Raw genomic sequence first — 56,498 nt, 5'->3', positions numbered from 1 at the left:
TCCGTCCCGGGAGGGGCCCGGGGCGGCCTGTAGGCGGGAACGGGTCAGGCGAAAGTGTCCTGCCAGATGTCCGAACCGAGCTTGAGGATCAGCGCCCCGACCACCACGAGGAACACGATCCGGATGAACCGGCTCCCCTTTTTGACGGCTGTCCGGGCGCCGAGGTAGCCGCCGCCCATGTTCGCCAGGCCCAGCACCAGCCCGAGGCCCCAGAGCAGTGAGCCGTGCGGCAGGAAGAACAGCAGGGCTCCGGCGTTGGTGGCCATGTTGACGATCTTCGCCTTGGCGCTGGCTTCGAGGAAGGCATAACCCATCGCGGACACCAGCGCGATGATCAGGAACGAGCCGGTTCCCGGACCGATCAGCCCGTCGTAAAAACCGATCACGCCGCCGATCAGGCAGGCCACCACATAGTGCCGGTGACCGCCGTGCCGCAGCTTGGTCAGGTCCCCCACGTTCGGACGGAAGGCCGTAAACAGTGCGACGACGACGAGGGCGGCAACGATGATCGGCTTGAACACGCTGGCCGGAAGGGTCGCTGCGAGCACCGCCCCGCCGAAGCTGCCCGCGAGGGCGATGACCGCCATCGGCAGCGCCGTTCGCAGATCCGGCCGGACCCGGCCGTAATATGTCACGGCACTCGTGGTGGTGCCGAAGATCGACCCCATCTTGTTGGTGGCCAGCGCCTGCACCGGGCTGATGCCGGGCACCAGGAGCATCGCCGGAAGCTGGATCAGGCCGCCGCCTCCGACGACGGCATCGACCCAGCCTGCGGCGAAACCGGCCACCACGATCAGGATGAGGGTGCTGAGTTCGATCGACTCCAGTCCTGAGACCACGCCTGTGAACTGCAGCGCGTCAGCTGTTGCGGACGGCGTTGACCACGTAGTCAACGGCCTTCTCGACCGCGATGTTCTCCGCGTCGCCGCTCCGGCGGTCCTTGATCTCCACGACGCCGTCCACGAGCCCGCGGCCGACGGCAAGGATGGTCGGAACACCGACCAGCTCGGCGTCGCCGAACTTCACGCCCGGGGACACCTTGGGGCGGTCGTCGTAGATGACGTCGAGGCCGGCGGCTTCGAGCTCCAGCGACAGCTTTTCCGCGGCTGCGAAGATCTCCTCGCCGCGGCCGACGGCCACGACGTGGACGTCTGCCGGGGCGACGGAGCGCGGCCAGACGAGGCCCTTGTCGTCATGGTTGGACTCGGCCAGGGCCGCGACGGCGCGGGTGACACCGACGCCGTAGGAGCCCATGGTCACCACGACCTGCTTGCCGTTCTGGTCCAGGACCTTGAGTTCGAGGGCTGCGGCGTACTTGCGGCCGAGCTGGAAGATGTGGCCCATTTCGATGCCGCGGGCGGTTTCCAACGGGCCGGAACCGTCCGGAGCCTCGTCGCCGGCGCGCACCTCGGTGCACTCGATGACGCCGTCCCAGCCGAAGTCGCGTCCGGCGACGAGGCCGAAGACGTGCTTGCCCGCTTCGTTGGCGCCGGTGACCCAGACGGAACCGCTGACGACGCGGGGGTCCACGAGGTACAGCAGCTTGGCGGCACCCTCGGCGCCCAGCAGCGGTGCGTCCAGGGACATTCCGGGGCCGATGTAGCCCTTGACGAGGAGCGCCTGCTTCTTGAGGTCTTCCTCGTTGGCGGCCTCGAGCACGATCTCGCCGGCCACCGGCAGGAAGGACCCGATGTTCGCTTCGACGCGCTTGAGGTCCACACCGCGGTCGCCCGGGACGCCGATGACGACGATCTGGCGTTCGCCGGTCGGCAGGGTCACGGCCAGCACGACATTCTTGAGAGTGTCAGCGGCGGTCCAGGGACCGCCGTCGGCCTCCGCCCGGGGAGCGAGGACGTTAGCGGCGTCGACGAGCGTTTCGATGGTCGGCGTGTCCGGGGTGTCCCGGACTTCGGCGGCCGGGGCGCTGCTGAAGTCGATGTCCGCGGGGACCACGGTGGTGACGGCTTCGACGTTGGCCGCGTAGCCGCCGGCCGAGCGCACGAAGGTATCCTCACCGATTTCGGTGGGATGCAGGAATTCCTCGCTCTTGGACCCGCCCATTGCACCGGCGGTGGCGGCGACCGGAATCACTTCGAGGCCCAGGCGCTCGAAGATCTTCAGGTACGCGCCGCGGTGCGCGGCGTAGCTGGCGTCCAGCCCGGCGTCGTCGACGTCGAAGGAGTAGGAATCCTTCATGATGAACTCGCGGCCGCGCAGCAGTCCTGCCCGGGGGCGTGCCTCGTCGCGGTATTTGTTCTGGATCTGGTAGATGCTCAGGGGCAGGTCCTTGTACGAGGAGTACAGGTCCTTGACCAGCAGGGTGAACATTTCCTCGTGGGTGGGGGCCAGGAGGTAGTCGTTGCCCTTGCGGTCCTTGAGCCGGAAAATGCCCTCGCCGTATTCGGTCCAGCGGTTCGTGGCCTCGTAGGGCTCCTTGGGCAGCAGCGCCGGGAAGTGGACTTCCTGGGCTCCGATGGCGGTCATTTCCTCGCGGATGACCCGTTCCACCTTGCGCAGCACACTCAGCCCGAGCGGAAGCCAGGTGTAGATGCCCGGCGCGGCCCGGCGGATATAGCCGGCGCGGACCAGGAGGCGGTGGCTGGCCACCTCGGCATCGGCGGGATCTTCACGCAGGGTGCGCAGGAACAGCTTGGAAAGTCGAAGGACCACTGGAGGGTTTCCGTTTCTGGGAGGTGCCGGGAAACTCAGTAATACTGAGCAAAGCTTCTACGTACTAATCTACCGTCAGCCCGGACACAGAAGAGCCACGCCATAACTGATGGAAGCCCCTGGCCGTTTCCGGCTGGTCATCCCGTCATGGCGTGGCTCTGCGGCCCCCATTACTGCCAGATCTCCGGCTGTGAGCTTTTTCGTGCTGCCTTTGCAGGGCATTAGCGGCCTCCGGCACTCCCGGAGCCACACGTGCCCATGCGACACGGCTAGGTAGAACCTATGTGATGCCCGGCATGAAAACAAGAGTCAGCACCCGGTTATTTCCGGACGGGCCGTCCGGATGGCTCTGCCTAGAAAAGGACCGTGGCGAACGTGCCCACCTGCCGGAAGCCCACCCGCTCGTACGTGGCGCGGGCCCGGGTGTTGAAATCGTTGACATAGAGGCTGGCGACCGGCGCAATCGTCTGGGCCAGGACCACGACGGCGGCCATGTAACTGGCGCTCTGGCCCCTCCCCCGGAAGTCGGGGTTCATCCAGACCCCCTGGATCTGGGTTACGCCGGGCGTCACCGCACCCAGCTCGGCCTTGAACACCACCTCGCCGTCCGGGGCCAGGTGGACCAGGGAATGCCCCTGGCGGATCAGGCCCCTCACCCGGCGGCTGTAATACTCCCGGCCGCCGAGATACGGCGAATAGCCCACTTCCTCCTCGAACATCGCCGCACAGGCGGGCAGGATCCGGTCGAAGTCCGCTAGCAGGCCGAAGCCCAGCGCGGGGTTCGGCGGGACGGCCGGCGGCCCGGAAATGGTCATAAGCGGCTGGTCGTCCCGGACCTCGTGCGCGGCCACGCCGAGCTGTTCCAGCGCGGAGTGGAGGGCCAGCACGGTCTCGGCCGGGCCGAAGATGGAGGCGTAGCGGCGCCCGGTGCCGTGCGCCGCCATCGCGACGAGGCCGGCGAATTCCGGGTCAAGCTGCACCGGCACCAGATTGGCGCCGGCCCAGCAGGCACCCACAAGGGCGGCGCCGTCGAATACGCCGAGGATACTGGCTCCCCCCGCCGTGGGAGCCGCCGAACCGGCGGTTTTTAGGTGGGAGAGCATAAAGACGTTGGCGACGGCGTCCTGCTGCGCCAGGTCCAGCAGTTGTGATGTGTCCTGGCCGGTCAGGGCGCGGACTGCGACGCCGGAACCGGCGCCGTCCCTACGAGACGCTAACCACGGGGCTACCCTTGACAGCATCTTCGCCATCGGCCTCCCCCATCTCTTCGGCAATACGCATGGCTTCTTCGATCAGTGTCTCAACAATCTGGTCTTCAGGGACAGTTTTGATGACCTCGCCCCGCACAAAGATCTGGCCCTTGCCGTTGCCCGAAGCCACGCCGAGGTCGGCTTCGCGGGCCTCGCCCGGGCCGTTCACGACACAGCCCATGACGGCCACGCGCAGCGGGATCTCCATGCCTTCGAGCCCTGCCGTGACCTGCTCGGCGAGTGTGTACACATCCACCTGGGCGCGGCCGCAGGAGGGGCAGGAGACGATCTCGAGCTTGCGCGGGCGCAGGTTGAGGGACTGCAGGATCTGGTTGCCCACCTTGATCTCCTCGACCGGCGGCGCGGACAAGGAGACCCTGATGGTGTCCCCGATGCCGCGCGAGAGCAGGGCTCCGAAGGCGGTGGCCGACTTGATGGTGCCCTGGAACGCCGGGCCTGCCTCGGTGACGCCGAGGTGCAGCGGCCAGTCGCCTTGTTCGGCGAGCATTTCGTAGGCGGCCACCATGATCACGGGGTCGTTGTGCTTGACCGAGATCTTGAAGTCGTGGAAGCCGTGTTCCTCGAAGAGCGAGGCTTCCCAGACGGCGGATTCCACGAGGGCTTCCGGCGTCGCCTTGCCGTACTTCTTCAGGATGCCCGGTTCGAGCGAGCCGGCGTTGACGCCGATCCGGATCGAGGTGCCGTGGTCCTTGGCGGCCCGGGCGATCTCCTTGATCTGGTCATCGAACTTGCGGATGTTGCCGGGGTTGACGCGCACGGCGGCGCAGCCGGCTTCGATCGCCGCGAAGACGTACTTCGGCTGGAAGTGGATGTCCGCGATCACCGGAATCTGGGACTTCCGGGCGATGATCGGCAGCGCTTCGGCGTCGTCGGCGGACGGGCAGGCGACGCGCACGATGTCGCAGCCGGAGGCGGTGAGCTCGGCGATCTGCTGCAGCGTGGCGTTGATGTCCGTCGTGGGTGTGGTGGTCATCGACTGCACGCTGATGGGCGAATCCGAGCCCACGCCGACCGAGCCCACCTTGATCTGGCGGGTCTTGCGGCGGGGGGCAAGTACGGGCGGCGGTGCTGACGGCATTCCCAGGCTGACCGAGGTCACGTGGACTCCTTATGTATCGAAAGACCGATGGTCTGTTGGGGGGACGGGCTAAGCTGCGTGGCTGGCCAGCAGGCCGGTCAGGGGTGCCCAGACGGTGGTGCGGGTGCCGGAAATCGCGCTGGCGGCGTTGAACGGATCCTGCTTGAGGACCTCGTTCAGGGCCGCCTCATCGGCCGCCTTGAAGATGAGGAGCGCACCGGAGCCGTCACCGTAGGGTCCGCTGGCCAGCAGCGTGCCTTCCTGCGCCAGTGCCGCGGTCCATTCGCGGTGCGCGGGACGGCTGGCGTTCCGGGTTTCGGAGGATTCGACGTCATACACGTACTCAACAGCAAAAACAGTCATACGGATACACTATCGCCCCGGGCGGCCCGGAACCCATCCGGCCGCCGGCCCGCGGCGGCCGGATGGGTACAGGCAACGGGCAGGGCCCGCCGCGGAAAGCCCGATCAGCCGAGAAAGAGCAGTTTCGCCAGCGCGGCGACGCCGGCCGCCCACAGCATGGACGTCAGCGTTCCGATGATGAATCTCTCAGCGGCAACCGGCGTCTCCTTGAGTTCGGCGAAGCGGCCCAGCCCCTTGATGGCGACGACGTAGGCGATGGCGACCGGCTGGCCGGCCAGGATCGCGACGCACACCGCCAGCCGTTCCAGGACGCCGATGATGGCTCCGCCGCGCAGGATGCGGACGCTGCTGACCGCGGCATCGTCCGCTGCGGCATGCGCGGCCGTTGCGTCCGCGGCGGTATCCGGTGCCGGCGTGGGGTTCGCGACGTCGGCGGTGGAGTCCGCGGCGGGATCCTCGGCCGCACCCGGGCCGGTGGCCGGGCCGGGATTCGAGCCTGCGGCCGCGCCGGCGTCGGCCCGGTCGTCGATGGTCCGGGCGAGCCGGAAGACCAGGGCCGTGACCGGCCAGCCGACGAAGCCGGCCGTGAGCAGGGCCAGGGTGATCCAGAGGGCGTTCACCGGTCTCCTTCTGTGCTGTCGTGGGCGAGGGACAGCAGCATGGCGGCGGCCGGCCTCGCGGCCCATTCTTCCTGCCAGCCGGACCGCAGGAGGGCGCGGCTCACCGACTGTTCGGTGATTCCGAGTTTTCGGGCCGCGATTTTCTGCGTGCCGTGGGTGCCGGACTGGCCGTTCTGGACGGAGCGCAGCTCGTCCAGAACCTTCCACTGGGCCCCGGTGCGGTCCTGCACCAGCAGCCCGATCAGACGCAGCACCGCCTCGGCGTTGGCGCAGGCCCGGGCCCCCGCCGCTGCGTCCGGCACCGGCGCGGACTGTCCCTTGCGGGCACGGCCGGCGGCGACTGCGAGCGGCACATGGGCCGCCGCGGCCTTGGCCCGGTCCACGGCAAGCCGGGCTGCCACGAAGGCCGGCCCGGATCCTTCGCGCGGGCTGGCCGGCAGCGGCAGGTCCACGGGCCCCACCCCGATGCCGACGTACCAGCGGCCGCTGCGCAGGGCGTGCAGGGCGATCTCGACGACCTCTTCGGGGCGTTCGAGGACGCCCTGGACTTCGTCGCCGACCGAGCGTTCGAAGCGCCCGGCGCTGGACAGGCCGCCGAGTTCCCCGAGGAGGGCCGGGACGCGGTCGACGTCGGAAGTGCTTCCGCGCTGGTCGATGGTCATGACGTACATGGCCCCAGCCTAAAGGGCTGATCTTTGATAATCAATCATTTCCAACTGATTATCTAAAATAAGCTGAAATAAGCTGATAATTGTGGATCAGCCGGATCAGGTTTGGAAGAGGCCCGCGGCCGGCGGAAGGGGTCCTGCTAGCCGAAGAGATTGACCGGTTTGACGATGTCCGCGTAGATCAACAGAGCGCCCATGCCCATCAGCAGCACCGCCACCACGTACGTCACCGGCAGCAGCTTGGCGATGTCGAAGGCGCCGGGATCCGGGCGCCCGAAGAGCTTGGCGATCCTGCGCCGGGCCCCCTCGTACAGCGCACCGGCCACGTGGCCGCCGTCGAGCGGCAGCAGCGGGATCAGGTTGAACACGGCCAGGGCGAAGTTGAGTCCGGCGAGCAGCCCCACCAGGGCGGCCAGCCGGGACTGCAGCGGGACCTGCTCCATCGCGGCGACCTCGCCGGCCACCCGGCCGACGCCCACCACGCTGATGGGTCCGTTGGGGTCGCGCGGCTCTTCGCTGAAGGCCGCCTTCGCGACGCCGGCGACGCGCGCCGGGAGGTTCACGACGACGCCGGCGATCTGCTTGATGTTCTCGCCCGCCATCGGAAGCACGGCCGTGGCCGGCTGCTGCACGAGCGCGGTCTGCGCGCCGATGCCCAGGAAACCGACGTCCTGGTAGAGCAGTGTCCCGTCGGCGTCCTTGGCCTGCCGGCCGTCGTCGCCGATGACCGGGCGCGAGGAGAGCACCGGGGTGACGGTGGTGGTGACCGGGCCGCCGTCGCGCTGCACGGTGATGCTGACCTGCTTGTCCGCCGAGGTGCGGATCCAGCCGGTGAGCTCATCCCAGCTGGATACCGTCTTGCCCTCGAAGGAGGTGATGACGTCATTGGGCAAAAGCCCCGCGGCCGCGGCGGGCGTGAGCTTGCAGTCGGCGGAGTCCGGGTCCACGGTCTCGCCGGCCTTGACCTGGCATTTGGAGACATCGGCGATGGTGGTGGTCTGCGTCGCGACGCCGAACCCCATCAGCAGCACGGCAGTGAGCACGACGCCGATCAGGAGGTTCATGGCCGGCCCGCCGAGCATGATGATGATCTTCTTCCAGACCGGGAGCCGGTAGAACACCCGGTCCTCATCCCCGGGGCCGACTTCCTCGTGGGCCATGGAGCGGGCGTCACTGGCGAGCGACTGGAACATGCCGGTGCTGGAGGGGCGCACCGTGCCGTCCGCCTTGTTCGGCGGGTACATCCCGATCATGGAGACGAAGCCGCCCAGCGGGATGGCTTTGAAGCCGTATTCGGTCTCGCCCTTCTTCCTGGACCAGAGCGTGGGGCCGAAGCCGATCATGTACTTGGTGACGCGGACCTTGAACAGCTTGGCCGGCAGCAGGTGTCCCACCTCGTGCAGGGCAATGGACACGGCGATGCCGATCGCCACAAAGACGACACCGAGGATAAAGAGGAGGACGGGGCTCATGGGCGTGATCTGCTGCTTCCTAGACGCTTCTGACGGCTAAACGTTCGTGGGTGCGGGCACGTGCCCACCTTTCAGCATCCAGCACGGACTCCACTGTCAGCCCGGAGGATCCTGTGTGTTCGCTGAGTACGGCTTCGATCGTATCGACAATGTCGGTGAAGCGGATCCGGCCCGCGTGGAACGCCATCACCGCTTCCTCGTTGGCGGCGTTGAACACGGCAGGGTAGGTGTTCCCCTGCCTGGCTGCGTCCTTGGCGAGTTCGACGGCGGGGAAGGCCTGCGTGTCGAGCGGCTCGAACGTCCAGCTGGTTGCCTGGCTCCAGTCGCAGGCCCGGGCGGATCCGGGCACGCGGTCCGGCCAGCCCAGGCCCAGGGCGATGGGCAGGCGCATGTCCGGCGGGGAGGCCTGGGCGATCGTGGAGCCGTCGATGAACTGGACCATGGAATGCACCACGGACTGCGGGTGCACCACGACGTCGATCTTCTCCAGCGGGATGTCGAAGAGCAGGTGCGCCTCGATCACTTCCAGGCCCTTGTTGACCAGGCTGGCGGAATTGGTGGTGACCATGAGGCCCATGTCCCAGGTGGGGTGCGCGAGGGCGTCCTGCGGGGAGACATCGTGCAGCTCGTCCCGGCTCTTGCCGCGGAACGGGCCGCCGGAGGCCGTGAGGATCAGCCGGTCCACTTCGGCGGCGGTGCCGGAGCGCAGGCACTGGGCGATCGCGGAGTGTTCGGAGTCCACGGGCACGATCTGGCCGTCGCGGGCCGCGGCCTTGACGAGGGCGCCGCCGACGATGAGGGATTCCTTGTTGGCCAGGGCAAGCGTTGCGCCGGATTTGAGTGCGGCCAGGGTGGGTGCCAGGCCGATGGACCCGGTGATGCCGTTGAGCACCACGTCGGCATCGATTTCCGCGATCCGGGTGGAGGCGTCGGGGCCCGTGATGATGTCCGGGCGGTAGCCGGGCACGCCGGCCGCACTGGCGGCGTCGCCGATCAGTGCCTGCAGGGCGGCCGCGTCCCCGCTGGCGACGCCGATTGCCGGGGCGCGGGTGTGCACGGCCTGTTGGGCCAGGAGTGCCAGGTTGCCGCCGCCGGCGCTGAGCGCGACCACCTCGAAAAGGTGCGGTGCGCCGTCGACGACGTCAATCGCCTGCGTGCCGATGGAACCGGTGGACCCGAGGAGGACGATTTTGCGCGGCTGCATGGCTTAAGTATCCCGCACGGCGGCGGGGACGTCGCCGCACGCGAGGCGTAACGTGTGATTCGTGGAGTGGACCGCATGGTTCGACGCGCCGGAGTACGAGTTCGCCCGGCAGGTGCTGCAGCGCGGCGTCGCCTCGCTCTACTTCGTGGCCTTCCTCTCCTCGCTCAACCAGTTCCCGGCCCTCCTCGGCGAGCGCGGCCTGTTGCCGGTGCCGGAGTATCTCGAGGGGTTCAACCGGCGGGGCCGCCCCAGCCTGTTCCGCTGGCGCTACTCGGACCGGCTGCTGCGGGCGGTCTGCCGGAGCGGCATGGCCATAGCCGCCACGCTCATCACCGGGCTGCCCCAGCTCGGCCCGCCGTGGGTTCCGTTGCTCGCATTCCTGTCCCTGTGGCTGTTGTACATGTCGATCGTGAACGTGGGGCAGACGTTTTACGGCTTCGGCTGGGAGATGCTGCTGCTGGAGGCCGGGTTCACGGTGGCCTTCCTCGGCTCCGACCAGGCTCCCCCGCCCAGGACCATCCTGATCCTGCTGGTGTGGCTGGTGTTCCGGCTGGAGTTCGGCGCCGGCCTGATCAAGATCCGGGGCGGTCCGGAGTGGCGGGACCTGACGGCCCTGTATTACCACCACGAGACCCAGCCGATGCCGGGGCCGCTGAGCCGGCAGGCCCACCTGCTCCCCAAGGCCTGGCACCGGCTGGAGGTCCTGGGCAACCACCTCGCCCAGCTGGTGGTGCCGTTCTTCCTGTTTGCCCCGCAGCCCCTGGCCAGCGCCGCCGCCGGGATCATCATCTTCACGCAGCTCTGGCTCGTGGCGAGCGGAAACTTTGCCTGGCTCAACTGGATGGCGATCATCCTGGCCTTCGCGGCGGTCAGCGATCCCGTGGCACACGCCGTGCTGCCGGCGATCCCGCTCGACTGGCACGCTTCGTCCGCAGACGCCGGGGCGGGGGCCGGGGCGGCCGGCAGCCAGGCACCGGTGCCGTGGCTCGTGGTGGTCCTGGTCGCCACCGTGCTGCTCGTGGTGCTCAGCTACCGGCCCATCGAGAATCTCCTGTCCCACCACCAGCTGATGAACGCTTCCTTCAACCGCTGGCAGCTGGTGAACACCTACGGCGCGTTCGGCACTGTCACGAAGCGCCGGATCGAGATCGTGGTGGAGGGGACCCTGGACGACGAACCGGGCAACGACGCTGACTGGCGGGAGTACGGTTTCAAAGGCAAACCCGGCGACGTCCGGCGCATCCCCCGCCAGTTCGCCCCGTACCACCTGCGGCTGGACTGGCTGATGTGGTTCCTGCCGCTGCGCACGGTGCACGAGGAGTGGTTCTACGTGTTCCTGGCCAAGCTGCTGGCGGCGGACCGGCCCATGCTGCGGCTGCTGCGCCACGACCCGTTCGACGGCGAACGGCCCCGCTGGGTGCGTGCCAGCAGCTATCTCTACCGCTTCTCCACCCGGGCCGAGTTCCGGGCCACAGGCCAGCGGTGGAACCGGACCCTGCTGTATGTCGCCATCCCGCCATCGCGCCTGCCGCCGGAGGACTGAACCCGCCTCAACGCCAACAACCCGGCATCACACCGGCTTGAGGGCGTAACGGCGCTCCGGCCGGCCCGCGCCATACTTCAGCCGCACTTCCACCCTCGACTCATCGTGCAGGTACTCGAGATAGCGGCGTGCACTGACCCGGGACGTGCCCAGCAATTCAGCGACTTCGGCGGCTGACAAATCCGCCGCGGCGGATTGCAGCACGTCCACGACACGGCCGAGGGTTTCCGGGCTGCATCCCTTGGGGAGGCGGTCCGTCCGTTCCGCGCCATCGGTGGGTCCCAGCCCGAACACCCGGTTCACATCCGATTGTTCGGCAACGTCCTTGGAATGATCCAAGCCCTGGTAGGCGCTGCGGTAGTGTTCCAGCCGTTCCTGCAGGTCGGTCTGCGAGAACGGCTTGATCAGGTAATGGACAATCCCACCGCGCAGGGCCCGGCGGACCGTCTCCACCTCCCGGGCGGCACTGATCACCAAAACGTCCAGTTCGGGCGCCTCTTCCCGCAGCCGTGCCATCAGGTCCAGGCCGTTGACGTCGGGCAGGTGGATATCCAGCAGGACGAGGTCAGGCTGCAGGCGGGCGGTTTCCGACATGGCCTGGGCCCCGGTATGGGCAACCCCGACGACGGCGAATCCCGGCGTGCGTTGGATAAAGCCGGCGTGGACTTTGGCCACCATGAAGTCGTCGTCGACGATCAGGACCCTGATCATTTCCTGGTCACCATTCCTGGGGCCTGCGTCAGCGGCGCCTTTTTCAGTCGCGCGGTAAAGACGGCCCCGCCGTCGTTGGTCACTGCGAGCTCGCCGCCGGTACGCCGGCACACGACGCGGGAAAGCGCCAAGCCAAAGCCCCGGCCGCCTGCCGCGCCTGGCTGTTTGGTACTGAATCCCTGCCGGAAGATCTCGTCGGCAGCCGCTCCGTCGATGCCCGGTCCGGTGTCCCGGACGGTGACCACCACTTCTTCGCGGCTGTCCTCAACAAGGACTCTGACAGCCGCTTCGGCGGCTCCGGTGACGGCGTCGAGCGCGTTGTCCACGAGGTTGCCCACGACCGTCGTGAGGTCCCGGGAGAGCTCGTCGCCTACCGGTGCCAACAACGAACCCGGGTCCAGCTGCAACGGCACACCCCGTTCCGCGGCAAGGCTGGATTTGGCGATCAGCAACGCGGCGAGCGCCGGGTCCTGGATGCGGCCGGTCACGTCGTCATTCAGCCGTGTCCGGTCCACGGCCACCCCATTGACGAACTGCACCACGGAATCGTATTCACCGATCTGGATCAGGCCCGAGATGACGTGCAGCTGGTTGGCGAACTCGTGGGCCTGCGCCCGGAGAGTGTCCGTCGCGGTGCGTGTTGCGCCCAGTTCGCGCTCCAGGGACGAAAGCTCGGTCCGGTCACGCAAGGTGGCCACGGAGCCCATCACCCGCCCCTTCGAGCGGATGGGCACCCGGTTCAGCACCACCAGCCGCTCCCCCACCAGCACCATCTGGTCCTGGCCCGGCTGGTCACCGGTCAGCACTTCCTTCAGCGCCGGCTCAACAGGCAGGCCGGCCAGGTCCTTGCCCACACAGTCCGCCGGCAGCCCAAGGAGCGCCCGGGCACTGCCGTTGGCCACTGTAATCCGCCCGCGGAGGTCCAGCGCCACCACACCTTCCTTGAGTCCGTGCAGCATCGCCTCGCGGTTCTCCACCAGTCCTGAAATTTCGGTTGGCTCCATGCCGAGGGTCTGCCGCTTCACCCTCCGCGCCAACAGCAGGGAACCGGCAACGCCGAGGACGCTGGCCACTCCCAGGTAGGTGAGCAGGTTGGGTACGGCGTCACCCAGCCGCTCCCACGTGGACGGGTAGTTCCGGCTGATGGAGGCGATGCCGATCATTTTGCCGGAGTCATCGAGGACCGGGACGTGGGCGGACAGTACCGGGGCAGCGTTGCCGTCCACCACGCCGGTCCAGGCCCGCCCCTCCATCACCCGGCTCGCGCCAAGTTCCAGCGGAAGGCCCCGCACTCCGGGGTCTGAGGAAGCCACAACCGTGCGGTCCATCCTGGCCAGGGCCACCTGCGCTGACCCGGACACGGTGCGGACTGATTCGGCGACGGAGCTTAAGACCGCACTCCCGCGCGGTTCAGCGGACGGCAGCAACGCGCGGACAGTAGGGTTGCCACCCAGCGCTTCGGCCGCCGATATAGCCCGGCGCCCCTCGATGCGCTCAAATGCGGCGGCGGACTGGGCCAGGGAGATGGCGACGACGGCGACGAGGACGGCCAGGACGATGAGTAGCTGCAAGACCAGATACTGCCCGGCGAGGGACATTCCTCTTCGTCGAGTCACGTGCCGTCTTTCTATTTCTTAGTGATGGTTCAACCAGGTTTTGGAGCAGGCGGCCGATGTCCGGTGTGCGTCCGCGGCGCCCCGGTACGCCGCGGTGGGGTGAACTATACCGCACCGCGGAATGCCGTTTCCCGTGCACCGTCCGGCACGGGAGCTGCGGGGTTGGCGGTCGGAAACGTGAACGAAATGAACTTAACTTTCTCTGCGTACTCAAGTGTGAGGCCTGTCACTTTCGGGCCTAGCATCAAAACACCAGTCAGTTGTAGCTGATCAGTTTTAGCGAGAAGAGGAACACCATGCGCCAGATCCGCGCATTCCGCATTGCCGCCGTCGCCGCCGGCATCGCCCTGATGGCCACCGGCTGCGGTGCCACCGGCAAGAGCTCCACCGGCGGCGCCAGTTCGGGCGCCGCTGCCGGTCCCGTCACCGGCCTGCAGATCCTGGTCCCCAACACGGCGGGCGGCGGCTATGACACCACCGCCCGTGCCGCAGCCAAGGTTCTCGACGACGAGAAGATCGCCACCAACACCGAAGTGTTTAACCTCGCCGGCGCCGGCGGAACAGTCGGCCTGGCCCGTGTGGTCAACGAAAAGGGCAACGGCGACCTCACCATGCTGATGGGCCTCGGTGTGGTGGGCGCCAGCTACACCAACAAGTCCCAGTCCAAGCTGACGGACACCACTCCCCTGGCCAAGCTCATCGAAGAGCCGGGCGCGATCATGGTCGGCAAGGACTCGCCCTTCAAGACCATCGATGACCTTGTGAAGGCCTGGAAGGCCGATCCGGGGTCGATCGCCGTCGGCGGCGGTTCCTCCCCCGGCGGCCCTGACCACCTGCTGCCGATGCAGCTGGCCGGAGCCGTTGGCATTGACGCCACAAAGGTTAACTTTGTCTCTTACGACGGCGGCGGCGCTCTTCTTCCGGCCATCCTCGGAAACAAGCTGGGTTTCGCCGCGTCCGGTGCCGGTGAGTTCCTCAAGCAGATCGAGTCCGGCGACGTCCGCGTCCTGGCCACCAGCGGGGACAAGCGTCTTGACGGCGTCGATGCCCCCACCCTGAAGGAATCGGGCATCGACCTGGTCTTCAGCAACTGGCGCGGCATGGTGGCGCCTCCCGGCATCAGCGATGCGGACAAGGCATCCCTGATCGCCGCCTTGGACAAGATGCACGGAAGCCAGTCCTGGAAGGAAGTCCTCAAGACGCGGGGCTGGACCGACGCGTTCATCACCGGGGATGAGTTCAAGACCTTCCTGACCGAGCAGGACAAGCGGGTGGCCGACGTACTGACCAAGCTTGGGCTGGCGTGAGTTCCTTAGCCACCAAACTCAAAGGCCGCTCCGAGCTGGGGGTCGCCCTCCTGCTCGGGGCGGCCGGCGGGCTCGTCCTGTGGGACGCCGCCGGCCTGGTCACCCCGTACTCCAAGTCTGACCCTGTCGGACCCAAGACCGTTCCCTACATCGTCGCGGGCCTCCTGATCGTCTGCGCGGTAATGCTGGCCATCAACGTTCTCCGTGGCGGCCACGGCGAAGCGGAAGGCGGCGAAGATGTGGACCTGACCCACCCGGCGGACTGGAAAACGGTCCTTCCCCTGGCTGCCGCCTTCATCGCCAATATCCTGCTGATCGATTGGGCCGGCTGGGTCATTTCCGGGACCGTCCTCTTTTGGGGCAGCGTCTTGGCCCTGGGCAGCCGGCGCTATGTCCGCGACGGCCTCATCTCCGTAGCTCTGTCCCTCCTCACCTTCTACGGCTTCTACCTCGGCCTCGGGATCGCGCTCCCCGCCGGCCTGCTGGAAGGGATTCTCTAAATGGACGTCTTCACCTCCCTCATGGACGGCTTTGCCACCGCCCTGACACCCATAAACCTCCTCTACGCCGTGATCGGCGTTATCCTGGGCACCGCCGTCGGCGTCCTGCCGGGACTGGGCCCGGCGATGACCGTGGCCCTGCTGCTTCCTGTGACGTCTGTACTGGAGCCCACGAGCGCCTTCATCATGTTCGCCGGCATCTACTACGGCGGCATGTACGGCGGATCCACCACCTCCATCCTGCTCAACACGCCCGGTGAGTCTTCCTCGGTGGTCACGGCCATCGAGGGCCACAAGATGGCGAAGGCCGGCAGGGCCGCCCAGGCGCTGGCGACGGCAGCCATCGGCTCGTTCGTGGCCGGCACCATCGGCACCACACTGCTGGCCGTCTGTGCACCTATCGTGGTCAAATTCGCGGTCAGTCTGGGATCCCCCAGCTACTTGGCCATCATGGTCCTTTCACTCCTTGCCGTTACTGCCGTGCTGGGGTCCTCCCGGCTCCGCGGCTTTGCCTCGCTGGGCCTGGGCCTGGCGATCGGCCTGATCGGGATGGACTCTGTCACGGGACAGCGGCGGCTCACCTTCGGCCAACCGCTGCTCACCGACGGCCTGGACATTGTGGTGGTGGCCGTCGCCATCTTCGCCGTGGGTGAAGCCCTGTGGGTGGCCGCCCACCTGCGCCGGACCCCCCTTAACGTCATCCCGGTGGGGAATCCCTGGATGGGCAAGCAGGACTGGAAGCGGTCCTGGAAGCCCTGGCTGCGGGGAACCGCCTTCGGCTTCCCGTTCGGCGCGCTTCCGGCCGGCGGCGCCGAGATCCCCACCTTCCTGTCCTACGTCACGGAAAAGCGCCTCAGCAAGCACCCCGAGGAGTTCGGACATGGCGCCATCGAGGGTGTCGCCGGGCCGGAAGCTGCGAACAACGCATCCGCGGCAGGCACACTGACCCCGCTGCTGGCGATGGGGCTACCTACCAACGCCACCGCGGCGGTGATGCTGGCAGCATTCACCGGGTACGGCATCCAGCCCGGACCTCAGCTGTTCGAAAGCCAGGGGCCCCTTGTGTGGGCACTGATTGCCAGCCTGTTCATCGGCAACTTCCTGCTCCTCATCATCAACCTGCCCCTGGCACCCCTGTGGGCCAAACTCCTGCAGCTGCCGCGTCCCTACCTGTACGCGGGAATTCTGTTCTTCGCCACGCTGGGGGCCTACTCGGTGAACCTGCAGGCGTTCGATCTGGTGCTCCTGCTGGTGCTCGGCGCGCTCGGGTTCATGATGCGGCGCTTCGGACTCCCCGTGCTGCCACTCATCCTCGGCGTGATCCTGGGGCCGCGTCTCGAGGGCCAGCTGCGCCAGAGCCTGCAGCTCAGCGCCGGCAACCCCGCTGGCCTCTGGAGCGAGCCCATCGCCGTCGGGATCTACATCATTGTGGCGATCATCCTCGGCTGGCCACTGCTGCTCAAGGCGTGGCGCAGGTCACGGCCCAAGTCGGCAGTCTCCGCCACAGGCGGAACGGACCTGACGCAGGACGACACAGCCACCACGATTACCGCAGGCGACGTTACGCATCCTTCGGAACATGCCGACAGCACAATCGATCCCGGCGAATCACTCCGGACGAGACAGGAGAAACGGTGAGCATCATCGTCGGATACGTACCCACCCCCGAGGGGGAAGCGGCACTTGAGCGTGCCATCGCCGAAGCGCGCAAGAACAACACCCTCCTTGTTGTCATCAACTCGTCCCGAGGCGACGCGCCCGTCGACAAGAGGTATGCGCAAGGGGACGCCATTGCAACCATCGAGGAACGGCTCCGGGACGAAGGAATTGAGCACCATATCCTGCAGCCGGTCCGCGGGAACGAAGCAGCCAGCGAGGTCCTGCGGGCAGCCGACGAGTACCGGGCGGATCTGATCGTCATCGGCCTGCGGAGGCGCACACCCGTCGGGAAGCTGATCATGGGAAGCACGTCGCAGCAGATCCTCCTGGAAGCGGACTGTCCCATCCTCGCTGTGAAGGCGGCGCCGGCGGCCTAGCCGGAGCGGCGAGCAAGCAACGCCGCGGCAAACAACACTGCGGCAGACACACTGCGGCAAGCCATAGGCCGGGAGTCCTAAGACTCCCGGCCTATGGCTTGTTGTGTGCAGCCTGCCCGACGGCGGCGCCCACCCCGCTGTCCAGTAGTGGTGTCTAGCGGCCGGCGCGGCGGAGCGTTGACTCGGCGTGCTTGAGGATGGGCCCGTCGATCATCCTGCCCTGGAACTGGAACACGCCGGTGCCTGCCCCGGCGGCGGCGTCGAGCAGTTCGGTGGCCGCGGCGACGTCTGCGTCGGACGGCGCGTAGGCGCCGCGGACCACCGCCACCTGGTTCGGGTGGATGCAGGCCTTCGAGCCGAAGCCTGAGGCGACGGCGTCCCGGGCTTCGAGGGCCAGGCCGTCGAGGTCCGGGATGTTGACGTAGACCGAGTCGATGGCGTCCTTGCCGAAGGCCCGGGCGGCGAGCAGCACGGCGGAGCGGGCGTGCAGCGCCACGGCGCGGTAGGCGCCGTCGTCGGTCCGGCTGGAGGTGCCGCCGAGGGAGGCTATCAGGTCCTCGGCACCCCACATCAGGCCCACCACATTCGGCTCCGCGGCGATCGCGGCAGCGTTCAGGACCCCGGCGGCGGTCTCGCAAAGCGCAATCACGCTGTAGCCCTCAAGTTTCTTGAGCTGGTCTGCGCTTTCGGCTTTGGCCAGCATGACGTGCCGGTAGGGGGTGTGCTTGAGGCAGTGCAGGTCCTTCTCGAACTCCTCCGTGCCGGCCGGATTGACCCGGACGATGGTCCGGCTCGGATCCAGCTCCGGGACGTCGCCGGCGGAGCCGAGCTGGGCAAGGATGGCGCCGCGGGCGCGCTGTTTGCCGGCCGGCGCGACGGCGTCCTCCAGATCCACGATGACGGCGTCGGAGCGCTCGGCGGCCTTCTGGTAACGCTCGGGGCGGTCGGCCGGGCAGAACAGCAGGGCGGGACCCATCAGGAAACTCATGTGTCTATTCTCCCCTTTTGCGCGCGTTCTTTCCGGGCAGCGTCCTGCGCGGCGGAATGGGCTTCGCGTGTCCACATTAGGGCGCTGCGCGTGGCGAGGGCCACCACGTCGCCGTGCTGGTTCCGGCCGGTGTGCTTCATGGTCACGATGCCCTGGCCGGGCCGGGAGGAGGACAGCCGCTTCCCGGTCACGACGGTCTCCGTGTACAACGTGTCGCCGTGGTACATCGGGTGCGGGAAGGTCACGTCCGTCATCCCCAGCTGGGCGATGATGGTGCCCTGCGTCAGTTGCGGGACGGACTGCCCCACCACGGTGGCGAGGGTGAACATCGAGTTCATCAGCCGCTGGCCGAACGGCTGCCCAGCGCTCCAGGCCGCATCGAGGTGGAGCGCCTGCGTGTTCATGGTCATGGTGGTGAACAGGACATTGTCCGTCTCGGTCACGGTCCGGCCGGGCCGGTGCGCGTAGACCACGTCCTCCTCGAGCTCGTCGAAGTAGAGCCCACGCTGTTCAATGACGCGGGGTTCCAGGACACGGGGTTCGGTGGTCATACGGTCAGTTCCTGGTCTTCCTCGAAGAGTTCGGCGCCGGTGGCCGCGGCCACGTCCTCGGCGGTCACGTTGGGGGCCAGCTCGCGGAGCACCAGGCGGGACGTGCCGTTGTCCGCCACGACGTCGATGACGGCGAGGTCGGTGATGATCCGGTCCACGCAGCCCTTGCCGGTCAGCGGCAGGGAGCACCGCTGGACGATCTTGGGTTTGCCGTTGCGGTCCACGTGCTCCATCATCACGATCACCTTTTTGGCGCCGAAGACGAGGTCCATCGCGCCGCCCATGCCCTTGACCATCTTGCCCGGGATCATCCAGTTGGCAAGGTCGCCGTTCTCGGCAACCTCCATCGCGCCGAGCACCGCCACATCCACATGCCCGCCCCGGATCATGCCGAACGAGGCGGCCGAATCGAAGAACGCGGCACCCTGGTTGACCGTGACGGTTTCCTTGCCGGCGTTGATCAGGTCCGGATCGACCTCGTCTTCGCGCGGGTACGGTCCGACGCCGAGGATGCCGTTCTCCGAATGCAGGACAACTTCGATGCCGGCGGGGATGTAGTTCGGGATCAAAGTGGGCATGCCGATGCCGAGGTTCACGTACTGGCCGTTGTGCAGTTCCTGCGCCACCCGGGCGGCCAGTTCGTTGCGGGTCCAGCCTTTGCCCTCAATACCGGCGGCGTGTTCGACGGCGGACCGCCGGTATTCGTGCCGGACGGCTTCCGGACGGGGCGGGGCGCCCTGCGAACTGTTCGTTTCCATGGCTAGGCTCCTGCCTGTTCGGTGGCGTAGACGGCGGCGCTGGCCGCCGCCGCAACGGTCCGCTTTTCGATGCGCTTCTCGATCTGCGGTGCGAGGACGACGCGCTGGACGAAGATCCCGGGGACGTGGATGTGTTCCGGGTCCAGTTCGCCGGGTTCCACGAGTTCCTCGACCTCGGCAATGGTGATCTTTCCTGCCATCGCGCAGAGCGGGTTGAAGTTCATCGCGGTGGCGTGGAAGACGAGGTTTCCGTGGCGGTCTCCCTTCCAGGCGTGCACAAGGCCGTAGTCCGGGTTCAGGGATTCCTCGAGGACGTAGTCGGCGCCGTGGAAGCTGCGGACCTCCTTCGCGGCCGAGGCGATCGCGATGTTGCCCTCGGCGTCGTACTTCTGCGGCAGGCCCCCGTCGGACACCTGGGTGCCGACGCCGGCCGGGGTGTAGAACGCCGGGATGCCCGCCCCGCCGGCGCGCAGCTTTTCCGCGAGCGTGCCCTGCGGGGTGAGGACCACCTCGAGTTCGCCGGAGAGATACTGCCGGGCGAACTCCTTGTTCTCCCCCACGTAGGAGCTGATGGTGCGGCGGATCCGGCCGTCCTTGAGCAGGATCCCCAGCCCCCAGTCGTCGACGCCGCAGTTGTTGCTGACGGTTTCCAGGTCCTTGGTGCCGTGCTCATGAAGGGCATCGATCAGGGCCACCGGAATACCGCAGAGCCCGAACCCGCCGACGGCGAGCGAGGCGCCGTCGGGGATGTCCGCCACCGCCTCGGCGGCGCTGGCAACAACTTTGTTGATCATGGTGGTCCTCTCAGGCCGGCTAAAGTCCCAGTTCGCGGGCGATCAGCATCAGCTGGACCTCCGTGGTGCCCTCGCCGACCTCAAGGATCTTGGAGTCGCGGTAGTGGCGCGCCACGGTGAATTCGTTGATGAAGCCATAGCCGCCGAACACCTGGGTGGCGTCCCGCGCGTTGTCCATGGCTGCCTCGCCTGCGACCATCTTAGCGATGGCCGCCTGCGTCTTGAACGGCTTGCCGGCGAGCATCCGCGCGGCCGCGTCGTAATAGGCCAGGCGGGCCGTATGGGCGCGCGCTTCCATCCGGGCGATCTTGAACGCGATGGCCTGGTACTTGCCGATGTTCTGCCCGAACGCGCTGCGCTCCTTGGCGTACTTCACCGACTGGTCCACGCAGCCCTGGGCCGCGCCGACGGCCAGCGCGGCGATCGCGATCCTGCCCTCGTCCAGGATGGAGAGGAAGTTGGCGTAGCCGCGGCCCTGGGTGCCCAGCAGGTTCGCTTCGGGGACGTGGACGTTGTCGAGCGTGAGCGGGTGGGTGTCCGAGGCGTTCCAGCCGACCTTGTTGTAGGCCTTTTCCGCCTTGAAGCCCGGGGTGTTGGTGGGCACCAGGATGGTGGAGATCTCCTTCTTGATGCTGCCGTCCGGGCGTTCCGTCTGGCCGGTCACCGCGGTGACGGTGACGAGCCGGGTGATGTCGGTGCCGGAGTTGGTGATGAACTCCTTGTTGCCGTTGATGACCCACTTTTTGGCGTCTCCGACGCCCTCCAGTTTGGCGGTGGTCTTGGTGCCGCCGGCGTCCGAGCCGGCTTCCGGCTCGGTCAGTCCGAAGCCTGCGAGAGCCTTGCCGGAGGCCAGCAGCGGCAGCCACTCCTGCTTCTGTGCGTCGTTGCCGAAGCGGTGGATCGGCATCGCGCCGAGGGAGACGCCGGCTTCGAGGGTGATGGCGACGGACTGGTCCACCCGGCCGAGCTGTTCGAGGGCCAGGGCGAGGGCGAAGTAGTCCCCGCCCATGCCGCCGAATTCTTCCGGGAACGGCAGGCCGAAGAGACCCATGTCAGCCATCTGGGACACGACCTCGTAGGGGAAGCTGTGTTCCTCGTCGTGCTTGGCGGAGACCGGGGCCACCACTTCGTCGGCGAATTCGCGGACGGTGTTGCTGAGGTCCTGGTAGTCCTCGCTGAGTTCAAAATCCGGCATTGGGGGTGACTCCTTTGTCTGTAGTGCTTGCGTGTTGCTTGTCAGTGGTGTGGTGCTGTGGTGCGGCGGCTTCGTCCCGGGTTGCTAGTCCGCCGCGCCCATCGCGATGACGGCTTCCTCGATCGTGTCCTCGGCTGCTTTGTCCGCCGAAGGCGGCGCAGCCACAGCGGCGGGGTGGATGGTGGCGAGCACCTGGTCCGCCTTGACGAGGTCGCCGGACGTGACGGTGAGGTGCACGGTGCCGTCCAGGGGTGCCACCAACTGGTGTTCCATCTTCATGGCCTCCACAGACACCAGCACCTGGCCGGCTTCCACGGTGTCGCCGTTGCGGACGGAAACGGAAACTACGGTGCCGGGCATCGGCGAGCGCACCGCCGGGTCCGCGGCGCCCTCCTCGCGTTCGACGGCGGCCAGCACCCGGGCAAGCCGGGTCTCGCGGGTGAGCACCTCGAGCCGGCAGGACCAGCCTTCGTTGCCGAAGAGCAGCTCCTGCGGGACGCCGGCGGCGGGGCCGCTCTGGTCCGGGTTCCCCGCCCCCCAGTACACCGGTGCCAACGCATACTCCCGGGCTTCGCCGTCGAGCGTCAGCTCCGCGTGGTGGCGTCGAGAGAAGCGCAAGGATGCCTTGCGCTGCGGTCCGCCGTCGACGGTCACGGTCACCGTGCCGAGCGCCACCTGTCCCGACACCGCTACCGTGGCCACACCGCCGTCCGGCAGCCCGAGGCTGATCCGCCGCGGCGGGCGGACACCGAGCCGCCAGCCGTCGCGGCGGTTCCACGGACCAGCCACCGGCAGCTGCGGACCCTGCTGTTCCATCGCCACCGTGTACAACGCGGCTGCCACGAGCTCGAAGTCGCCCGTGCGCCGGAAGCTGAAGTCCGGCATCTTCCGTTCGATCAGTCCGGTATCAAGCCGGCCGGCGCGGACGTCGGCGTCGTTGATCAGCAGCCGGAGATATTCGACGTTGGTGTCGATGCCCAGCGCGGTGTACCCGGCGAGCGCCCCGTCCAGCGTGTCGAGGGCCTCAGTGCGGTCCCGGCCCCACGCGATGACCTTGGAAATCATCGGGTCGTAGCTGGACGAGATCACGAGTCCCTCCACCAGGGCCGAATCCACCCGGACCTTGCCATCGGCGTCCCCAGGCACTTCGTCCAGGAGCACGACTGTTCCCGCCGACGGCATGAAGTTCCGTTCCGGGACCTCGGCGTAGACGCGCGCCTCCACCGAGTGGCCGGTGAGCACGACGTCGGCCTGCTGGACGGTGAGCATCTCGCCCGCGGCGATCCGGACCTGCCATTCGACGAGGTCGACGCCGGTGACCATTTCGGTGACGGGGTGCTCGACCTGAAGACGGGTGTTCATCTCCATAAAGAAGAACTCGTCCGGGGCGTTGTCCGACACCAGGAACTCCACCGTGCCGGCGCCGGAGTAGTTGACACTGCGCGCGGCCTGGCAGGCGGCCTCGCCGAGACGGGCCCGGATGCCCGCGCCGTCGGGCAGGGATTCCAGCAGCGGGGACGGTGCTTCCTCGATGACCTTCTGGTGGCGGCGCTGCAGGGAGCACTCGCGCTCCCCCAGATGGATGACGTTGCCGTGGTTGTCCGCGAGGACCTGGACCTCGATGTGCCGCGGGGTGAGCACCAGCCGCTCCAGGAACAGGGTGTCGTCGCCGAAGGCACTCGCGGCAACCCGCCGGGCAGTGGCCAGCGTCGCTTCGAGGTCCTCCGGGCGTTCCACAATGTGCATGCCCTTGCCGCCGCCGCCGGCGGAGGGCTTGATCAGCAGCGGGAAGCCGACGCCGGCCGCAGCCTCGATCAGCTGCGCGTCCGTCATGCCTGGTTCGGCGATGCCGGGGACCACCGGGACGCCGTAACCGGTGACGTGGTTTTTTGAGCGGATCTTGTCACCCATGACGTTCAGGGATTCGACGCCGGGTCCGATGAAGGTGATGCCGGCCGCGTCCAGGGCGCGGGCGAAGTCGACGTTCTCGCTCAGGAAGCCGTAGCCCGGGTGCACGGCGTCGGCGCCGGTGTCGCGGCAGGCCTGGATGATGGCCTCGATCTTCAGGTAGCTTTCGGCAGCGGCGGCCGGGCCGATCCGGACGGCGACGTCGGCTTCCCGCACGTGCCGGGCACCGGCGTCGGCGTCGGAATAGACGGCCACCGACCGGATGCCGAGGGCACGCAGGGTCCGGTGGACGCGGCACGCGATCTCACCGCGGTTGGCGACGAGCACGGTGCCGAACAGCGGCGTGGTGCCCTGCGGCTGCTGCAGGGGTGTGGAAGTTGTAGTCACTGCTGGCTCACATCCGGAAAAGGCCGAAGGAGGTCTCCGGCAGCGGGGTGCGGGAGACGACATCGAGCGCCAGTCCCAGGACGGTGCGGGTGTCCGCGGGGTCGATCACGCCGTCGTCCCAGAGGCGGGCGGTGGAGTAGTAGGGGCTGCCCTGGTCCTCGTACTGGGCCTTGATCGGGGCCTTGAAGGCTTCCTCGTCCGCCGCGGACCATTCCTCGCCGCGGGCCTCGTACTGGTCACGCTTGACGGTGGCGAGCACGCTGGAGGCCTGGTTGCCGCCCATCACGGAGATCCGGGACGCCGGCCACATCCACAGGAAGCGCGGCGAGTAGGCCCGCCCGCACATGGAATAGTTGCCGGCGCCGAAGGACCCGCCAATCACGACCGTCAGCTTGGGAACCCGGGCGGTGGCGACGGCGGTGACCATCTTGGCGCCGTTCTTGGCGATGCCGCCCTGCTCGTAGTCCTTGCCGACCATAAAGCCGGAGAGGTTCTGCAGGAAGATCAGCGGGATGCCGCGCTGGTCGCAGAGCTCGATGAAGTGCGCGCCCTTGAGGGAGGACTCGCTGAAGAGCACGCCGTTGTTGGCCACGATGCCGACGGGGTGGCCGTGCAGCCTCGCGAATCCGGTCACGAGGGTGGTGCCGTAGTTCTTCTTGAATTCGTGGAAGCGGCTGCCGTCCACGAGCCGGGCGATGACCTCGCGGACGTCGTACTGCGCGTTCACATCGGTGGGGACGGCGCCGTAGAGCTCGTCCGGGTCCGCGAGGGGTTCGACGGCGGTGTCGATGTCCCATACCGGGGCGGCCGGCCGGGGCAGGGTGGAGACGATGTCGCGGACGATCTGGAGGGCGTGCTCATCGTTCTCGGCCAGGTGGTCGGTGACGCCGGAGATTTTCGAGTGCACGTCGCCGCCGCCGAGTTCCTCCGCGGTGACGATCTCGCCGATGGCGGCCTTCACGAGCGGCGGGCCGCCCAGGAAGATGGTGCCCTGGTTGCGGACGATGACGGTCTCGTCGCTCATCGCGGGGACATAGGCGCCGCCGGCGGTACAGGAGCCCATCACGGAGGCGATCTGCGGGATTTTGGCCGCGGACATCCTGGCCTGGTTGAAGAAGATCCGGCCGAAGTGTTCCTTGTCCGGGAAGACCTCGTCCTGCTTGGGCAGGAAGGCGCCGCCGGAGTCGACGAGGTAGATGCAGGGCAGCCGGTTCTCCATGGCGATCTCCTGCGCCCGCAGGTGCTTCTTCACGGTCAGGGGGTAGTACGTGCCGCCCTTGACGGTGGCGTCGTTGGAGATCACGAGGACCTGGCGGCCGTGCACCAGGCCGATGCCGGCAATGACCCCCGCGCCCGGGGAGTCATCGTTGTACATTCCGTTGGCCGCGAGCGGCGCAATTTCCAGGAAGGGGCTGCCCTCGTCGAGCAGCTGGTCAATGCGTTCGCGCGGGAGCAGTTTGCCGCGGGCCACATGGCGTTCCCGGGACTTCTCCGGACCGCCCAGGGCTGCGGCGGCGAGGCGTGCCCGCAGCTCACGGGCGAGTCCCAGCTGCGCCTCCCGGTTCGCGGCGAAGGCTGCGCTGCTGGCGTCCAGCTGGCTGGCGATTGTCTCCATTGACTGCTTCCGTTCTCGGCCTACATGCTGGGGGCCTGCATTGCGGCCATTCCAGCCACTTCGGTTAGTACCGCATAACTGAGATTTAGGTTAGTCTCTATTAACTGTGATGTCCAACACAGGACAGCATGAAGCACGTGGAAATTCGAAACGAGGACCTGCCGGTGACCGAGTCCAGCCAGACAACCCAGGCCCCTCCTGCCCCGGGCCCGCCCGCTTCGACGCCGCCTGTTTCGACCCAGCGCAGCCAGGCCAAGGAGAACCGCCGGCAGGCACTCCTGTCCGCGGCAGCCGAGCTGTTCGCCGTCGATGGCTTCAACCGCGTTTCGCTGGAGGACCTCGGCGCCGCGGCAGGCGTCAGCGGCCCGGCGGTCTACCGGCACTTCTCCGGCAAGCAGGCCGTCCTCGGGGCATTGCTGCTCAGCGTCAGCCAGGACCTCCTCGACGGCGGCCGCCGGGTGGTGACCGACTCCGACGGCGCCGCTGCGGCCCTGGCCGGCCTGGTCACGTTCCACGTCGACTTTGCGCTGAGCAACCCCGACGTCATCCGGGTCCAGGACCAGGATTTCAGCAACCTGGCCGAGGACGACCAGGCCGAGGTCCGAACGCTCCAGCGCAACTACGTGGAGCTCTGGGTTGAGGTCCTGGCCGGATTGCACACCGATACCGAAGCCGCCGAGCTGCGGATGCGCGCCCACGCCACCTTCGGCTTGATCAACTCCACGCCGCACTCGGTGCGCAGCCACGGGCGCCGGATCGCGGTGAAGCGCGCCCGCCCGCTGCTCGAAAGCATGGCACTGGCCGCGCTTATGGCCCCGGCCACGCCGCAGGGCTGAAGCCCCCACACCCGCGGCTCCTGCGCGAGTCCGGCGCGCCGTCCGGGGGCACTTTGGCGCGGACACGCCGCAGACCAAGGCGCCGACGTCGGACAGTGCGTTGGAAGTGCCCCCGGACGGATCGCCTCTCCACGAAAAACGGCGGCCGGCTGCCCCTGGGAGGGAACAGCCGGCAGCCGTGATATCGGGGCCGTTAGACCATGGCGAGTGCCATGCCCGGATCGGCCAGGATGGCGCCGAGGTCCTGGAGGAAGCGCGAGCCTTGTTCGCCGTCGACCAGCCGGTGGTCGAAGGACAGGCTGAGCGTCATGACCTGGCGCAGCGCCACCTGGTCCTGGTATTCCCACGGCATCTTCCGGACCGCACCGAGGGCGAGGATCGCGGCCTCGCCCGGGTTCAGGATGGGCGTGCCGGCGTCGATGCCGAAGACGCCGATGTTCGTGATGGAGATGGTGCCGCCGGAGAGATCGGCAGGGGCGGTCCTGCCCGCCCGTGCCGTGTCCGTCAGCGCCGTCAGGGCGGTGGAGAGCTCCATCAGCGACATCCTGTCCGCGTCCTTGATGTTCGGCACGGTCAGGCCGCGCGGAGTCGCCGCCGCAATGCCCAGGTTCACATAGTTGAACTGGACGATCTCCTGGTTCGCCTCATCCCACCGGGCGTTGAGCGTCGGGTGGTTGCGCAGGGCGATCAGCACCGCCTTGGACACGATGGTCAGCGGCGTGAGCTTGTAGCCGGCGAACGCGCGGGTGGCCTTGAGCCGGGCCAGCAGTTCCATAGTGGGCGTGACGTCGAGGGTCAGGAATTCCGTGACGTGCGGCGCGGTGAAGGCGCTGGAGACCATCGCGGCGGCGGTGAACTTCCGGACCCCCTTGATCGGTGTGCGCGTCTCCCGCTCGCCCTGTGCGCGGCCGGCAGCGGGGACGGCCTGGGTGCCGGCGGGTTCCTGGGCTGCCGCGGGCAGGTCCCCTCCGCCGACGAAGTTCAGGACGTCGTCGCGGGTGATGAGCCCGTGCTCGCCCGTCCCGGTGACGGCTTCGAGGTCGACGCCGAGATCCTTCGCCAGTTTGCGCACCGGCGGAGTGGACCGCGGCCGTTCGCCCGGCCGCTGTTCGGTCTCGACGACCGGCGCGGTCTCGACCACAGGTGCGGGAACGACGGGTGCGGGCTCAACGGCTTCAACCGGGGCGGGCGCGGTGAGCGAAGCCGCCGTGGCGAAGCTGCGGGCACGGCGTGCCGGCCGGCCGGAATTCTCCAGGACGGCGCCGTAGCCGACGAGGTTCGGTTCACGCTTGGCGGCGGGCGCGTCGTCGTCGCCCTCTACTTCGAAGGAGACAATCGGTTTGCCGACCTCCACGACGGTGCCGGGCTGTTCGTGCAGCGCCGTGATCACACCGGCGAACGGTGAGGGCAGTTCGACGACGGCCTTGGCCGTTTCGACCTCGGCGATGATCTGGTTGAGGGTGACGGTATCCCCCACCGCGACCTTCCAGGCCACGATTTCCGATTCCGTGAGGCCCTCGCCGAGGTCCGGCAGCCTGAATTCCTTGATCATTGTGGCGCTCATCCTTCCAGTCCGCTCAGGGAGTTGGGGCGGCCGAACGCGCGGTCGACGCCGTCGAGGATCCGGTCCAGGCCGGGCAGGTGGTGCATCTCAAGCTTTGAATAGGGGTACGGGACGTCGAAGCCGGTGACCCGGACCGGGGCGGCCTCGAGGTGGTGGAAGCAGCGCTCAGTGATGCTGGCGGCCACTTCGGCGCCGATGCCGCCGGACTGGGAGGCCTCGTGCGTGATGACGAGCCGGCCGGTCTTCCGGACCGAGGCCTCCAGGGTGGCGAAGTCCACCGGGGCCAGCGAGCGCAGGTCGATCACTTCAACCGAGACGCCTTCATCGGCGGCGGCGAGGGCCGCGTCGCGGGCGGTCTTGACGAGCGGGCCGTACGCCACGAGCGTCACGTCCTTGCCCTCGGTGACGATGCGGGCCTTCTCCATGGACAGGGCGGTGCCAAGGTCAAGGGACTCGTCCACCTCGCCCTTGTCGTGGTAGCGGCGCTTGGGTTCGAAGTAGAGCACCGGGTCATCCGAGGCGATGGCCTGCTGGATCATCGTGTAGGCGTCCTGCGGGTTGGAGACGCTGACCACGCGCAACCCGGAGGTGTGGGTGAAGTAGGCCTCGGGCGATTCGGAGTGGTGTTCCGGGGAGCCGATGCCGCCGCCGAAGGGTACGCGGATGGTGATGGGCATTTTGACCGCGCCCTGGGTGCGGTAGTGCATCTTGGCGACCTGGCTGACGATCTGGTCGAAGGCCGGGTAGATGAAGCCGTCGAACTGGATCTCCACGACCGGCCGGTAGCCGCGGTAGGCAAGACCGACGGCGGTGCCCATGATGCCGGACTCGGCGAGCGGGGTGTCAACGACGCGGTGCTTGCCGAAGTCCTTTTGCAGTCCGTCCGTCACGCGGAAGACGCCGCCGAGGGCGCCGATGTCCTCCCCCATCAGGATCACCTTGGGATCATTTTCGAGGGACTTGCGCAAACCCGAATTAATGGCTCGGGCAAAGGTCATCTGCGTCATCAGCGTGCACCTTCTTCAGAAGAGGCTTCTGCGGGATCGCCGAAGGAAGCCAGGTAACGGGAATAGTGGTCCTGCTGGCGGTCCAGCGTGGAGTTGGGCGTGCTGTACACGTGCTTGAAGATTTCCATCGGCTGCGGTTCGGGCATGCTGATGGTGCCGGCGCGGAGCCCCTTGGCCACGGAGTCGGCCTTGGCTGCGACGGCGGCTTCGAAATCTTCGGTGAGCAGGCCCTTGCGGTCCAGCAGGGACTTCAGCCGCGCGATCGGATCCTTGGCGGCCCAGTCCTCGAGCTCGTTGGCGTCCCGGTATCGGGTGGGGTCGTCCGCCGTCGTGTGCGGGCCCATCCGGTAGGTCACGGCTTCGATAAACGTCGGTCCGCCGCCCCGGCGGGCCCGGTCGAGGGCGATGCGGGTCGCGGCCATCACGGCCAGGACGTCGTTGCCGTCCACCCGCATGCTCGGGATGCCGAATCCGGAAGCGCGGTCCGCGATCTGGATGTGGGACTGGAGCCGGACCGGTTCCGAGATGGCCCAGTGGTTGTTCTGGCAGAAAAATACGACCGGAGCCTGGAAGCTCGCAGCGAAAACCAAGGCTTCGTTGACGTCGCCTTCGCTCGTGGCGCCGTCGCCGAAGTACGCCACGGCGGCCGAATCGGCGCCGTCGTTCTGGATGCCCATGGCGTAGCCGGTGGCGTGCAGCGTCTGGGCGCCGATAATGATCTGCTGCGTGGCGACGTTGACCGTGTAGGGGTCCCAGCCGGCGAGCGCATTGCCACGCCAGGCCCGGACGAGGTCCTCCGCATTCACACCGCGGCAGTAGGCGACGCCGTTGTCACGGTAGCTGGGGAAGACGAAGTCGTCGTCGCGGAGGGCACGTGCGGAGCCGATCTGGGAAGCTTCCTGGCCCAGCAGCGGCGGCCAGAGGGCCAGCTCACCCTGGCGCTGCAGGGCGGTGGCCTCTGCGTCGATCCGGCGGATGACCACCATGTCCTCGTAAAGCGCGCCGAGCTGCTCGTCACTGACATCCTGGACCCAGGGGTCGAACTCGGGATGGTTTACGCGTTCACCCCCGGGGGTGATGAGCTGGACGAGATCCCCGCCCGTGCGCCTGTTTGATTCTGCACTGTTCCCGGGGCCCCCGGCGGCAATGCCGCCCTTGCCCGCGTCGTCGGTAAACACAGTTGTCCGCACCTTCTGACGTCGTCTGACCGGTGCTCGCAGGACTCGTGATCCCGTTGCGCGCCAGCCGCCCGGGCGCCGTTGCCCCGGATATTTGTGACCCTACTCACAATGCTCATCGGGTACAACCGCCCGGAATAATACTGAGCATTATGCACTGTCCTGCCCCCACCGACCGTGCTAATCTTGCGCATTATGCAAACCTTGGATGGCACCGACACCCGCCTGCTTTCGGCCATGGCGCGGGATCCCCGGCGCACCGTGGTGGCCCTCGCCCAGAAGCTCGGTCTGTCCCGGAACACCGTGCAGGCGAGGATGGCCCAGCTAGAGAAAAAACACGTCTTCCTCTCCTTCGAGCGGCGCATCAACCCGACCTCGCTCGGCTATCCGTTGATGGCCTTTATCTCCGTACACGTCCAGCAGCAAAAGCTGGGCCAGCTGGCGGTGGAGCTTGCCGGAATTCCCGAAATCCTGGAGGGCTACGGCCTGACGGGTTCGGCGGACCTGCTCCTTCGCGTCGTGGCGCTCGACGCCGAGGACCTGTTCCGGATCAACGGAAAGATCCTGGCCTGCGACGGCGTCGACCGGACGGACACAGCCCTGGCTATGGGCGAGCTGATTCCGTTCCGCATCCAGCCACTCCTGGAGCGGGGCCCGGCCGAAAGCTGAGCCCGGGCCGCTGGCGCCCCGCCGGCGGAGCCCCGCCATTTTTTGATGGTCTCGCCGGGGACGTAGCTATAGGCTGTGTCCCATCAACTCCGCATGGTCCCCGGTACACGGCCCATGCAATCAAGGCAGTGATTTTGCGGGCTGCCGGAAAGGATTGAATCTTGAGCAATCCTCAGGACGCCGAACGCCCGGACCCGCAGGAATCCCGCCCCGAACCGGCCGGCCCGCAGCCACCCGCACCGCAGTACGGGCCGCCGCCGCACGGCGCACCCCAGTACGGGCCACCCCGGTACGAACCCGCCGGCCCGCAGGCACCACCCGGACCCCAGTACGGGCCGCCGCAGGATGGGGCACCGGACCAGTTCGGCGCACCTCAACCGCCGCCACAGAAGAGCCGGAAGGCGCTGTGGATTGTGCTGGGGATTGTCGGCGGGGTCCTGCTGCTCGTGGGGGTCGGCGTCGCGGTGCTCCTGAACGTCGTCGGCGGCGCATCGCATCAGGCCCGGGACCTCGCCGATGACTTCAACAAGCTGATCATCGCCGGGGACACCGGCACCGCCTACGACAAGTACCTTGATCCGGCACTCATGGAGAAGCTCACCAGGGACGACTTTGTCGCCGGAGTCAAAGGCCTGGAACTAGACGGCTCCTGCAAGCCCAACTACACGGACCTCAAGGTCAGCACCAACGGCACCAACGGGGTAGACGTCGCAGGCTCACTCGACTGCGACGGCAAGAAGGTTGATCTGGCGTACCGCTTCGAGGGCAAAGACGAACTCAGGATGGTCAACATCCGGCTCAGGCCCGCCGCCTGAGCCCGCCTGAGTCCGCGCACGACCGGCAGCAAACCAACAGGAGCTCCCGTGCAATCGCACGGGAGCTCCTGTCGTTCCATCCGCGGGCCGGCGACAGCGCCGGCACGGCCCGCGGTTTGCCGTCAGTGGTTGGTGGCCTTTTCGGCGCCCACACCCGTGAGGGAGCGGACTTCCATTTCGGCCTGCTTGGTGGTGTCTTCCAGCTTCTTGTCCAGCACCGTGCCGAGCCAGCCGAGGAAGAAGGCCAGAGGGATGGAGACGATGCCGGGGTTGCTCAGCGGGAAGATCGCGAAGTTGGCGCCCGGGATCATGGACGTCTTGGCCCCCGAGACCACCGGGGACAGTGCGATCAGGATGATGGCCGAGCCGAGGCCGCCATACATGCTCCAGATGGCACCCTGGGTAGTGAAGCGGCGCCAGAACAGCGAGTAGATGATCGTCGGCAGGTTGGCCGAGGCAGCCACCGCGAAGGCCAGCGCCACGAGGAACGCGACGTTCTGCCCGTTGGCGAAAATGCCGCCGACGATCGCCAGCACACCGATCACAACCACGGTCCTCCGCGCCACCTTGACCTCGGTATCCGGGTCCGCCTTGCCCTTGGCGAGGACGTTGGCATAGATGTCGTGGGCGAAGGATGCCGCGGCGGTGATGGTGAGGCCGGCGACGACAGCCAGGATCGTGGCGAAGGCAACTGCGGAGATGAAGCCGAGCAGCAGCGGTCCGCCGAGGTGGAACGCGAGCAGCGGAGCCGCGGAGTTGACGCCGCCCGGTGCGGACTTGATCGTGTCCGCGCCTACCAGGGCAGCCGCGCCGTAGCCGAGCACCAGGGTGAACAGGTAGAACAGGCCGATCAGCCAGATGGACCAGACAACCGATTTGCGGGCCTCTTTGGCCGTGGGGACGGTGTAGAAGCGCATCAGCACGTGCGGAAGTGCGGCGGTGCCGAGTACCAGGGCCAGGCCCAGGGACATGAAGTCAAGCTTGGACGTTTCCGACTTGCCGTACTGCAGGCCCGGGTTCAGGACTGCCGGGTTCTTGGCGGTTTCCACCGCGCCGCCCAGCAGGTCGGACAGGTTGAAGCCGTAAATCGCCAGGACCCAGAAGGTCATGACCGCAGCGCCTGCGATCAGCAGCATGGCCTTGATGATCTGCACCCACGTGGTGCCCTTCATGCCGCCGATCAGGACGTACATGATCATCAGGGCGCCGACGACGATAATCACCAGGGCCTGGCCGCCCCAGTCGCTGATGCCCAGCAGCAGTGAGATGAGGCTGCCGGCGCCGGCCATCTGGGCCAGGAGGTAGAAGAAGCAGACGGCCAGGGTGGAAATGGCGGCCGCGATCCGGACGGGACGCTGCTTGAGGCGGAAGGAGAGCACATCCGCCATGGTGAACTTGCCGGTGTTGCGGAGCAGCTCGGCCACAAGCAGCAGGGCTACCAGCCAGGCGACGAGGAAGCCGATGGAGTACATAAAGCCGTCATAGCCGTTGATGGCGATGGCGCCGGTGATGCCAAGGAAGGAAGCCGCGGAGAGGTAGTCCCCGGCGATGGCCGTGCCGTTCTGCGGGCCGGTGAAGGACCGTCCGGCGGCGTAGTAGTCGGCCGCCGTCTTGTTGTTGCGGCTGGCGCGGATCACGATAAACATGGTCACCGCCACGAACAGGGCGAAGATGCCCATGTTCAGGAGGGTGGTTTCTTTGAGTGCGGCGACGTTGACCGCAGGGACCATAAGTGTCATTTTCCTGAACCGCCCACCGGATTGCCGTGCTTGTCGAATTCGTGGCCTTCGATTTCCTGGCGGATCTCTGCGGCGATCGGGTCAAGTTTCCTGTTCGAATAGCTGACGTACCAGCTGGTGATGGCGAACGTGGACACGAACTGCAGCAGGCCCATGATGAGGCCGACATTGATGTTGCCCCACACCTTGGTGGACATGAATTCGACCGCGTAGTCGGCCAGCAGGACGTAGGCGAAGTACCAGAGCAGGAATGCAATGGCCATTGGAAAGACAAAGCTGCGGTGACGTTTGCGCAGTTCCTGGAAGCGCTCCGTCGCTTGGACTTCCTTGAAGTCCACGGCCGCCGCAGCGTCCGGTTCTTGGGCTTCGTGACCCATCGTTCCTCCTCATTGAGACTGGCGAGTCCACACCGGCTGCCCTGACCTGTTGGAAACAGTCCCGCCAATGTGACTGCAATCACTATGCATCGTGATGCGCGCAACATCTACGTCCGCCCTGCTCTGCGTCGCTCAACGGTCCCGATGCTGCGCCCAACGGTGGCCGCCCGGCTCCCCGGCCATGGTCGCGATACGCTGGCAGCATGCCGGATTCTCCGCTGTTTACCGCTGCCGCCATCGCCGTGATCGCCATGGCAATCGCCGTCGTCGTTGCCGTCGGCCTCAAGGTCCTCCGCTCGTTCCGGGAGCTGGGCACCGACGCGGAACAGGCCACCTACAAGACCCTGCACGCCGCTTCACGGGCCGGGCAGCATCTGCGGACGGGACTCAACCCTGCCGGCGCCGCCAAGGCCAGCCGCCAGCTGCGCAGCCTGCTGGGCTGCGACGCGCTGGCGATCACGGACACCAACGGGGTCCTTGCCTGGGACGGCACCGGCGAGGAACTCAAGCCAGCGTTGATGGGGCTCGCAGCCCGCGTGCTCGACGGCGGCCACACCGCCGTGATCCCCGCCGGCGAGCTGCAGCTCCTTGCCGGAGCCGGCGCCCCCGGGACGCTGGCGCCTGAGGTGGAGCGCGCCGTCGTGATCGCCCCGATCAGGGCCGGCACCCGGGTGGTGGGCATTGTGGCAGCCTTCGCCCCGTCGGCCGGCGCGGGACTGGTCCGCGCGACCAGCGAGGTGGCCGACTGGGTGGCCACGCAGGTGGAACTGGCCGAGCTCGATGCCAACCGAACTCTGCTGATGGAAGCCGAGGTCCGGGCGCTGCGTGCCCAGATCAGTCCGCACTTCATCTACAACTCGCTGAACGCAATCGCGTCCTTCATCAACACGGACCCGGTGCGGGCCCGCGAACTCGTGGTGGAATTCGCCGACTTCACCCGCTATTCCTTCCGCCGGCATGGTGACTTCACCACACTGGCTGAGGAGCTGCGCTGCATCGACCGCTACCTGCTGCTGGAACGCGCCCGGTTCGGGGACCGGGTCCAGGTGAGCCTGCGGATCGCACCCGAGGTGCTCAGCACCGTGATCCCCTTCCTGAGCCTGCAGCCGCTCGTGGAAAACGCCGTCCGGCACGGGCTCGAAGCCAAGGAAGGCCCGGGCCATATCTCGATCACCGCCAATGATTCCGGAGCCTTCGCCCAGGTGACCATCGAGGACGACGGCGTGGGCATGGATCCCGAACAGCTGCGCTCCGTCCTCGCCGGGCACGGCGACGGCGACCACGTCGGGCTGCGCAACGTCGACGCCAGGCTGCGGCAGGTCTACGGCGAGGATAACGGGCTCGTGATCGAAACGGCTCCCGGGGAGGGCACGCTGATCACCATGCGTGTGCCCAAGTCGCAGCCCAGCCACGACGCCTGACCCGCCCGTCTGACACGTGTCAAAATGCCTGCGGCAGTAGTCTAGAACCATGATTAACGTCCTCGTCGCCGACGACGAGCTGCCCGCCGTCGAGGAACTGGCATTCCTGCTGGGCAAAGATGACCGGATCGGGACGATCCAACGTGCGTCCTCCGGCACCGAGGCACTCCGCGCGCTTGAAGCCGGGGAGGTCGACGCCGTCTTCCTCGACATCCACATGCCGGCACTCTCCGGGCTCGACATTGCCCGGGTCATCGCCCGCAGCGCCCACCCGCCGGCCGTTGTGTTCGTCACGGCGGACGAGGACTGCGCGCTGGAAGCGTTCGAGCTCGCTGCCGTGGACTATCTGCTGAAGCCCGTTCGGGAAGAACGGCTGGCGAAGTCCATCGGCCGGATCAGCGAACTGCTCAAGGACGGGGCCCCGGCACCGGAAATGATCACCGTGGACCTTGGCGGCCACACCAAGATGATCCGGCGCGAGGACGTCACCTATGTGCAGGCGCAGGGCGACTACGCCAGGCTGCACACCGCGGACGCGAGCTACCTCATCCGCGTTCCGCTGGCCGACCTCGAGCAGCAATGGGCCGACGCCGGGTTCATCCGCACGCACCGCTCCTACCTGATCGCGTTGAACCACGTCAGCCACATGAAACTCGCGGCGGCCCGCCCCAGCGTCACCGTTGCCGGGGCCGAGCTGCCCATCAGCCGCCGGCACCTGCCGTCCGTGCGGGAGAAGCTGGAGTCGACCCGGATCCGGCCGCAGGCATGACCCGCGTCCGCGTGACCGCGCCCCGCAGCCTGACGCAGGGCCGTACGGCTCTGCCCGCCGCCCGGTCCGCCGCCGATGCCCGCGAGGCGGCAGAGGAATCCGACGCCGGGCAGGTCTTTGTCCGCTCACTGATCCGCTCCCAGCTGCGGCTGGGCCTTGTGGTGGCACTTGGTTTCCTGCTGATCCTCTTCGCGTATCCGCTCATGCTGGGGCTGGTGCCGGGACTCGCGGACTCGACGATCGCCGGCCTGCCCTTCGACTGGGTACTCCTGGGCGCCGGCATCTACCCCGTGATCGGCCTCAGCGCGTGGCTGTATGTGCGCTCTGCTGCACGGAATGAGGCCCGCTACCGGGACCTGGCCGGGGACAAGTGAGGCGCCGGTGAACCCGGCGGTGGGCCTCACGGCTTTCGCCGCCGTCTCGCTGGCCACGGCGGTCATCGGTTTTTACGGCCTCCGGATCTCGCGCACCACCGGGGACTTCTACGTGGCGTCCCGGACCGTGCGGCCCTGGTGGAACGCATCGGCGATCGGCGGGGAGTACCTTTCCGCCGCAAGCTTCCTCGGCGTCGCGGGACTGATCCTGCTCTCCGGCACGGATGCCCTGTGGTTCCCGGTGGGCTACACCGCCGGCTACCTGATGCTGCTGCTCTTTGTGGCCGCTCCCCTGCGGCGTTCCGGCGCGTACACCATCCCTGACTTCACCGAAGCCCGGCTCGACTCCCGGGCGGTCCGCCGCGTCACCAGCGTGGTGGTGGTGCTGGTCGGCTGGCTCTACATCGTTCCGCAGCTCCACGGCGCCGCCCTGGCGATCCGGATCACCACGGGGCTGCCGGCGTGGGTGGGCCAGGTGGCGGTGGTTGCCGTCGTCTGTGTCACGGTGGTGGCGGGCGGGATGCGGTCCATCACCTTCGTCCAGGCCTTCCAGTACTGGCTGAAGCTGACGGCGCTGGCCGTTCCGGTCCTGTTCATCCTGTTCGTGCTCGCCGGAACCGGCGCCCCCACCGTGTCCGATGCGGGGGTGAATCCCACCGCCGCGGCCCCGGCCAGCCCGTACCAGAACATTTCCCTGCTGGTGGCGCTGCTGTTCGGCACCCTGGGGCTGCCGCATGTCCTGGTGCGGTTCTACACCAATCCGGACGGCCAGTCCGCGCGGCGGACCACACTGATTGTGCTGGGCCTGCTCTCGGTCTTCTACCTGTTCCCGACGGCGTACGGCCTGATCGGACGCCTCTTCGCACCCGGGCTGGCGCGGACCGGGCAGGCCGACGCGCTGGTCCTGCTGCTTCCGGGGCAGCTGGTCGGCGGGACGGCCGGAGACCTGCTGTCCGCCCTCGTGGTGGCAGGTGCGTTCGCCGCGTTCCTGTCCACCACGTCCGGGCTGGTGGTCTCCCTCGCGGGCGTGATCAGCCAGGACGTGCTCGGCGGCAGTGTGCGGGGCTTCCGGCTCGCGGCGGTCGTCTCGGCGATCGGGCCGCTGGGGATCGCGTCGATGACGGACTCGCAGGCACTGGCCGGCAGCGTGGGGCTGGTGTTCGCGTTCACGGCGTCAACGATCTGCCCGGTGCTGCTGCTGGGCATCTGGTGGCGCGGGCTGACGGACGCGGGGGCGATCGCAGGCATGGTGACCGGCGGGTTGCTCTGCGGCGGGGCGATGGTGGCCGGTGCCATGCTGGGCGGCGCCGGGACGCCGTCGTGGCTTGCGCAACCCGCGGCCTGGACGGTGCCGGCAGCCTTCACCGTGATGGTCCTGGTGTCCCGTGCAACCAGCCACCGTGTGCCGCGGACCATCACGCGGCTGATGACCAGGCTGCACACTCCCGAACGGCCGCTGGCGACCGAACGCTGACCGGGGCCGCGGGCCTGGCCGCGGCCGGGCGGGCCGCGCCAGCGCGGCGGCCCTCAAGAGCCGGGCGGGCCGTCAGTCGATGGCGGCCATCAGTTCGACGGCGCGGTCCAGGAAGGCGTCCACCTGGCTTTCCTCATAGCCTTCGCGGCCCGCTGCAGGCCGGAACACGGCACGCCGGACGTTGTCCACGCTCAACGGCCGGTCCTCTTCGAGGTAGCCGATCAGCTCGTGGCACAGGTCATCCACATCCGTCGTGTTGTAGCTGCGGACCTTGGTTTTGCCGGGACGGCGGAAGCGCTGGCCGTCGGGACGGTGGAGCCGTCCGCGGAGCAGCCCGGCCAGCCGCCCGATGTCGCGGAGCCAGGCTTCCTCGCCGCGTTCCCCGATCAGTTCATCGCGTTCCTGCAGGGCGAGGGCATCCTCGAGCCGGTCCAGCGCGGCGTCCACGCCTGCCGCGGCATAACCGCCCTTGACGGGGTCGAAGGTGACGGCCCGCACGTCGGCGCTTTTGACCGGACGGCCCGCCACGCTCGGGGATTCGAACGACACCCGGGCGCGCTGCAGGAACTGATCGACCTGCTTGGCGTTGTAGCCATACTGGTTCCGCTGCACGCGGTCAAAGGAGGCAGGAATCTGCCGTTGAATGTCCACTGTAACTATGTTTCCTTCAATGCCGTTCGGCTAGTTTGCTGGCACCATTCTAGGGCCGGACTTGGAACGAAGTTGGAACCGGGCGGGGCGCTAGGTGCCGGCGACGGCGGAAAAGAGGATAAAAGCCACCGGCGAGGCGAACACAATCGAGTCCAGCCGGTCCATCACTCCCCCGTGGCCGGGCAGGATACTGCTCATGTCCTTGATGCCGAGTTCGCGCTTCACCATGGATTCGGCGAGGTCGCCCGCCGTGGCCGCAGCGACCATGCCCACTGCGAGCACCGCACCCACCCACCAGGGCTTGTCCAGCACGAAGATGCTGGCCAGCACGCCAATCACCATGGCGCCGGCGATGGAGCCGCTGAAACCCTCCCAGGTTTTTTTCGGGCTGATCTTCGGGGCCATCGGGTGCTTGCCCAGGGATGCGCCGACGAGATAGCCGAAGGTGTCGTTCGAGACCACCAGCAGCAGGAGGGTGGCGATCTGCCATGCGCCCGGCGGCACGACGCCGTCGGGCCACAGTCCCACCGGCGTCTCACCGCCGGAAGTATGCAGTGGAAGCACGGCAAAGCTGATCAGGAAGGGCACCCACGCCATGGTGAAGACTCCGGCGAAGATGCTGCGCGCCGATCCCGCCGCGCCCTCCAGGGAACGCCACAGGAGAGCGGCCACACTGCTGAGCAGCATGGCGAACAGGAGGCTTTCCTGGCCGCCAAAGTAGGCGGCGAGCGGCATGGCTACCGTTCCGACCATCACCGGGATGATCGGCAGCCGGGTCCCGGAGGCCTCGAGCGCCCGGAAAATCTCCCAGACGCCGAAGATGGCGAAGGTGGTGACGACCAGTACGAAGCCGAGCGGAAGGAACAGCAGACCCCCGAGGACGACCACGAGCATGCCGAGGCCCACCGCGGTGGCGGCGGGAAGGTTCCTACCGGCTTTGGGCGTCGGGTTACTGCGTTGCTTCCCCCGCCCCCGGACGTGTGGTCCGGGGGCTTGCTGTGCTTGACCCATCAGACCTCGAGCAGCTCGGCTTCCTTGCGCTTGAGCAGTTCGTCGATGCCGTCGACGTGGGCCTTGGTCATGGCGTCGAGTTCCTTCTCGCCACGGCTGCCCTCGTCCTCGCCGGCTTCGCCGTCCTTGACCAGTTTGTCCAGTGTTTCCTTTGCCTTGCGGCGGATGTTGCGGATGGAGATCTTGGCGTCCTCGCCCTTGGTCTTGACGATCTTGACGTATTCCTTGCGGCGCTCCTGCGTCAGGTCCGGGATGGTGATCCGGATGACGTTGCCGTCGTTGGAGGGGTTGGCTCCGACCTCGGAGTCACTCAACGCACGCTCGATGTCGCGCAGCGCGGTCTTGTCGAAGGGCGTGATGAGGATGGTACGGGCGTCCGGGATGGCGAAAGAGGCCAGCTGCTGCAGGGGCGTCGGAGAACCGTAGTAGTCCACCAGGACCTTGTTGTACAGGCCAGGGTTGGCGCGGCCGGTACGGATCGAGGCGAAGTCTTCCTTGGCTACTTCAACCGCCTTGTCCATCTTGTCCCCGGCTTCGAGCAAGGTTTCTTCGATCACGATCTCTCCTCAGAAATTGGTGCATCCCGGCGGGCGGGACTGCTGCATGGTCTAAATTCCGTCTGTGTTTCCACGTGTTCCCCCTGGTCCGGGGAGCGGAACTGTCCTGAAAACATCCTAGCCGCTGCTAGGGGGTGACTACGGTGCCCAGCTCCTCGCCGAGGATGGCACGGGTGACGTTGCCTTCGCCTTCCATCCCGAACACCACCATGGTGAGGCTGTTGTCCTTGCACATGGTCATGGCGGTCTGGTCCATCACCCGGATGTCGCGGCGCAGGGCGTCGTCGTAGCTGAGCCGGTGGAGTTTCTCGGCAGTGGGGTCCTTTTTCGGATCCGCGGTGTAGACGCCGTCGACGCCGCTCTTGGCCATCAGGACGACGTCGGCGTGGACTTCCAGGGCCCGCTGCGCCGCCACGGTGTCGGTGGAGAAGTACGGGAGTCCGGCACCGGCGCCGAAGATCACGACGCGGCCCTTCTCCATGTGCCGGATGGCGCGGCGCGGAATGTATGCCTCGGCGACCTGGCCCATCGTGATGGCGCTCTGCACGCGGGTCTCCACGCCGGCCTGTTCCAGGAAATCCTGGAGCGCCAGGCAGTTCATCACGGTGCCGAGCATGCCCATGTAGTCGGCGCGGGAGCGGTCCATGCCGCTCTGCGACAGTTCTGCACCGCGGAAGAAGTTGCCGCCGCCGACGACGATTGCGACCTCGACGTCGGGCACTGCGGCGGCGATCTGCTTCGCTACGCCGCGGACAGTATCGGGGTCTACGCCCAGTTTCCCGCCGCCGAAGACCTCGCCGGAAAGCTTCAACAGGACTCTGCGCCGGTTCTTCCTCGGCTGGGCTGAATTAGTGACGGTTTCCATGGTGCCTTCCCGTTGGTGAACTCTGAGCTAGGTTATCGTGCCGGGGACCAACGGCGTCATTCCGCCCTTGGTGGTGCATGTCCCGGGTGCATGCAAAAGGGGTGGCCACCACGGTGACCACCCCCTTAGCGTGTCTGACTAATGCCGGACAGTTGTCTGACTAGGAACCGACGCGGAAACGCGCGAATGCGGTGCCCTTGACGCCGGCCTCTGTGAGGACCTGCGCGACAGACTTCTTGGCGTCCTTGGCGAATGCCTGGTCGAGGAGGACCTCGCCCTTGTAGAAGCCCGTGACACGGCCTTCCACAATCTTGGTCATCGCAGCCTCGGGCTTGCCTTCAGCCTTGGCCGTCTCCTCGGCGATGCGACGCTCGGACTCGACGAGCTCGGCCGGAACATCCTCGCGGGAGAGGTAGTTCGGGGACATCGCGGCGACGTGCACGGCGACGTCGTGAGCTGCGGTAGCAGCGGCTTCGCCTTCGCCGTCGACAGCGAACAGAACGCCGACCTGGGCCGGGAGGTCCTTGGAGGTCTTGTGCAGGTAAGCGTCGACCGTTGCACCCTCGATGCGGGAGATGCGGCGGACAACAACCTTTTCGCCCAGAACGGCGCCCTCTTCGACGACGACCTCGGACAGCGGCTTACCGTCAACCTCGGTGGCCAGCAGGGTCTCGAGGTCGGCAGCGCCGGACTCGACTGCAACGGCCAGGACCTTGTCGGCGAGCTGGATGAACTTGTCAGCCTTGGCGACGAAGTCGGTCTCGCAGTTGACTTCGATCATCACGCCGACGCCGCCGTCGACCTTGGCAGCAACCAGGCCTTCTGCGGTGGAGCGGCCTTCACGCTTGGTAGCGCCCTTCAGGCCCTTGATGCGGATGATTTCGATGGCCTTCTCGGCGTCACCGTTGGCTTCGTCAAGAGCCTTCTTGACATCCATCATGCCGGCGCCAGTGCGCTCGCGCAGAGCCTTGATATCAGCGGCAGTGTAGTTCGCCATGTGAACCCCTCTGTCTAGAAATTTTATGTGGTGTACGGACCGACAGGACGGCTGCTCACCCGGTGAGCGGCCATCCTGTCAGTACCCCCTACGCTCCGGAGAGCGCGTGGGGCGATCCAGATTTACTTGTCAGCTGAGCTGGCAGGCTACTTGGCTTCGTCAGCCGGGGTGGCCTCGGCAGCAGCCGGGGCTTCCTCTGCAGCGGGAGCCTCTTCAGCAACGGGAGCCTCTGCAGCAGCCGGAGCTTCTTCAGCGGCAGCGGCCGGAGCAGCTTCGGCTTCCGGAGCGGCAGCAGCAGCCTCGGCCTTGCTGCCTTCGAGGAGCTCGCGCTCCCACTCAGCCAGCGGCTCTTCCGGAGCCTCGGTGGTGCCGGTTGCACGCTGGTTACGGGCGATGAGGCCCTCAGCAACGGCGTCGGCCACAACGCGGGTCAGGAGGTTGACGGAGCGGATGGCGTCGTCGTTGCCCGGGATCGGGAAGTCGACTTCGTCCGGATCGCAGTTGGTGTCCAGGATGGCAACAACCGGGATGTTCAGCTTCTTGGCCTCGTCAACGGCGAGGTGTTCCTTCTTGGTGTCCACGATCCAGAGCACGGACGGTGCCTTGGTCAGGTTGCGGATACCGCCAAGGTTGGTTTCCAGCTTGGTGAGTTCGCGACGAAGGAGCAGCAGTTCCTTCTTCGTGTACGCGGAACCGGCGACGTCGTCGAAGTCGATCTCTTCGAGTTCCTTCATGCGCTGGATGCGCTTGGAGACCGTCTGGAAGTTGGTCAGCATACCGCCGAGCCAACGCTGGTTGACGTACGGCTGGCCAACGCGGGTGGCCTGCTCGGCGATGGATTCCTGCGCCTGCTTCTTGGTGCCGACGAAGAGAACGGTGCCGCCGTGTGCAACGGTGGCCTTCACGAACTCGTAGGCACGGTCGATGTAGGACAGCGACTGCTGCAGGTCAATGATGTAGATGCCATTGCGTTCCGTGAAGATGAATCGCTTCATCTTCGGGTTCCAACGGCGGGTCTGGTGTCCAAAGTGGACGCCGCTGTCAAGCAGCTGGCGCATAGTTACGACGGGCATGCCGGCGCTCCTTCCGGCAGGTCATTCATGAGAGAGCCCATAGGTTCTCTTACCCTGCCAATAGTTGACGGTTATTAGCAAATACCCAGGCGGGCATTGCTCCTGGCATCCACCGCGCTTCCCATCCGCCCCGTAAAGGACGGACCGCAGGAGGCGCAGTCCTCCGCACCGGAAGTTTCAGGCTTCAGATAAGGAGGGTTGGATACGCGTAGTCAGCCGCTGCTCCCCCGCACCCCTGAATGAGGCGTGCCGGCTTAGACAATTACCTTGATCAAGCGTGAGGGCACAGCAAACTGCTCCACCCAGTGTACTACAGGCACCCGGTCCGGATGGACGGTTTGTGGTGGCTGGCGGGGACCTTTCCGGGGGCCTTCCGGAGGCCTTTTCTGGGGCCTTTCCGGCGGGCCGATCCGGGGCATGGATCCGGCGGCAGCCGTGGCTGGTGCCGAAGTGGCCGCGGCGGCAGCCGCGGTGGCCTCGGTGGCCGCGGGTGGCGGGGCCGGGGGCTTTCCACATACCGGGGACGGGCGCTTCCGGCCGGCCGAAGCCTTCGGCAGGCTGGGACCATGAAGATTCCTGCTCTGCTTGCAGCGATGCTCCTGGCCCTCGCCCCCGTCGCGGCGGCCGCTGCGGGCCCGGCCGTCCTTGCCGTATCGGCGGCTCCGCGGGTGCCGTCGGCGCCGGCTGCTCCTGGAGCCTGGCGGTGGCCGCTGAATCCCCGGCCCGCGGTGCTCCGGCCCTTTGACCCTCCACCCAGGCCGTGGCTGAGCGGTCATCGCGGCGTCGACCTCGCGGCGGCGTCCGTGGGTGCCCCGCTTACTGCTCCGGCAGCGGGGACCGTGAGTTTTGCCGGGGTTGTTGTGGACCGGCCTGTCATCAGCATCGATCACGGCAATGGCCTGCGCAGCAGTTTCGAGCCGGTGGAAAGCCAGCTCCCGGTCGGTGCCTTCGTGCCCGACGGCGGCCTGCTCGGCACAGTGTTGCCCGGCCACTGCGGGCCGGTCCCTTGCGTCCACTGGGGCGTGCGGCGCGGGGAGGAGTACGTCAACCCGCTGGGCTTCGTGATGGACCTGCGGCCCTCTATCCTGCTGCCGCCTCTTGACCCGGCGCCTGGATAGGCGCCGGGTGGTCCGGGAAAGATGAAGGTCCGCGGGCCGGGAAGTACGGCGCCGCGCCGCACCCGCTAAGGCGGGAGCCCTAGACGATCGCAGAGATTCCGGTAATGGCCCGGCCGGTGACCAAGGTGTTGATCTCGTGCGTCCCCTCGTAGGAGTAGATGGCTTCCGCGTCGGCGAAGACTTTCGCCATCTCGTAGTCAGTCACAATCCCGTTGCCGCCGAGGATGCTGCGGCCCAGGGCAACACTTTCGCGCATCCGCGCGGTGGTGAAGGCCTTGGCCAGGGCCGACTGCTCGTCCCTGGCTTCGCCGGCGTCCTCGAGCTGCGACAACCGCACCATCATGCCCATGGAGCTCACGGCGTTGCCCAAGATCTGTACCAACTGATGCTGGATCATCTGGAAGGAGGCAATCGGGCGGCCGAACTGGTGGCGCTCGACGGCATACCGGCGCGCGACGTCGAAGGCGGCGAGCTGCTGGCCGACCGCCTGCCAGGCGACGGCCAGGCGGGTGACCTTGAGGACCTTGTTCGTGTCGCGGAAGCTGTTGGCGTTGGCCAGCTTGAAGAAGTCCGGCACCACGACGTTGTCGAGCGTGATGTCCGCGTTCTGGACGGTGCGCAGCGAGATCTTGTTCTCGATCTTGGTCGCCGTGTACCCCTCGGCCTTGGTGTCCACAAGGAAGCCTTTGACCTGGTTGTCGGCGAGGTCGCGGGCGTAAATGACCACCCAGTCGGAGAACGTGGCGTTGCCGATCCAGCGCTTTTCCCCGTTGAGGATCCAGCTGCCGCCCTCACGCCGGGCCGTGGTCCGCGTGCCGCCGGCGACGTCGGATCCGCCGAGGGGTTCGGTCAGGCCGAAGGCGCCGATTTTCTTGAGGGAGTAGACGTCCGGCAGCCAGGCTTCCTGCTGCTCCTCCGAGGCCAGGGCTTCGATCGAGCCGGTGAACAGCCCGTCGTGGACACCCATGAAGGTGGCGATGGACGTGTCCGCCCGGGTCGCTTCGGCGTGCATGATGCCGGCGAAGAGGTTGGAGTAGCCCTGCCGCTTGACCGGGCTGACCAGGTCGATCTCGGCCAGCTTCGGGATCAGGTCCATCGGGAATTCGCCGCGGTTCCAGCAGTCGACGGCGATCGGCTTGACCTCGCGGGCCAGGAACGCCCGGACTTCCGCCAGGCGGTCCTGCTCTTTGCCGCTGAGCAGCTGCTCGAAGGCGAAGAAGTCGCCATCGGCGTACGGGAGGTTGTTGATGTCGATTGCAGCTTTGGGCATGTTGTTCCTTCACTTGTGATCAGCAGCGACCAAAAGGACGCAGGCGTCGCGCCGGATGTAAGTTACTCATCAGTAACATACAGCAGCGCTGAGGCGTCCGGCAAGGGACGGCACAGTCCGCGGACTCGAGGGCGGGGAAGCCGGGCGGCGTGGGTCCCGGAAGTGCGCGGCGGCAGGATGGGGCCGGACGCTGTCCGGGCAGACGGAAGGAGCCGTGGCCGACGTCGTAAGGTCAGCCACGGCTCCCGGGGTGCGGACCGGTCACGGTTCCGCTGATAAGTAGGGCTACTCGGACTTGAACCGAGGACCTTAGGATTATGAGTCCCGCGCTCTAACCAGCTGAGCTATAGCCCCAGGTGCCCGGACATCGTCCCGGCCCACTCGGAGCCGGACCGCATCCGGGCAGAAAAACACTCTAACAATACTAATCGCCGCTGCCTGTCAGCAGCGCCCCCCCGCTCAGACGACCAGGTCGTCGTAGCTGGCTCCACGGTAGAGGTCTTCGAACGTCCGGAGCGTGCGTTCGATGCTGTGGTTCTCCACCATCTCCCGGCTCGTTTTGCCCATGGCAGCGAGCTCGTCTGACGGAAGCGTGAAGAGCCGTGCCATCTTTGCGGCGAGGTCGTCGCTGTCATTGGGCGTGAACAGGTGACCGTTCTCGCCGTCGTGCACCAGGTGCGGCAGCGCCATGGCGTCCGCGAGCAGCACCGGCGTCGACGCCGACATCGCCTCGAGGGTGACCAGGGACTGGAGCTCGGCCGTGCCGGGCATGCAGAAGACATCTGCCGCGAGGTAGGCCTCGCGCAGTTCCGCATCGCTCGCCATGCCCAGGAACTTGACCCGGTCCTGCAGTCCAAGCCGGGCGACCTGCGCTTCGAGGGCCGGCCGCACTTCGCCGCCGCCGACAACTTCGAGGTGGATGTCCAGATCCTTGGGGGTCTTGGCGACGGCGTCGATGAGCACGTCAACGTGCTTCTCCTCGGCGAGCCTGCCGACGAAAAGGACGGTGGGGCTGGGGTGGCGTTCCAGCGTCTCGCCGGCCTTGAGTTCGTAGGCGGACGCGTCGATCCCGTTGGAGAGCGGGAGGACCTTGCGGAGGAAGGCGTGCTGGTGCATCGCCTTGGCGGCCAGCGGCGTAGGGGTGGTGACGACGTCGGCCTGGCCCATGACCTTGCCCATGTCCTTCCACGAGATGCGGCCGACGATGTCCTTGAACCATTGCGGGAACGGCAGGAACGGGTTCAGGTTCTCGGGCATGAAGTGGTTGGTCGCGACGATCCGGATGCCGCGCTTCACGGCCTCGTAGAGCACGTGCTCGCCGATCATGTAGTGGCTCTGGATGTGCACGACGTCCGGCTGGATGCGGTCGAACAGCAGGCTGATTTCCTTTTTGATCTCCCACGGGAACGTGATGCGGAAGTATTCGTGCGTCGGCACCGAGTGGGATCGGAGTCGGTGGACTGTTGCCTCGTCACGGAATTCGCTGAAGCTCTTGCCCTTGCCCGGACGGCAGGCGAGTACATGCACGTCGTGCCCGCGTGCGGTCATTCCTTTGGCCAGGCGGTAGCCGAACTGGGCGGCGCCGTTGACGTGCGGCGGGTAGGTGTCCGCGGCGATCAGGATGGTCAACGGGTGCTGGGTGTCGGGCATGGTCACGTGGGGAGCTCCTGGTGGTCACGGTGCGGGCTGCGGTGGCCGGCTGGCCGTCGGCGCAGGCGCCGGGCCTACTGGTGAAATCTGGATCCGATGCCCTATGACAACCGGCCCGAGGCCTTCCGCGCGTCCTTCTTGCGCTTGGTGACCTCCGGGTGGTGCCTCGAAAGGGCGATTACACCCACGATAGCAAGTGAAGCGGCTGTCCCCATCGCAATCGCCGCCACGGCGTGGACATCCGGCCGCAGTTCGCCCAGGATCGTGATGCCGATCGCGATCCCGACGATCGGGTCGATCACGGTCAGCCCGGCAATCACGAGGTCCGGCGGGCCACCGGAGTAGGCGTTCTGCACGAACCAGGACCCGAGTCCGCCGGCGGCGGCGATAGCCACGACGGAGTACCACGGCACATTCAGCACGCCCAGGCCGTTCGGGTCCAGCAGGTGCTTGCCGATGATGCGGGTCAGGACGGCCACGAAGCCGAACAGGATGCCCGCGCCGAGGATATAGATGAACGCGCTCATCCGGTGCTTGAACATCAGCGCGAGCGTTCCAAACAGTCCGACAGCCAAGGCCAGCAGCAGCACAATTGTCAGCTCGTCGGAGGCGCTGACCTGGTGGTTTTCCTGGGTCACGTTGACCGCCATCACCACAAACAGCGCCGAACCCGCGACGCACGCCGAAATGGCCACCACCGTGGCCCTGTTGATGCTCAGCCCCTGGTCCTTGGCGTTCACGATCGTGGTGATGACGAGGGCGATCGCCCCGATCGGCTGCACGACGGTCAGCGGCGCTATGACCAGAGCGACGGCGTTCATGGCCATGCCCGCACACAACAGCAACAGGCCGAACACCCACCGGGGGCTGCGGAGCAGCCGGAGCATGCCGCGGCTGCTGAGCGCCAGTCCCCCGGTGTTCGCCTTCACCGCGCTGCCTTGGCGCTGCGCACCGAAGGCCAGGCAGAAGGCGCCGAGCACCGCGAGCAGAACTGCGGTCCAGACCATCAGCGGACGCCGCCGTCGTCGTCGTTGGCTTTCTTGCCTTTGCGGATGATGGCCCGGAAATAGTTGTAGCCGGCGATCCAGTGCCCGATGAGGCCCAGGCCCAGGAAGATCCAGGCGATCACGGCGTAGACCTCGGTGCCCGGGATGGGCAGCTTGGAAAGCACCAGCAGCGGCGTCCCGGTCAGGAGCAGCCCCGTCCGCAACTTCCCGATCCGGCTGACCGGAAGGTCCGGATGACTGCTGAAGTAGTACAACGACACCGCGAGCAGGATCGCATCCGGGACGAGCAGGGCCGCCAGGTACCACCACTGCACGACGCCGGCGATCACCAAGGTTACGGCAACCGCGATCAGTGACAGCCTGTCCGCGATGGGATCCATGATCCGGCCGAGGTTGGACATCTGGTTGAAGCGGCGGGCGATGTAGCCGTCCACCCAGTCGGTGCTGGCCATGATGACCAGGACGAGGGCGGCGTAGCCGTATTCCTGCGGGCCGAGCACGAGCCAAATGAAGAGCGGGACGCCAAGGAACCGCACCACGGTCAACACATTGGGGACGGTGAAGACCGCGTCGTGGTGGACCTGGGATCGCCCAGGCCGGGCACCGGCACCGATGAACTTCATCCGTCCCCCCTTTCCGTGGCCGTAGAACTTCGGGCGTAGCAGTTCAGTGGGCTGCCTAGCCCTTGATCAGTTTGCGGAGGAGGAACACCAGCGCCGCGCTCGAGGCCGCGAGGAAGGCGAGCGGCTTCCAACGCCGGCCCAACTGTTCCGCGGCACCGGCACCGGTCGAGGACCGGAAACCTGCAACCTTGCCGCTGAGCTGTTCCTTGCCATCCTGCAGCCGGACCTGGGCCGCGGCCAGCAGGGCCCGCGCCTGGGTCTTGACGTCGAGTTCCTCGTTCAGTTCGTCCCGGACCCCGGTGAGGTGCGTCCGGCGCTGGACGATCCGGTGCCGCAGCTCGGACTCGGTGGGCGGCGGGCCGAGGTCGGGCTCGGCGGCCTTCTTCGCTTCCTTCTCGGCCTTCGCCTTGGCGGCGGCTTCGGCTTTGGCGGCCTTCGCGGCCTTGAACTGTTCGGACTCGGGGTCAAGGACCGCCGGATCGAAGGCGGAGCCTTCCTTGGCGACGCCGAGATCGTGTTTGAGGCCACGGATGGTGTCTTCGGGCATGAGCGGCATGGCCTTCTTGAATTTCCGGAGGCCCACCAGCCCGGCAATCAGGGCGATCAGCAGGAAGACGCCGCAGACCAGTAGCGCGGCGAGCCATGCGGGCATGATCGTGGCCAGGCCCATGATGGCGGCCACGATGAGGCCGATCACCAGGAAGGCGACAAACGCCAGGGCGACGGCGAAGAACGCGGCGGCGACGCCAAGCTCGATACCCTTGCGCTTGATCTCGATTTTGGCCAGTGCGATCTGGTCGTTGAGCTGGCGGGGCGCCAGTTTGAAGATCAGTTTCAGGGTCTTGGGCAGCGCGGAAACGCGCAGCCCCTCGCTTGTCCCGCCGCTGTGACGTCCGCTCATCGGTCCCGCCTAACTGGTTACGTCTGTGATTCCGCTTCCGCGGGTTGCCGGTTCGGGGCGCATTGACGCGGACCCCGGTGTCAAAACTACCATTCTGGCTCCGGGCCGGGCCTTGCGGGTGCGGTGTGGCGCGCCCCTGCTGCCGCTTCTGGCAACCGTGCCGGGCCTAGGATGGACCTCTGTGACTACACCCCCCAATCCCGGCGATTCCCTCAGCCGCCGTCGCAAGCTGCTCTACGTCTTGATGCTCGGCGCGCTGACCGCCCTGGGACCTTTCACGGTGGACCTCTACCTGCCGGCCTTCCCGGCCTTGGAAGAGAGCCTCGGGGTGTCAGAGGCCGCTGTGCAGCTCACGCTCACGGGTACGACGGTGGGTTTCGCCCTGGGCCAACTCGTGGTGGGGCCGCTTAGTGACAAGTTCGGCCGGCGTATGCCGCTGATCCTGGCGACCGCGGTGCACATCACAGCCTCCTTGGGCGCCGCCCTGTCCACCGACATCACGACGCTTGGCCTCTTCCGTGTGCTGATGGGAATCGGCGCTGCCGGCGGCGGAGTGGTGGCCATGGCCATGGTCCGGGACCTGTTCAGCGGCTATGCCATGGTCCGGATGTTCTCCAGGATGGCCCTAGTCAACGGCCTGGCGCCCATCCTCGCGCCGGTGATCGGCTCCCAGTTGCTCCTGTTGACGCCGTGGCCCGGCATCTTCGTCTTCCTGGCAGGCTACGGGACGTGTGTGCTCATCGCTGCGATATTCGTGGTCCGCGAGACCCTGCCGCGGGAACTGCGCGGGAAGTCCGGGATGACCGCCCGCCAGCGCTACGCGGTACTGTTCGCGGACCGGATCTTTGTGGGCCTGCTGATGGTGGGCGGCATGAACTTCGCTGGCCTCTTCACCTACCTCTCCGCCTCGCCGTTCCTCTTCCAGGACGTCTACGGTTTCAGTCCCCAGCAGTACGGGCTGTTGTTCGGCGTCAACTCGCTCGGCATCGTGGCCGGCGTCCAGACCAGTGCCCGGCTCATCCGCAAGGTCCCGCCTCAGTGGATCCTGACGTGCTCCACGGCCTGGATGTTCCTGATGGCGGTGCTGATCGTCATCTTCGACCAGCTGGGCTTCGGGCTGTGGGGCGTGATGCTGCCTCTCTGGTTCTACATCCTCGGCGCCGGCTTCACCTTCCCGTGCGTCCAGGTCCTGGCCTTGGCCAAGCACGGCGCGCAGGCCGGAACCGCAGCTTCCTTGCTCGGCGCGGCGACGTTCATGATGGCGGGCCTGATTTCGCCGGTGGTCGGCTGGCTCGGCGTCGGCTCACCTACCCCGATGGGCGCCGTCCAGGCCGCCTGCATCTTCCTGGCCGCGGCCGCGCTCTGGCTCGTGGTCCGGCCCAGGACTGTGCCCTCGATTCAGTAGCGGCTGCCCTCCCCCGGGAGGACATGCCCACTCCTCGTGGCCACGACTGGGCATACAGGGCCTATGGCCACCCGTCAACGCCAGCACGGGACATGTCCTACGGCGCCCGCAGCCCAGGACAAGCCCCACGGCGCCCGCAGCACGGGCTGCCCCTCCCCCGGGAGGACATGCCCATTCCTCGTGCCCAGGACCGGGCATACAGGGCCTATGTCCACCCGCCAACGCCAGCAGGGGGCATGTCCGTCCCGGGGGGCGGGCGCCGAGCCGCTGCGCCCTGCCACCTGGCCCTGTTGCCGGCCCCCTGCGGGCGATAAAGTTGGAATGTGCCCCACTGGCAGGATCCTCCGCCCCTCCCGACCACGTGGCAGCGGTGTGACGCCGGGATTCTGCCCCTGTGGTGGGATCGGCTGTGCAGCCAGACCAGCCAGCAGTCCGCGTCCCTCTTCGCGGCGGGGCTCTTCACCGAGGACCGGCGGCGCCCGATCGCCCAGTGGTACAACCCGGCCTATGACTCGGCGCTGCTGGTTGCCCCCGAGACCTCAGCCGAATGGCCCGTGCAGCGTTTCGGCATCTTCTACGCTCCGCCGGGGTCAGGCTTCACGCAGGTCCATTCCGCCCCGCACGAGTGGCATCCGCGCGAGCCGCGGAAGTCCCCCACCGAACGCGAGGCCTTCGAGGCCGCCGTGGCAGAAGCCGAACGCTTCCTCCAGGTCGAGATGTACTTCGTCTGAGCCATGGTCAAGACGCGCAGCGGCAGATACGCCGGCATGAGAGCCAAAGCACAAACCGGCGGCATAAAAAAGGTCCCGCGGCCGGTTGTTCACCGGCCGCGGGACCTGTCCGCTCCTCCTGCTGGACTTGAACCAGCAACCCTTCGATTAACAGTCGAATGCTCTGCCAATTGAGCTAAGGAGGAATGAAGCAGGTACGACATTAGCAAAGGTTTTGCCGCGATGGAAATCGGCCGGACACCTTGCCGCAAGAATGCCGGAAATACCCCCGCCGGGTATAAAAAAGTCCCCGTCCCGGAAACCCGGAACGGGGACTGCGCGCTCCTCCTGCTGGACTTGAACCAGCAACCCTTCGATTAACAGTCGAATGCTCTGCCAATTGAGCTAAGGAGGAATGAAGCGGGTATAAGCCTAGCAAACTCGAGCCCGGGAAACGAAATCGGCGGCTCAGGCGTCCGAGCGCAGCGACCGCCGCTGCACCTCGAGCTGCATGAGCTCACGGTTCAGCCGCTGGAATTCCTCCGGGTCAGCCGAGGCGTCCAGGCGCTGCAGCTGGCCCATCTTGTCGGCCTTGACCCGGGTGATCTGGAGCTCGAAGAGGCGCGCGAGGATGTCTCTGCAGTACCGCTGGACGCCTTCTGCCGTGCTCGCCGGCAGGGGCACGACGGAAAGTTCGGACACGAGCGGCCGCAGGGGCCCCGGGACTTCCTGCAGCAGCTGCTCCACCCACCGCGCCGGGTCCCCGGTGAACGCCAGGCCGGTGGCCCGGATGGCCTCATGGATGGCCAGGTACGCCGGCGTCGAGAAGCGCGCCTCGGAGAAACGCTGCCAGGTGTCCCCTTCCAGCATCCCGGGCTCCTGCAGGGCGACCTCGAGCGCCTGGCGCTCCATGGCGGCCACCGGGTCACGGGGGTCGGGACGGTTGAAGGAGGGAAGGGCGGCCGACGGCGGCAGGGTCGCCGCGCCGGGCGCGGACCGCGCCGGGGCTCCACCAGCGCCCGGGGAGTGACCGGAGCCCTGCCCCTGCTGGCCTGAGGGCCCCTGGGCGGCACGCTTGGCTGCCGCTCCGACCGCACGGCTGACTTCCTCGACCGGCATCCCCAGCCAGCCGGCCAGTTCGCGGGCGTAGCCCGGCCGGATGCCGGCGTCGCGGATCTGTGCCACCACCGGGGCGGATTCCCGCAAGGCGGCGATCCGGCCCTCCACGGTGTCCAGGTTGTGCCGTTTCAAGGCGGCCCGGATGGCGAATTCAAAGAGCGGCCGCCGGGTGGCGATCAGGTCCCGGACAGCGGCGTCGCCCTTGGACTGGCGCAGTTCGCAGGGGTCGGCCCCGCCGGGTTCCACGGCGACGTAGGTCTGCGCCACAAAGCGCTGGTCTTCTTCGAAGGCCCGCAGTGCCGCCTTCTGGCCGGCGGCGTCGCCGTCGAAGGTGAAGATGACTTCTCCCCCGCTGCCGTCGTCGGACAGCAGCCGCCGGGCGACCTTGATGTGTTCGGTGCCGAAGGCGGTGCCGCAGGTGGCCACCGCCGTCGGAATTCCGGCGAGGTGGCACGCCATCACGTCGGTGTAGCCCTCCACCACCACCAGCTGCCGGTCCTTGGCGATGTTGCGTTTGGCGAGGTCGATCCCATAGAGGACCTGCGACTTTTTGTAGAGCGCGGTCTCGGGGGTGTTGAGGTACTTGGGGCCCTGGTCGTCCTCGTAGAGCTTGCGGGCACCGAAGCCGATCGTGTCCCCGGCGATGTCGCGGATGGGCCAGATCAGCCGGCCGCGGAAGCGGTCATAGATCCCCCGGCCGCCTTCGGAGAACATGCCCGTGAGCTTGAGTTCCGCGTCGGTGTAGCCGCGGCCCCGGAGGTGCTTGAGCAGCGAGTCCCAGCCCTGCGGCGCGTAGCCCACACCGAACTGTTCGGCTGCGGCACGGTCGAAACCCCGGCCGTGCAAAAAGTTGCGGCCCTCGGTGGCGCCGGGCGTCAGAAGTTGTGCGCGGAAGAATTCGTCGGCCACCTTGTGGGCGTCGAGCAGCCGTTGCCGCCGGCCGACTTCCTCGCGGTTCGGGCCGGAGCCGCCGTCCTCATATCGGAGCTCGAAGCCGATGCGGGCAGCCAGCTTTTCGACGGCCTCATGGAAGGACGTGTGGTCCAGTTTCTGCACGAAGGAGATGACGTCGCCGTCCTCGCCGCAGCCGAAGCAGTGGTACCTGCCCACCTGGGGACGGACGGTGAACGAGGGCGAACGCTCGTCGTGGAAGGGGCACAGGCCCTTGAAGGAGCCGAGGCCCGCACCCTTGAGGGTCACGTAACCATCGATGACTTCCTTGATGTCCGTGCGCTGGCGTACTTCGTCAATATCCTCGCGTTTGATCAGGCCGGCCACAGTGCCATCCTAGTCCCCGGGTACGACGCCGAGGGGCCGCCTGTGGTGCCGGTCACCAGAGCGACGGCAGGCTGCCGACGAGCCGTTCATACATGGCCAGCGCGGAACCGTCGGTCAGCGAGGCGACCTGGTCGATCACGACGCGCAGCCGCGCGCCGTCGTCGGCAGCGTCGCGCCAGTCGGCGGCGAACATCGGCTCGAGGTGGCGGTCCGCGGTGGCGCTCAGCGCCGTCACGAGGGCGTGCAGCACCTCGCGCTGGCGCTCGTAGATGGGCTGCCGGTGCTCGGTGGTCATCACAAACGTGGTGGCGAGGCCCTTCATCACGGCGATTTCCATCACGGTCTCATCGGGGACGATGAGTTCCGCGTTGTAGCGCGTGAGGTTCTCCGGTCCGTACAGGGCGCGGGTGGTCTCCAGGGCGCTCTGGCAGAAGCGGCCGATCAGCTGGCTGGTCATGTCCTTGAGCGCGGCCATCGACTTGCGGCTGCCGTCGGCTTCGCGCACCCAGACGCTCGTCGCTTCCAGGCGGGCCAGGGCAGCATCGATCGCGGCGGGATCGTTGTGCGGCAGGTACCACTGCTTGGCGTAGCCCACCACCCGGGCGCGGTGGTCCGGATTGTCCATCCAGCGCAGCTGGAAGTGGCCGGCGACGATCGCGTCCTCGACATCGTGCACCGAGTAGGAGATGTCGTCGGCGAGGTCCATGACCTGGGCTTCGAGGCAGGAGCGGCGCCCGGGGGCTTCCTCGCGGATCCAGTCAAAGATCGGGAGGTCGTCCTCGTAGGCGCCGAACTTACTGGTCCGCTGGCCGTGGATGACGGGGGCGTTCTCGGCGGACCACGGGTATTTCGCGGCGGCGTCGAGGCTGGCCCGGGTCAGGTTCAGCCCGGCGGGCCGCCCGTCCGCGGCCAGGACCTTGGGTTCCAGCCTGGTCAGCAGCCGCAGCGTCTGGGCGTTGCCTTCGAAGCCGCCGATCGCGTGGGCCACCTCGTTCAGGGCGGATTCGCCGTTGTGGCCGAACGGCGGGTGGCCCAGGTCATGGCTGAGGCAGGCGGTATCCACGACGTCAGGATCGCAGCCCAGCGCCCGGCCGAGCTCGCGGCCCACCTGCGCCACTTCGAGGCTGTGGGTGAGCCGGGTGCGGACGAAGTCGTCGGTGTCCGGGGCCACCACCTGGGTCTTGGCACCGAGCCGGCGCAGCGCCGAAGAGTGCAGGACGCGGGCGCGGTCGCGTTCGAAGTCGGAGCGGTAGGTGCTCTTGGCCGGCTCCTCCACCCAGCGGGCGGTGTCGCGGGCAACGTAGCCGTCCAGCACCGGGGCGGTGGTCCTGGTTTCAGCCACCGGACACGTCCAGTTCCGCGTGGCATATCTCGCGCGACTGCTCGGCGTCCATATTGCGGTCCAGGAGCCAATCCTTGGGCAGGGCGGGCTTCTTCGGTGAGCCTGCGCGGCCGCGCGGGCCCTCGGCGTCAACGCCGGGATACGGAGAATCGAGGTCCAGCTGGTCCAGCGTTTCGCGCAGCACCTCCAGGCTGGTCACCATGGCCAGTTTGGTCCGCAACTCACTGCCGACCACATAGCCCTTGAAGTACCAGGCCATGTGCTTGCGGATCTCGCGGAGCGCCTTGCCTTCGTCATTGCCAAAGGTTTCGACCATCAGCTCAGCATGGCGGTAGACACCCTCGGCCACTTGGTGCAGGGCCGGCTTGTGCCGCTCGTCGCTTCCCTCGAAGGCCGCCATGAGGTCGCCGAACAGCCACGGCCGGCCCTGGCAGCCGCGGCCCACCACGACGCCGTCGACGCCGGTCTCGCGGACCATCCGGATCGCGTCTTCCGCTGACCAGATGTCGCCGTTGCCGAGTACCGGAATATCCGGCAGCGCCTCACGCAGCCGGGCGATCGCGGACCAGTCGGCCTGGCCGGAGTAGAACTGTGCGGCGGTCCGGCCGTGCAGCGCAACGGCGGCAACGCCGGAGTCCCGGGCAATCCGGCCGGCATCCAGGTAGGTGAGGTGGTCCTCGTCAATGCCTTTGCGCATCTTGATGGTCAGCGGGACGTTGCCCTTCGAGGCTTCTTTGACGGCGGTCCGGACGATCGAGGTGAAGAGGTCGATCTTCCACGGCAGCGCCGATCCGCCGCCGCGCCGGGTCACTTTGGGGACGGGGCAGCCGAAGTTCAGGTCGATGTGGTCCGCGCGGTCTTCCTCGACGAGCATCCGCACGGCCTGGCCGACCGTGACCGGGTCCACGCCGTAGAGCTGGACGGAGCGGACTTTCTCGTCGTCGTCATGCGAAATGATGCGCAGCGATTCCGGCGTGCGCTCCACGAGGGCGCGGGAGGTGACCATCTCCGCGACATACAGGCCGCCGCCGTATTCACGGCAGAGCCTGCGGAAGGCGGAGTTGGTGATACCCGCCATCGGAGCCAGGATCACGGGGGTGTCCACGGTGATGGGGCCCAGCTTCAGGGGCGGGAGTTCCAGCTTGGGGGCGGGAGGCGTTGCTACAACAGTCACCAGATCATTGTCTCAAAGCCGGGCAAATCGGCTGGATCCGCGCCGGCTATGTGGACAAGCCGCGGTCATTCCCGTGCCGCTGCCCGGCGCCCGCGCCGGGTTTCCGGCCCCGGTTCCGCGCCGGCGCCCGCGCCTGCATCCCGTCTGCCGGCGTGGGGGGGGCCCCCCCCCCCCCCCCCCCCCCCCCCCCCGGGGGGGGGGGGGCCCCCCCCCCCCCGCCCCCCCGCCCCGGGGGGGGGACCCCGGGGGCGGCGCCCCCGCCGCCGCAC

At 67.3% G+C, this 56,498-nt stretch carries 52 protein-coding genes and 3 tRNA genes; 15 read left to right on the top strand and 40 right to left on the bottom strand.

The annotated features are described in order from the left end of the window. Positions 1-44 precede the first annotated feature (44 nt). The 9 genes from ABIB51_RS19200 to dxr all read right to left on the bottom strand — a co-directional run bounded on the left by ABIB51_RS19200 (position 45) and on the right by dxr (position 9,346). Complete coding sequence (locus ABIB51_RS19200; RefSeq protein ID WP_354190942.1) at positions 45-839, bottom strand: sulfite exporter TauE/SafE family protein; 795 nt, start codon at positions 837-839, stop codon at positions 45-47. Positions 840-858: 19 nt separating this feature from the next. After that, positions 859-2,670 carry a proline--tRNA ligase gene (locus tag ABIB51_RS19195; protein ID WP_354190907.1) on the bottom strand — a complete coding sequence of 604 codons (1,812 nt, stop codon included), beginning with the start codon at positions 2,668-2,670 and terminating at the stop codon, positions 859-861. A gap of 353 nt (positions 2,671-3,023) precedes the next feature. Continuing rightward, complete coding sequence (locus ABIB51_RS19190; protein ID WP_354190940.1) at positions 3,024-3,911, bottom strand: GNAT family N-acetyltransferase; 888 nt, start codon at positions 3,909-3,911, stop codon at positions 3,024-3,026. After that, on the bottom strand, positions 3,874-5,040 hold the full coding sequence (gene ispG, locus ABIB51_RS19185) for a flavodoxin-dependent (E)-4-hydroxy-3-methylbut-2-enyl-diphosphate synthase (protein WP_354190905.1): 1,167 nt from the start codon (positions 5,038-5,040) through the stop codon (positions 3,874-3,876). Before ispG ends, ABIB51_RS19190 begins: the two co-directional genes overlap by 38 nt. Positions 5,041-5,088: 48 nt before the next feature. Then, positions 5,089-5,382: a YciI family protein gene (locus ABIB51_RS19180; protein ID WP_354190903.1), complete on the bottom strand. Its 294-nt coding sequence runs from the start codon at positions 5,380-5,382 to the stop codon at positions 5,089-5,091. 104 nt (positions 5,383-5,486) lie between these two features. Further along, on the bottom strand, positions 5,487-6,002 hold the full coding sequence (locus ABIB51_RS19175) for a hypothetical protein (RefSeq protein ID WP_354190901.1): 516 nt from the start codon (positions 6,000-6,002) through the stop codon (positions 5,487-5,489). Beyond that, positions 5,999-6,673: a MarR family transcriptional regulator gene (locus ABIB51_RS19170; protein WP_354190899.1), complete on the bottom strand. Its 675-nt coding sequence runs from the start codon at positions 6,671-6,673 to the stop codon at positions 5,999-6,001. The genes ABIB51_RS19175 and ABIB51_RS19170 overlap by 4 nt, the downstream gene beginning before the upstream one ends. Before the next feature lie 137 nt (positions 6,674-6,810). Beyond that, the gene (locus ABIB51_RS19165) at positions 6,811-8,142 is read right to left on the bottom strand and encodes a M50 family metallopeptidase (protein ID WP_354190897.1); all 1,332 of its coding nucleotides are present in this window, start codon (positions 8,140-8,142) and stop codon (positions 6,811-6,813) included. A gap of 19 nt (positions 8,143-8,161) precedes the next feature. Continuing rightward, positions 8,162-9,346: a 1-deoxy-D-xylulose-5-phosphate reductoisomerase gene (gene dxr, locus ABIB51_RS19160; protein ID WP_354190895.1), complete on the bottom strand. Its 1,185-nt coding sequence runs from the start codon at positions 9,344-9,346 to the stop codon at positions 8,162-8,164. Between the two features lie 61 nt (positions 9,347-9,407). Between dxr and ABIB51_RS19155 the strand changes: the two genes are divergently transcribed. After that, positions 9,408-10,889 (top strand): lipase maturation factor family protein, encoded by a 1,482-nt coding sequence (locus ABIB51_RS19155; RefSeq protein ID WP_354190893.1) that lies wholly within the window; start codon positions 9,408-9,410, stop codon positions 10,887-10,889. 27 nt (positions 10,890-10,916) lie between these two features. Here ABIB51_RS19155 and ABIB51_RS19150 read toward each other — a convergent pair whose 3' ends face one another. Continuing rightward, complete coding sequence (locus tag ABIB51_RS19150; protein WP_354190891.1) at positions 10,917-11,600, bottom strand: response regulator; 684 nt, start codon at positions 11,598-11,600, stop codon at positions 10,917-10,919. After that, a complete protein-coding gene (locus ABIB51_RS19145) occupies positions 11,597-13,198 on the bottom strand; it encodes a sensor histidine kinase (protein WP_354190938.1) in 1,602 nt (533 codons plus the stop codon). Before ABIB51_RS19145 ends, ABIB51_RS19150 begins: the two co-directional genes overlap by 4 nt. 314 nt (positions 13,199-13,512) lie before the next feature. Between ABIB51_RS19145 and ABIB51_RS19140 the strand changes: the two genes are divergently transcribed. The 4 genes from ABIB51_RS19140 to ABIB51_RS19125 are packed head-to-tail and all read left to right on the top strand — an operon-like array spanning position 13,513 to position 17,059. Further along, positions 13,513-14,523, top strand: coding sequence for a Bug family tripartite tricarboxylate transporter substrate binding protein (locus tag ABIB51_RS19140; protein WP_354190889.1), 1,011 nt, complete (start codon positions 13,513-13,515; stop codon positions 14,521-14,523). Beyond that, a complete protein-coding gene (locus tag ABIB51_RS19135) occupies positions 14,520-15,023 on the top strand; it encodes a tripartite tricarboxylate transporter TctB family protein (RefSeq protein WP_354190887.1) in 504 nt (167 codons plus the stop codon). Before ABIB51_RS19140 ends, ABIB51_RS19135 begins: the two co-directional genes overlap by 4 nt. Then, on the top strand, positions 15,024-16,661 hold the full coding sequence (locus ABIB51_RS19130) for a tripartite tricarboxylate transporter permease (RefSeq protein ID WP_354190885.1): 1,638 nt from the start codon (positions 15,024-15,026) through the stop codon (positions 16,659-16,661). Further along, complete coding sequence (locus ABIB51_RS19125) at positions 16,658-17,059, top strand: universal stress protein (protein WP_354190883.1); 402 nt, start codon at positions 16,658-16,660, stop codon at positions 17,057-17,059. The genes ABIB51_RS19130 and ABIB51_RS19125 overlap by 4 nt, the downstream gene beginning before the upstream one ends. Positions 17,060-17,213: 154 nt before the next feature. Here ABIB51_RS19125 and ABIB51_RS19120 read toward each other — a convergent pair whose 3' ends face one another. From ABIB51_RS19120 to ABIB51_RS19090, 7 genes are all read right to left on the bottom strand, one after another. Continuing rightward, complete coding sequence (locus ABIB51_RS19120; protein ID WP_354190881.1) at positions 17,214-18,047, bottom strand: HpcH/HpaI aldolase/citrate lyase family protein; 834 nt, start codon at positions 18,045-18,047, stop codon at positions 17,214-17,216. Next, on the bottom strand, positions 18,044-18,598 hold the full coding sequence (locus ABIB51_RS19115; RefSeq protein ID WP_354190879.1) for a MaoC family dehydratase: 555 nt from the start codon (positions 18,596-18,598) through the stop codon (positions 18,044-18,046). Before ABIB51_RS19115 ends, ABIB51_RS19120 begins: the two co-directional genes overlap by 4 nt. Further along, positions 18,595-19,356, bottom strand: a complete 762-nt coding sequence (locus ABIB51_RS19110) for a CoA transferase subunit B (protein ID WP_354190877.1) — start codon at positions 19,354-19,356, stop codon at positions 18,595-18,597. Before ABIB51_RS19110 ends, ABIB51_RS19115 begins: the two co-directional genes overlap by 4 nt. 2 nt (positions 19,357-19,358) lie before the next feature. Beyond that, complete coding sequence (locus tag ABIB51_RS19105; RefSeq protein ID WP_354190875.1) at positions 19,359-20,150, bottom strand: CoA transferase subunit A; 792 nt, start codon at positions 20,148-20,150, stop codon at positions 19,359-19,361. A gap of 19 nt (positions 20,151-20,169) precedes the next feature. Next, the gene (locus ABIB51_RS19100) at positions 20,170-21,345 is read right to left on the bottom strand and encodes an acyl-CoA dehydrogenase family protein (RefSeq protein ID WP_354190873.1); all 1,176 of its coding nucleotides are present in this window, start codon (positions 21,343-21,345) and stop codon (positions 20,170-20,172) included. 84 nt (positions 21,346-21,429) lie between these two features. After that, positions 21,430-23,640 (bottom strand): ATP-binding protein, encoded by a 2,211-nt coding sequence (locus tag ABIB51_RS19095; protein WP_354190871.1) that lies wholly within the window; start codon positions 23,638-23,640, stop codon positions 21,430-21,432. A 7-nt stretch (positions 23,641-23,647) separates the two neighbouring features. Beyond that, positions 23,648-25,255, bottom strand: coding sequence for a carboxyl transferase domain-containing protein (locus tag ABIB51_RS19090; RefSeq protein ID WP_354190869.1), 1,608 nt, complete (start codon positions 25,253-25,255; stop codon positions 23,648-23,650). Between the two features lie 164 nt (positions 25,256-25,419). Here ABIB51_RS19090 and ABIB51_RS19085 point away from each other — a divergent pair, with 164 nt between their 5' ends. Further along, on the top strand, positions 25,420-26,091 hold the full coding sequence (locus tag ABIB51_RS19085) for an SACE_7040 family transcriptional regulator (RefSeq protein WP_502916178.1): 672 nt from the start codon (positions 25,420-25,422) through the stop codon (positions 26,089-26,091). Positions 26,092-26,284: 193 nt separating this feature from the next. Here ABIB51_RS19085 and ABIB51_RS19080 read toward each other — a convergent pair whose 3' ends face one another. From ABIB51_RS19080 to pdhA, 3 genes are read right to left on the bottom strand one after another with little or no spacing between them, the layout of a single operon-like run. Continuing rightward, complete coding sequence (locus tag ABIB51_RS19080) at positions 26,285-27,655, bottom strand: dihydrolipoamide acetyltransferase family protein (RefSeq protein WP_354190865.1); 1,371 nt, start codon at positions 27,653-27,655, stop codon at positions 26,285-26,287. Beyond that, positions 27,652-28,662 carry an alpha-ketoacid dehydrogenase subunit beta gene (locus tag ABIB51_RS19075; RefSeq protein WP_354190863.1) on the bottom strand — a complete coding sequence of 337 codons (1,011 nt, stop codon included), beginning with the start codon at positions 28,660-28,662 and terminating at the stop codon, positions 27,652-27,654. Before ABIB51_RS19075 ends, ABIB51_RS19080 begins: the two co-directional genes overlap by 4 nt. Continuing rightward, the gene (gene pdhA, locus ABIB51_RS19070; RefSeq protein WP_502916176.1) at positions 28,662-29,840 is read right to left on the bottom strand and encodes a pyruvate dehydrogenase (acetyl-transferring) E1 component subunit alpha; all 1,179 of its coding nucleotides are present in this window, start codon (positions 29,838-29,840) and stop codon (positions 28,662-28,664) included. Before pdhA ends, ABIB51_RS19075 begins: the two co-directional genes overlap by 1 nt. A gap of 195 nt (positions 29,841-30,035) precedes the next feature. Between pdhA and ABIB51_RS19065 the strand changes: the two genes are divergently transcribed. Both ABIB51_RS19065 and ABIB51_RS19060 read left to right on the top strand, forming a co-directional pair. After that, complete coding sequence (locus ABIB51_RS19065) at positions 30,036-30,509, top strand: Lrp/AsnC family transcriptional regulator (RefSeq protein ID WP_354190861.1); 474 nt, start codon at positions 30,036-30,038, stop codon at positions 30,507-30,509. Between the two features lie 161 nt (positions 30,510-30,670). After that, positions 30,671-31,324: a hypothetical protein gene (locus ABIB51_RS19060; RefSeq protein WP_354190859.1), complete on the top strand. Its 654-nt coding sequence runs from the start codon at positions 30,671-30,673 to the stop codon at positions 31,322-31,324. A gap of 122 nt (positions 31,325-31,446) precedes the next feature. On the opposite strand, the gene ABIB51_RS19055 is transcribed toward ABIB51_RS19060, so the two are convergent. Both ABIB51_RS19055 and ABIB51_RS19050 read right to left on the bottom strand, forming a co-directional pair. Then, the gene (locus ABIB51_RS19055) at positions 31,447-33,063 is read right to left on the bottom strand and encodes a monocarboxylic acid transporter (protein ID WP_354190857.1); all 1,617 of its coding nucleotides are present in this window, start codon (positions 33,061-33,063) and stop codon (positions 31,447-31,449) included. After that, positions 33,060-33,440, bottom strand: a complete 381-nt coding sequence (locus tag ABIB51_RS19050; RefSeq protein ID WP_354190855.1) for a DUF485 domain-containing protein — start codon at positions 33,438-33,440, stop codon at positions 33,060-33,062. The genes ABIB51_RS19055 and ABIB51_RS19050 overlap by 4 nt, the downstream gene beginning before the upstream one ends. A gap of 203 nt (positions 33,441-33,643) precedes the next feature. On the opposite strand from ABIB51_RS19050, the gene ABIB51_RS19045 reads away from it, so the two are divergent. From ABIB51_RS19045 to ABIB51_RS19030, 4 genes are read left to right on the top strand one after another with little or no spacing between them, the layout of a single operon-like run. After that, on the top strand, positions 33,644-34,861 hold the full coding sequence (locus tag ABIB51_RS19045) for a sensor histidine kinase (protein ID WP_354190853.1): 1,218 nt from the start codon (positions 33,644-33,646) through the stop codon (positions 34,859-34,861). Positions 34,862-34,910: 49 nt separating this feature from the next. Further along, complete coding sequence (locus ABIB51_RS19040) at positions 34,911-35,630, top strand: LytR/AlgR family response regulator transcription factor (RefSeq protein WP_354190852.1); 720 nt, start codon at positions 34,911-34,913, stop codon at positions 35,628-35,630. Further along, positions 35,627-36,004: a DUF485 domain-containing protein gene (locus ABIB51_RS19035; RefSeq protein ID WP_354190850.1), complete on the top strand. Its 378-nt coding sequence runs from the start codon at positions 35,627-35,629 to the stop codon at positions 36,002-36,004. Before ABIB51_RS19040 ends, ABIB51_RS19035 begins: the two co-directional genes overlap by 4 nt. 7 nt (positions 36,005-36,011) lie before the next feature. Next, complete coding sequence (locus ABIB51_RS19030; protein WP_354190934.1) at positions 36,012-37,478, top strand: sodium/solute symporter; 1,467 nt, start codon at positions 36,012-36,014, stop codon at positions 37,476-37,478. A gap of 72 nt (positions 37,479-37,550) precedes the next feature. On the opposite strand, the gene ABIB51_RS19025 is transcribed toward ABIB51_RS19030, so the two are convergent. From ABIB51_RS19025 to rpsB, 6 genes are all read right to left on the bottom strand, one after another. Continuing rightward, on the bottom strand, positions 37,551-38,129 hold the full coding sequence (locus ABIB51_RS19025; RefSeq protein ID WP_354190848.1) for a DivIVA domain-containing protein: 579 nt from the start codon (positions 38,127-38,129) through the stop codon (positions 37,551-37,553). 90 nt (positions 38,130-38,219) lie between these two features. Beyond that, positions 38,220-39,140: a phosphatidate cytidylyltransferase gene (locus ABIB51_RS19020; protein WP_354190846.1), complete on the bottom strand. Its 921-nt coding sequence runs from the start codon at positions 39,138-39,140 to the stop codon at positions 38,220-38,222. Further along, on the bottom strand, positions 39,140-39,697 hold the full coding sequence (gene frr, locus ABIB51_RS19015; RefSeq protein ID WP_354190844.1) for a ribosome recycling factor: 558 nt from the start codon (positions 39,695-39,697) through the stop codon (positions 39,140-39,142). Before frr ends, ABIB51_RS19020 begins: the two co-directional genes overlap by 1 nt. 127 nt (positions 39,698-39,824) lie before the next feature. Further along, a complete protein-coding gene (pyrH, locus tag ABIB51_RS19010) occupies positions 39,825-40,562 on the bottom strand; it encodes a UMP kinase (protein ID WP_354190842.1) in 738 nt (245 codons plus the stop codon). A 160-nt stretch (positions 40,563-40,722) separates the two neighbouring features. Further along, on the bottom strand, positions 40,723-41,559 hold the full coding sequence (gene tsf, locus ABIB51_RS19005; RefSeq protein ID WP_354190840.1) for a translation elongation factor Ts: 837 nt from the start codon (positions 41,557-41,559) through the stop codon (positions 40,723-40,725). A 146-nt stretch (positions 41,560-41,705) separates the two neighbouring features. Then, a complete protein-coding gene (gene rpsB, locus ABIB51_RS19000) occupies positions 41,706-42,632 on the bottom strand; it encodes a 30S ribosomal protein S2 (RefSeq protein ID WP_354190838.1) in 927 nt (308 codons plus the stop codon). Between the two features lie 566 nt (positions 42,633-43,198). Here rpsB and ABIB51_RS18995 point away from each other — a divergent pair. Further along, entirely contained in the window at positions 43,199-43,750 is a 552-nt protein-coding gene (locus ABIB51_RS18995; RefSeq protein ID WP_354190836.1) for a M23 family metallopeptidase, read from the top strand. A 79-nt stretch (positions 43,751-43,829) separates the two neighbouring features. Here the strand turns inward: ABIB51_RS18995 and ABIB51_RS18990 are convergent, their stop codons facing one another. From ABIB51_RS18990 to ABIB51_RS18965, 6 genes are all read right to left on the bottom strand, one after another. After that, a complete protein-coding gene (locus ABIB51_RS18990) occupies positions 43,830-45,020 on the bottom strand; it encodes an acyl-CoA dehydrogenase family protein (protein WP_354190834.1) in 1,191 nt (396 codons plus the stop codon). A 280-nt stretch (positions 45,021-45,300) separates the two neighbouring features. Further along, positions 45,301-45,374 (bottom strand) — tRNA-Ile (locus tag ABIB51_RS18985). Positions 45,375-45,479: 105 nt separating this feature from the next. Beyond that, positions 45,480-46,676 carry a glycosyltransferase gene (locus ABIB51_RS18980; protein ID WP_354190832.1) on the bottom strand — a complete coding sequence of 399 codons (1,197 nt, stop codon included), beginning with the start codon at positions 46,674-46,676 and terminating at the stop codon, positions 45,480-45,482. A gap of 95 nt (positions 46,677-46,771) precedes the next feature. After that, positions 46,772-47,677, bottom strand: a complete 906-nt coding sequence (locus ABIB51_RS18975) for a DMT family transporter (protein ID WP_354190830.1) — start codon at positions 47,675-47,677, stop codon at positions 46,772-46,774. After that, positions 47,677-48,300 (bottom strand): CDP-alcohol phosphatidyltransferase family protein, encoded by a 624-nt coding sequence (locus ABIB51_RS18970; protein WP_354190828.1) that lies wholly within the window; start codon positions 48,298-48,300, stop codon positions 47,677-47,679. The genes ABIB51_RS18975 and ABIB51_RS18970 overlap by 1 nt, the downstream gene beginning before the upstream one ends. Positions 48,301-48,355: 55 nt before the next feature. Next, positions 48,356-49,201, bottom strand: coding sequence for a phage holin family protein (locus ABIB51_RS18965; RefSeq protein ID WP_354190826.1), 846 nt, complete (start codon positions 49,199-49,201; stop codon positions 48,356-48,358). 181 nt (positions 49,202-49,382) lie between these two features. On the opposite strand from ABIB51_RS18965, the gene ABIB51_RS18960 reads away from it, so the two are divergent. Beyond that, positions 49,383-50,606, top strand: coding sequence for a multidrug effflux MFS transporter (locus ABIB51_RS18960; RefSeq protein WP_354190824.1), 1,224 nt, complete (start codon positions 49,383-49,385; stop codon positions 50,604-50,606). A 323-nt stretch (positions 50,607-50,929) separates the two neighbouring features. Next, positions 50,930-51,337 (top strand): hypothetical protein, encoded by a 408-nt coding sequence (locus ABIB51_RS18955; protein ID WP_354190822.1) that lies wholly within the window; start codon positions 50,930-50,932, stop codon positions 51,335-51,337. A gap of 112 nt (positions 51,338-51,449) precedes the next feature. Here the strand turns inward: ABIB51_RS18955 and ABIB51_RS18950 are convergent. From ABIB51_RS18950 to dusB, 5 genes are all read right to left on the bottom strand, one after another. Then, a tRNA-Asn gene (locus ABIB51_RS18950) sits at positions 51,450-51,522 on the bottom strand. Positions 51,523-51,658: 136 nt separating this feature from the next. After that, a tRNA-Asn gene (locus ABIB51_RS18945) sits at positions 51,659-51,731 on the bottom strand. A 53-nt stretch (positions 51,732-51,784) separates the two neighbouring features. Beyond that, a complete protein-coding gene (dnaG, locus tag ABIB51_RS18940; RefSeq protein ID WP_354190821.1) occupies positions 51,785-53,713 on the bottom strand; it encodes a DNA primase in 1,929 nt (642 codons plus the stop codon). A gap of 52 nt (positions 53,714-53,765) precedes the next feature. Further along, positions 53,766-55,055: a deoxyguanosinetriphosphate triphosphohydrolase gene (locus ABIB51_RS18935; RefSeq protein WP_354190819.1), complete on the bottom strand. Its 1,290-nt coding sequence runs from the start codon at positions 55,053-55,055 to the stop codon at positions 53,766-53,768. Further along, complete coding sequence (gene dusB / locus ABIB51_RS18930; protein WP_354190817.1) at positions 55,048-56,229, bottom strand: tRNA dihydrouridine synthase DusB; 1,182 nt, start codon at positions 56,227-56,229, stop codon at positions 55,048-55,050. Before dusB ends, ABIB51_RS18935 begins: the two co-directional genes overlap by 8 nt. Positions 56,230-56,498 lie beyond the last annotated feature (269 nt).

It is taken from the genome of Arthrobacter sp. UYCu712 (assembly GCF_040547005.1).
In the GTDB taxonomy this organism is placed as follows: domain Bacteria; phylum Actinomycetota; class Actinomycetes; order Actinomycetales; family Micrococcaceae; genus Arthrobacter.
The sequence above is the reverse complement of the archived record's forward strand: the minus strand, read 5'-3'. Positions and strand labels throughout refer to the sequence as shown.

Coding starts and splice junctions, on each gene's coding strand:
- ABIB51_RS19190 (WP_354190940.1), bottom strand. CDS start 3,911: ATGCTGTCAAGGGTAGCCCCGTGGTTAGCGTCTCGTAGGGACGGCGCC.
- ABIB51_RS19180 (WP_354190903.1), bottom strand. CDS start 5,382: ATGACTGTTTTTGCTGTTGAGTACGTGTATGACGTCGAATCCTCCGAA.
- ABIB51_RS19170 (WP_354190899.1), bottom strand. CDS start 6,673: ATGTACGTCATGACCATCGACCAGCGCGGAAGCACTTCCGACGTCGAC.
- ABIB51_RS19165 (WP_354190897.1), bottom strand. CDS start 8,142: ATGAGCCCCGTCCTCCTCTTTATCCTCGGTGTCGTCTTTGTGGCGATC.
- dxr (WP_354190895.1), bottom strand. CDS start 9,346: ATGCAGCCGCGCAAAATCGTCCTCCTCGGGTCCACCGGTTCCATCGGC.
- ABIB51_RS19150 (WP_354190891.1), bottom strand. CDS start 11,600: ATGATCAGGGTCCTGATCGTCGACGACGACTTCATGGTGGCCAAAGTC.
- ABIB51_RS19145 (WP_354190938.1), bottom strand. CDS start 13,198: ATGTCCCTCGCCGGGCAGTATCTGGTCTTGCAGCTACTCATCGTCCTG.
- ABIB51_RS19140 (WP_354190889.1), top strand. CDS start 13,513: ATGCGCCAGATCCGCGCATTCCGCATTGCCGCCGTCGCCGCCGGCATC.
- ABIB51_RS19130 (WP_354190885.1), top strand. CDS start 15,024: ATGGACGTCTTCACCTCCCTCATGGACGGCTTTGCCACCGCCCTGACA.
- ABIB51_RS19120 (WP_354190881.1), bottom strand. CDS start 18,047: ATGAGTTTCCTGATGGGTCCCGCCCTGCTGTTCTGCCCGGCCGACCGC.
- ABIB51_RS19115 (WP_354190879.1), bottom strand. CDS start 18,598: ATGACCACCGAACCCCGTGTCCTGGAACCCCGCGTCATTGAACAGCGT.
- ABIB51_RS19110 (WP_354190877.1), bottom strand. CDS start 19,356: ATGGAAACGAACAGTTCGCAGGGCGCCCCGCCCCGTCCGGAAGCCGTC.
- ABIB51_RS19105 (WP_354190875.1), bottom strand. CDS start 20,150: ATGATCAACAAAGTTGTTGCCAGCGCCGCCGAGGCGGTGGCGGACATC.
- ABIB51_RS19100 (WP_354190873.1), bottom strand. CDS start 21,345: ATGCCGGATTTTGAACTCAGCGAGGACTACCAGGACCTCAGCAACACC.
- ABIB51_RS19090 (WP_354190869.1), bottom strand. CDS start 25,255: ATGGAGACAATCGCCAGCCAGCTGGACGCCAGCAGCGCAGCCTTCGCC.
- ABIB51_RS19080 (WP_354190865.1), bottom strand. CDS start 27,655: ATGAGCGCCACAATGATCAAGGAATTCAGGCTGCCGGACCTCGGCGAG.
- ABIB51_RS19075 (WP_354190863.1), bottom strand. CDS start 28,662: ATGACGCAGATGACCTTTGCCCGAGCCATTAATTCGGGTTTGCGCAAG.
- ABIB51_RS19065 (WP_354190861.1), top strand. CDS start 30,036: ATGCAAACCTTGGATGGCACCGACACCCGCCTGCTTTCGGCCATGGCG.
- ABIB51_RS19055 (WP_354190857.1), bottom strand. CDS start 33,063: ATGACACTTATGGTCCCTGCGGTCAACGTCGCCGCACTCAAAGAAACC.
- ABIB51_RS19050 (WP_354190855.1), bottom strand. CDS start 33,440: ATGGGTCACGAAGCCCAAGAACCGGACGCTGCGGCGGCCGTGGACTTC.
- ABIB51_RS19045 (WP_354190853.1), top strand. CDS start 33,644: ATGCCGGATTCTCCGCTGTTTACCGCTGCCGCCATCGCCGTGATCGCC.
- ABIB51_RS19040 (WP_354190852.1), top strand. CDS start 34,911: ATGATTAACGTCCTCGTCGCCGACGACGAGCTGCCCGCCGTCGAGGAA.
- ABIB51_RS19035 (WP_354190850.1), top strand. CDS start 35,627: ATGACCCGCGTCCGCGTGACCGCGCCCCGCAGCCTGACGCAGGGCCGT.
- ABIB51_RS19020 (WP_354190846.1), bottom strand. CDS start 39,140: ATGGGTCAAGCACAGCAAGCCCCCGGACCACACGTCCGGGGGCGGGGG.
- pyrH (WP_354190842.1), bottom strand. CDS start 40,562: ATGGAAACCGTCACTAATTCAGCCCAGCCGAGGAAGAACCGGCGCAGA.
- tsf (WP_354190840.1), bottom strand. CDS start 41,559: ATGGCGAACTACACTGCCGCTGATATCAAGGCTCTGCGCGAGCGCACT.
- rpsB (WP_354190838.1), bottom strand. CDS start 42,632: ATGCCCGTCGTAACTATGCGCCAGCTGCTTGACAGCGGCGTCCACTTT.
- ABIB51_RS18995 (WP_354190836.1), top strand. CDS start 43,199: ATGAAGATTCCTGCTCTGCTTGCAGCGATGCTCCTGGCCCTCGCCCCC.
- ABIB51_RS18990 (WP_354190834.1), bottom strand. CDS start 45,020: ATGCCCAAAGCTGCAATCGACATCAACAACCTCCCGTACGCCGATGGC.
- ABIB51_RS18975 (WP_354190830.1), bottom strand. CDS start 47,677: ATGGTCTGGACCGCAGTTCTGCTCGCGGTGCTCGGCGCCTTCTGCCTG.
- ABIB51_RS18970 (WP_354190828.1), bottom strand. CDS start 48,300: ATGAAGTTCATCGGTGCCGGTGCCCGGCCTGGGCGATCCCAGGTCCAC.
- ABIB51_RS18965 (WP_354190826.1), bottom strand. CDS start 49,201: ATGAGCGGACGTCACAGCGGCGGGACAAGCGAGGGGCTGCGCGTTTCC.